Genomic DNA, 57671 nt, shown 5'->3' with positions numbered 1-57671 from the left:
ATCTCGGTCGAGTTCTCGCACCACGAGGGCGCCCCCGGCCAGCAGGAGATCGACCTGCGCTACGCCGACGCGCTGTCCACCGCCGACAACATCATGACCTTCCGGCTGGTCATGAAGGAGGTCGCGCTGGAGCAGGGCGTGCACGCGAGCTTCATGCCCAAGCCGTTCTCCGAGCACCCGGGCAGCGGGATGCACACCCATGTGTCGCTGTTCGAGGGCGACCGCAACGCCTTCCACGAGTCCGGTGCCGAGTACCAGCTCTCCAAGGTCGGCAGATCGTTCATCGCCGGTCTGCTGCGGCACGCCGCCGAGACGGCCGCCGTCACCAACCAGTGGGTGAACTCCTACAAGCGGATCTGGGGCGGCTCCCAGCGCACCGCCGGCGCCGGCGGCGAGGCCCCCTCGTACATCTGCTGGGGCCACAACAACCGCTCGGCGCTGATCCGGGTGCCGATGTACAAGCCGGGCAAGCAGGGCTCCACCCGGATCGAGGTCCGCTCGCTGGACACCGGCTGCAACCCGTACCTCGCCTACGCCGTCACCCTCGCGGCCGGCCTCAAGGGCATCGAGGAGGGCTACGAGCTGCCGCCCGGCGCCGACGACGACGTGTGGGCGCTGACCGACTCCGAGCGCCGCGCCCTCGGCATCCAGCCGATGCCGCAGAACCTGGGCGAGGCCATCGACCTGATGCAGCGCAGCGAACTGGTCGCCGAGACCCTGGGCGAACACGTCTTCGACTTCTTCCTGCGCAACAAGCGCCAGGAGTGGGAGGAGTACCGCTCCGAGGTGACGCCCTTCGAGCTGCGGAAGAACCTCCAGGTGCTCTGAGCCGGGGTCAAGCGCCTCCGGGCCCGCCGTCGTTCGGGAGAGTGACGGCGGGCCCTCCGCATGGGTGAAGCTCGGACGGATCGAAACTTCGGTGACGGCATGTGACGGTCCGGTGACGAAATGTTGTGGTCCGATGGACCGCCTATCCGTTTCGCCCCGAGAGGATCCCATGCCCTCCTCATCCGTCAGCCGCGCCGCCGCCACCCGTCTGCTCGCCCGCCGGGCCGTCGTCGTCGGTGCCGCCCTGGCCGCCGCCGCGGGCCAGCTGCTGGCCGCTCCCGCTCCGGCCGACGCCCGCGGCGCGGGCTCGAACTCGTCGAAGCCGCAGGCCCGGGCCGAGACCGTCGCCGAGAACCAACTCCCCTTCACCACCCGGTTCGAGGGCGACTTCCACGGCTCCATCAGCCGGATCAGCAACTCGCTGATGACCTGTGACGAGACCAAGGCCCCGCTGGACCCGGCGCAGCCGCCCTGCGAGGACGCCCGCACGGGCCTCGGCACCATGCCGATCAACAACAAGTACGAGATGAAGTACATCAACATCGACCCGGGGGCGGTCGGCCCGGAGGGCGACGCGATCTACTCCGCCAGCTCCGCCGACCTCGGCCTGATCGACGGGTCCAACGTCAAGTACGCCCGGCTGTACTGGGGCGGCACCCGGGGCATCGGCGACACCGTGCTGCCGGAGAGCCAGATCGACGGGGTGTACCTCAAGGTCCCGGGCGCGAACCAGTACAAGGCGATCGGCAACGACCAGGCGTCCATCGGCTACATCACCACCGACGTGGAGAGCAGCTACCAGGCCTCCGCCGACATCACCGACCTGGTCAAGCAGGCCGGCAATGGCACCTACACCGTGGCCAACATGGACTCGGTGGTGAAGCCGCACAGCTGGGGCGGCTGGACGATCGTGGTCGCCTACGAGAACGACTGCAAGCCGATGCGCCACATCCACCTCTGGGACGGCTTCCAGGTCGAGCTGCCGGACAGCCCGGAGCGCCGGATCAACCTCGGCGGCCTGAACACCCCGAAGAGCGGACCGGTCGGCGGCAAGATCGGCTGGGTGGTCTACGACGGGGACCTCAAGTGGACCGGTGACACCCTCTCCTTCAAGTCCACCAACGGCCCGCAGACGCTGTTCCAGGACGTCAACCACGCCCCGAACGACGCCTTCAACTCCACCATCGAGGAGCTGACCCCGGCCGACCGGTTCGCCCGCAACCCGTACAACCGCAACAACTTCGGCTACGACTCCAACCGTTGGGACGTCTCGCCGTTCCTGCGCAACGGGGACACCGACATCTCCGTCATCTACAGCACCCAGAAGGACGGCTACGACATCGGCGTCTTCTACGCCTACATCAACCTGGACGGCTCCGCGGAGAGCTGACCGGCTGACCGGCCGTCGCCTCCCGGCGCCCTGAGCCGGGTTCAAACCCCACCCGGGCCCGCTGTCGTTCGACCGGACGGCAGCGGGCCCTCCTGGTGGGTGGATCTCGGGCCGGCCGCCCCCCTGGTGGCGGAACGTGAGGAGAGTGTGACGGAGAGGTGTGGTCCGATGGGTCTGCCTCCCTCACCACCTCCCGAGAGGACACCATGCCCTCCTCCACCCCCAGCCGTGCCGCGCGCGTCCGGCGGATCGCCCGCCGGGCCGTCGTCGCGGGGGCGGCCCTCGCCGCCGTCGCGGGCCAGTTGCTGGCTCCCACCCTCGCCGACGCCCGCGGCTCCGGCTCGTCCGGGCCGCACACCCGGGACAGCGTCGTCGTCGCGAACCCGCTGCCCTTCACCACCCGGTTCGAGGGCGACTTCCACGGTGGCATCAAGCGGATCAGCAACACGCTGATGACCTGCGACGAGACCAAGCCGCCGGTCGACCCGGCGCAGGTCTCCTGTGAGGACGCCCGCAAGGGGCTCGGCGCGCTGCCGATCAACAACAAGTACGAGATGAAGTACGTCAACATCGACCCGGGCTCGACCGGCCCGCTCGGTGACGCGATCTACTCGGCCAGTTCCGCCGACCTGGGCCTCCTCGACGGGTCCAACGTCAAGTACGCCCGGCTGTACTGGGGCGGCACCCGGGGCATCGGCGACACCGTGCTGCCGGAGAGCCAGATCGACGAGGTGTACCTGAAGCTCCCGGGCGAGGCCCAGTACCGCAACATCGCCAACGACCAGCCGTCCATCGGCTACATCACCACCACCGACGAGAGCAGCTACCAGGCCTCCGCCGACGTCACCGAGCTGGTCAAGCAGGCCGGCAACGGCACCTACACGGTGGCCAACATGGACTCGGTGGTGAAGCCGCACAGCTGGGGCGGCTGGACGATCGTGGTCGCCTACGAGAACGACTGCCTGCCGCTGCGGCACATCCACGTGTGGGACGGCTTCCAGGTCGAGCTGCCGGACAGCCCCGAGCTGACGGTCGACCTGCCCGGGCTGCAGACCCAGGCGAGCGGTGCGCCGGCCGCCAAGATGGGCTGGGTGGTCTACGACGGCGATCTCAACTGGACCGGTGACACCCTCGCCGTGCAGTCCACCAACGGGCCGAGGACGATGTTCTCCGACCCCGACCACCCTGCCGACAACGCCTTCAACTCCACCATCGAGGAGCTGACCCCGGCCGACGCGTTCAACCGCAACCCGTACTTCCGCAACAACTTCGGCTACGACTCCGACACCTGGAACGTCTCGCCGTACCTGCGGGACGGGGACACCGACATCAAGACCATCTTCAACACCACGAAGAACGGCTACGACGTGGGCGTCTTCTACGCCTGGGTCAACCTGGACGGCTCACCGGACGTGTGACGGTCCGCCGCTCCGTCGCGCCGCTGCCCCGGAAGCGTCCGGGGCGGCGGCGCCGCCGCGTCCGGGGCGCCGCGCAGCAGCCGCTCGCAGGGGCGCTCCACCCAGCGGTAGAGCACGGCCGCGGCGGCCAGACCCGCGCCGGCCAGCAGCAGCCAGACCGCGAACGTCCCGCCGCCGGGCGCCGGGCGGCCCACCGCGGCCAGCCAGCAGCGGATGCCGATCTCGTGCACCAGGTACCAGGCGTACGACCACTCGCCGAGCCGCACCGCCGCCCGGCCCGCGAGCAGCCGCGGCGCCGTGCCCGCCGCGTCCCGCTGGGCGGCCGCCACCAGCAGCGCCGCGAACAGCGGGGCCGGGAACAACTGCGAGGCGCTGTACGGGCCGTACCAGAGGCCGTCGGGGACGGCGGCGTGCCAGGGCACCAGGACGAGGTGCCAGCCGAGGACGGCGGCGACCGCCGGGGCGAGCCGCAGCCGGGGGAGCAGACCGTGCCGGACGGCCAGGCCGGTCACCACGCCGAGCACGAACTGCGGGGTGCGGGTCAGCGGCAGGTAGTCCAGCAGCCAGCCGCGCAGGCCCGGGTCGGCGGGCAGCAGGGCGCCGGCGGCCCACAGGGCGGGGCCGAGCGCCGAGCAGAGCAGGGCCAGCGGCAGCCGGCCGCGCGGGCGGGCGGAGAGCCGCCGCAGCAGGAACGGGAACAGCAGGTAGAACCAGGCCTCGGCACCCAGCGACCAGGAGGCCGGGTTGCCGCCGTACACCGTCGACGGCGCCCAGGGGTGGACCAGGACCAGCGACCAGAGCGTGGCGGCCAGCGGCAGCACCGCGCCGGTGACGGCGTCCACGCCCAGCGAGAGGGCGGTGGACAGCAGGTGCAGCGGCTGGATCCGGGCGAACCGGCGGCGGGCGAAGGTCACGGCCCGGACCGGGGCGCCGTCGTACGTCCAGGCGAGCACGAAACCGGACAGCACGAAGAAGAACGTCACCCCCGAGCGGCCGTACCAGGCGAGCGGGCTGAGCAGCGGCAGCTCGCCGACCTTGCGGGAGAGGTGGTACAGCACCACCAGCAGGGCGGCCCAGAAGCGCAGCCCGGTGAGCGAGGGCAGGCGGCGGGGCATCGGGCGCTCCGTGAGGGCGGGGAGGGGACGGGCGGCGTCGGGTGAACGAGCGGGGCGGCGGCGAGGTCACGTGGGCGCGGGGCCCGTCCACCCGGCGGTCACGCCCGGCACGCGGCCGCCCGGGCGCGTAACCTGCTGGGGCGGACGGATGGAGGGGCCGATGGCGGTGGAGGAGCAGCGGGCCGGGAGCCGGGTCAGCCGGCCCGAGATCAGGCTGGTCCGGCGCGGGTTCACCGACCCCGCCAAGGCGGTCCGGCTGCTGGACGGCCCCGGACTGGAGGGCCTGGCCGACGACCCCGTGCTGCTGGACGCGCTCGGCGCCACCGCCGACCCCGACCTCGCGCTGCTGGGCCTGGCCCGGCTGCTGGAGGCCGCCGACGAGGCCGAGCGGCACACCCTGCGCGACACCCTCACCACCTCCAAGCCGCTGCGCGACCGGCTGCTCGGCGTGCTCGGCGTCTCCACCGCGCTCGGCGACCACCTGGCCCGGCACCCGCACGACTGGCACGCGCTGGTCACCTTCGAGCTGCGCGACATGCACCCCGGCCCGGCGGACTTCCGCCGCGCCCTCGCCGAAGGCGTCCGGGGCACCGAGCACTCCCCGGAGAACGCGCTGCGGATCGCCTACCGCCGCTGCCTGCTGGCCATCGCCGCCCGCGACCTCACCGGCACCACCGACCTCGCCCAGACCGCCGCCGAACTCGCCGACCTGGCCGGCGCCACCCTCCAGACCGCCCTGGACCTCGCCGCCGAACAGGACCCGGAGGCCGCCGCGGCCTGCCGGCTCGCGGTGATCGGGATGGGCAAGTGCGGCGGCCGCGAACTCAACTACGTCTCCGACGTGGACGTCATCTTCGTCGCCGAGCCGCGCGAGGGCGTGGCCGAGCACGAGGCGGTCCAGGCCGCCACCCGGCTGGCCGCCGCGCTCACCCGGCTCTGCTCGGACACCACCGGCGAGGGCACCATCTGGCCGGTGGACGCCAACCTGCGCCCCGAGGGCCGCAACGGACCGCTGGTGCGCACCCTGGCCAGCCACCTCGCCTACTACCAGCGCTGGGCCAAGACCTGGGAGTTCCAGGCACTGCTCAAGGCCCGCCCGGTCGCCGGGGACGCCGAACTCGGCGCCGCCTACGTCGAGGCGCTCGCCCCGATGGTCTGGCAGGCCGCCGCCCGGGACAACTTCGTCACCGACGTGCAGCAGATGCGCCGCCGGGTGATCGACTCCATCCCGGCCCCCGAACTGGACCGCCAGCTCAAACTCGGCCCGGGCGGGCTGCGCGACGTCGAGTTCTCCGTCCAACTGCTCCAGCTGGTGCACGGCCGCACCGACCCGGCGCTGCGCAGCGGCAACACCCTGGAGGCGCTGGCCGCGCTCTCCCGCGGCGGGTACGTCGGCCGGGCGGACGCCGCCTCGCTGGACACCGCCTACCGCTTCCTGCGCTCGCTGGAGCACCGGATCCAGCTGCACCGGCTGCGCCGCACCCACCTGATGCCCACCGCCGAGGAGGACCAGCGCCGGCTCGCCCGCTCGCTCGCCGCACTGATCAACGACGACACCCGCTCCGACCCGGTGGCCGCGCTGCAGCGCGAGTGGAAGCGGCACGCGGTGGAGGTGCGGCGGCTGCACGAGAAGCTCTTCTACCGGCCGCTGCTCGACGCCGTCGCCGAACTGCCGCCCGGCGCCACCGGGTTGAGCCCGGAAGCGGCCCGGGCCCGGCTGGAGGCACTCGGCTACGCCGACCCGGCCGCCGCGCTGCGGCACATCAGCGCCCTCGCCTCCGGGGTCAGCCGCAAGGCCGCGATCCAGCGCACCCTGCTGCCGGTGCTGCTCGGCTGGTTCGCCGAATCCGCCGACCCGGACGCCGGGCTGCTCAACTTCCGCCAGGTCTCCGACGCGCTCGGCCGCACCCCCTGGTACCTGCGGCTGCTGCGCGACGAGAGCGCCGCCGCCGAGCAGCTGGCCCGGGTGCTGTCGGCCGGCCGGCTCGGCCCCGACCTGCTGCTGCGCGCCCCCGAGGCGGTGGCCATGCTGGGCGACCCCCAGGGCCTGGTACCGCGCGGCCGGGCGGCCCTCCAGTCGGAGATACTGGCCGCCGTCGGCCGGGCCGGCTCGACCGGCGCCGCGGTGGCCGCCGCCCGCTCGGTGCGCCGCCGGGAGCTGTTCCGGACCGCCGCCGCGGACGTGCTCGGCCGGCTCGGCGAGGACCCGGCCGAGGCCCTGGACGTCGCGGGGGAGGCGCTCACCGCGCTCAACGCCGCCACCCTCCAGGGCGCGCTGCGCGCCTGCGTCGCCGGCTGGGAGGCCGAGCACGGGGACCTGCCCACCCGGATCGCGGTGATCGCGATGGGCCGCTTCGGCGGGCACGAGCTGGGCTACGGCTCCGACGCGGACGTGCTCCTCGTCCACGAGCCGCTGCTCGGCTCGCTGGAGCAGGAGGCCGCCAAGGCCGCCCAGGCGGTCTGCAACGAGCTGCGCACCCTGCTGGCCGCGCCGTCCACCGAGCCGCCACTGCTGGTCGACGCCGACCTCCGGCCGGAGGGGCGCAGCGGCCCGCTGGTGCGCACCCTGGCCTCGTACGCGGCGTACTACCGGCGCTGGTCGCACGCCTGGGAGAGCCAGGCACTGCTGCGGGCCGAGCCGGTGGCTGGGGACGAGGAGCTGGGCGCGCGGTTCCGGCAGCTGATCGACCCGCTGCGCTACCCGGGAGCCGGGGTGCCGGAACGGGACCTGGTGGAGATCCGCCGGATCAAGGCGCGGATCGAGGCCGAGCGGCTGCCGCGCGGCGCCGACCCGACCACCCACACCAAGATCGGCCGGGGCGGGCTGGCGGACGTGGAGTGGACGGTGCAACTGCTCCAGCTCCAGCACGGGCACGAGGTGCCGGGGCTGCGCACCACCCGGACCAGGGCCGCGCTGGCGGCCGCCGCCGGGGCCGGGCTGGTGGAGCCGGCCGACGCGGAGGTGCTGGAGGCGGCCTGGGTGCTGGCCTCCCGGGTGCGCTCCGCGGTGATGCTGGTGCGCGGGCGGCCGGGGGACAGCTTCCCGGGGGAGGCCCGGGAGCTGGCCGGGGTGGCCCGCTACCTCGGGTACGGCGCCGGGCACAGCGGGGAGCTGGTGGACGACTACCGGCGCACCACCCGGCGGGCCCGGGCGGTGGTGGACCGGCTGTTCTACGGGACGGGCTGAGCTCCGCGCGGCCGCCCGTACCGGAGCCGCCGATGCGAGAGGGGCCCCCGGCCGGGGGCCCCTCTCGCATCGGCAACAAGATCCGTCGGGCGGACCCTAGCGCCGGGCGCTGCTGACGGCCGGCTCGCTCCACTGCTCGGGGACGGTGACCGGCTGGTCCGCGGCCTCCCGGGCGGGCACCTGGGGCAGCTTGTACACCCACTCGTGGTAGAGCCAGCGGGCGGCGAGGAAGCCGACCGTCAGGCAGATCTCGCCGCCGACGGCGTCCATCCAGAAGTGGTTGGCGGTCGAGATGATGACCGTCAGGGTGGCCAGCGGGTACAGCAGGCCGAGCGCCCGGACCCAGGTCCGCCGGGCGAGGAAGAAGATCGCCAGGCCGCACCACATCGACCAGCCGATGTGCATCGAGGGCATCGCCGCGTACAGGTTGGAGACGTGCGCGGCCGGACCGGAGGCGAACGAGCCCCAGGTGTGATGGGCCTGCACGGTGTCGATGAAGCCGCCGTCGGTCATCAGCCGGGGCGGGGCCAGCGGGAAGAAGTAGAAGCCGACCAGCGCGATCCCGGTGGTGACGAACAGCACCGTGCGGGCCGCGACGTAGCGCCCGGGGTGACTGCGGTAGAGCCAGACCAGCACGCCGATCGTGATGATGAAGTGCAGCGTCGCGTAGTAGTAGTTCATCCCGGTGATGAGCCAACCGACGCTGTCCACGGCGTGGTTGATCGAGCGCTCCACGGCGATGCCGAGGTGGTGCTCCAGATCCCAGATCCAGCTCGCGTTCCGCTGGGCCACCGCCTCCTGCTCGGGGACGGCGTTGCGGACGATCGAGTAGAGCCAGTAGCTGATCCCGATCAGTGCCAGCTCGAACCAGATCCGCGGCCGGGCCGGTGACCGGCGCTGGTCGCGGACGCGGTTGCGCAGGGCGGCGGTGCGGGACTGGGCGGCACGGGTGGCTCCCTCGGGCTGCCGGGCCGCGGTGGCCCCGGCTGCCTCGGAACCGCCACCGCGGGCCGCGGCGGCGCGTCCGGTGTCGCCTCGCTGGATCTCGGTCGGTTCCCCCATGGGCGAGAAGTCTGCCAGACCGCTCGTAGCCGTCTGCTCATCCTCTGGAAGTGGATTCTTCACCGGATGTCCCCCTCCAGGGGTAGGGGGCGGATCCCACCGGGGTAGGGGGTGCGATCGGGTCTGGTGGTTACCGGTGGGACGGACATACGTCCCATTGTCACGCCGTCCGCCGTTGGGACGTAACCGGGGTCGCCGGGATGGCCGTCGGCCTGGATGTTCCCGGCACGAAACCCTTTCTGCATCTTGCTGAAACATATTGCAGGCCGCTAGCTTCCTGGGAAATCGATCGCCCCTTCCCCTAAGGGAGCCCCTCAGTGACCGATGCCGCGCTCCGCCCCAGGCGGAGCCCCGCCCCACCGCGCACCGGCCGGCGCAGACCCGGCCGCACGGCCGCGCTGCTGGCCGCCGCGCTGACCGCCGCCACCCTCGGCGGCGCCCCCGCGGCCCTCGCCGCCGCCCCGCCGGCCCCGCCCTCGGACGCCGCGCTGGCGGCCACCGCCGGGCGGCACGACCTCACCCGCGAGCAGTACTACTTCGTCCTGCCCGACCGCTTCGCCAACGGCGACCCCGGCAACGACACCGGTGGCATCACCGGCGGACGGCTGGACAACGGCCTCGACCCGAGCGACAAGGGCTTCTACCACGGCGGCGACCTGGCCGGCCTGATCCAGAAGCTCGACTACATCCAGAACCTCGGCACCACCGCGATCTGGATGGCCCCGATCTTCAAGAACAAGCCGGTGCAGGGCAGCGGGGCCGACGCCTCGGCCGGCTACCACGGCTACTGGATCACCGACTTCACCCAGGTCGACCCGCACTTCGGCACCAACGAGCAGCTCAAGGAGCTGATAGCCAAGGCGCACGCGCGCGGCATCAAGGTCTTCTTCGACGTCATCACCAACCACACCGCCGACGTCATCGACGACGCCGAGCAGCAGCACGGCTACCGCTCCACCGGCGCCTACCCGACCCTGGACGCGGACGGCAACCCGGTCGACGAGACCGCGATCGCCGACGCCCGCAGCCCCTGGCCGAAGACCACCAAGGACTCCTTCCCCTACACCCCGGTCTTCCGCACCCCGGCCGATGCCAAGGCCAAGACCCCGTCCTGGCTCAACGACCCGGCGCTCTACCACAACCGGGGCGACTCCACCTTCGTCGGCGAGTCCGCCACCGAGGGCGACTTCAACGGCCTGGACGACCTCGACACCCAGAACCCCCGGGTGGTCAAGGGCTTCGAGCAGGTCTACCAGCAGTGGGTCAAGGACACCGGGGTCGACGGCTTCCGGATCGACACCGTCAAGCACGTCGACCTGGCCTTCTGGCAGCAGTGGGCGCCCGCGCTCAAGGACTTCGCCGCCAAGCAGGGCAACAAGAAGTTCTTCATGTTCGGCGAGGTCTACTCCGGGGACCCGGCCGTCACCTCGCCCTACGTCACCAAGGGCAAGCTCCAGGCCACCCTGGACTTCCCGTTCCAGGGCGCGGCCCGCTCCTACGTCTCCCAGGGCGGCTCGGCCCGGAACCTCGCCGACGTCTACGGCCAGGACTACCGCTACACCAGCGCCGACACCGACGCCTACGAGCTGCCGACCTTCCTCGGCAACCACGACATGGGCCGCTTCGGCTCCTTCCTGCTCGCCGACAACCCGGGCGCCGACGACGCCACCCTGCTGAAGAAGGACCGGCTCGGCAACGAGCTGCAGTTCCTCACCCGCGGCCAGCCCGTCGTCTACTACGGCGACGAGCAGGGCTTCACCGGCGCGGGCGGCGACAAGGACGCCCGGCAGGACATGTTCGCCTCCAGGACGGCCTCGTACAACGGCGACCGGGTGCTCGGCGGCCCCTCCGGCCCCGCCGACCGGTACGGGCAGGGCGGCGAGCTCTACCGGGGCATCGCCGGCCTGGCCGAGCTGCGCCGCGCCAACCCGGCACTGGCCGACGGCGCCCAGATCGAGCGCTACGCCGCCGACGGCGCGGGCGTGTACGCCTTCTCCCGGATCGACGCCGGCCAGCAGGTCGAGTACCTGGTGGCGGTCAACAACGCCACCGAGGCGAAGACCGTCACGCTGGACACCTTCTCGGCGGGCATGGGCTTCGACCCGATCTACCCGTCGGCGGGCTCGCGGATCACCAGCGGCGCCGACCGCAAGGTGACGGTGACCGTGCCGGCGCTGTCCTCCGTGGTGTTCAAGGCGGGCGCCAAGCTCGCCCCGGTCGCCGCCGCGCCGCGGCTCTCGGTCCAGCCGCCCGCCGACGGGTCCACCGGGCTCGTGACGATCGGCGCCACCCCGGACGGCGGCGGCTTCGACCGGGTCTCCTTCGCCGCCCAGATCGGCAACGGGCCCTGGCAGACCCTGGGCACCGCCGACACCGGGAAGTACGCGGTGACGCAGGACCTGGGCGCCGTCGCCCCCGGCACGGTGGTGCGCTACAAGGCCGTCGTCCAGGACTCCAGCGGCCACCTGCGCTCCGCCACCGCGAGCTTCACCACCGGCACCCCCGCGCCCGCGCCGGTGCCCACCGCCGGTGCCCGCCCGTACGCCGTCGTCCACTACAACCGGCCGGACGGCGACTACGACGGCTGGAACCTCTACGCCTGGGGCGACCTCGCCGACGGCGAGGGCACCCAGTGGCCCGCCGGGCACCCCTTCACCGGGCGGGACGCGTACGGCGCCTTCGCGTACGTGCGGCTCAAGCCCGGCGCCTCGGACGTCGGCTTCATCGTGGAGAAGAACGGCGTCAAGGACGTGGACGCCGACCGGCACCTCGACGTCGGCGCCACCGGCGAGGTCTGGCTGAAGCAGGGTGACCCGACCGTCCGCACCACCGACCCGGGCCCGGCTGACAGCCCGCCCGCCGGCACCGCCGTCATCCACTACAACCGGGCCGACGGCAACTACGACGGCTGGGGCCTGCACGACTGGACCGGCGCCGCCACCCCCACCGACTGGGGCAAGCCGCTGCTGCCGGTGCGCCGCGACGCCTTCGGCGCCGTCTTCGAGGTGCCGCTCGCCCCCGGGGCGACCAGCCTCAGCTACATCCTCCACAACGGCAACGACAAGGACCTGCCCGCCGACCAGTTGCTGGACTTCGCCGTCAACGGCCGGGAGGTGTGGGTCCTCGGCGGCCGCGAGGGCTACCTGCTGCCGCAGAACCCCGCCGCCTCCTCGCAGTTGGACCTCTCCGGCGCCAAGGCCCAGTGGATCGACGCGAAGACCGTCGTCGTCCCGGCGAACTACGGTGCCACCGACCAGGCCCTGGCCGGCGGCACCAGTGCCCAGCTGGTCTACGACCCGCAGGGCGGCATCCGCGCCGACAAGGGCGTGCTGACCAAGCCGGGCCAGTGGATCCGGCTCACCCCCGTCACGGGCGGGCTCACCGACGCCCAGAAGGCCAAGTACCCCCACCTGGCGGGCTACCGGGCCTTCACCGTGGACGCCCGGGACACCGCCCGCGTCCCGGCCGCGCTGCGCGGCCAGCTGCTGTTCACCGAACACCTGCCCAGCGGTGCCGCGTTGGCCGCCACCGGGGTGCAGACCCCGGGCGTGCTGGACGACCTGTACGCCGGCCGGACCGGAAAGGTGGACTTCGGCCCGGCGTACTACGACGGCAAGGTCGCGCTCTCGCTCTGGGCGCCGACCGCCCAGCAGGTGTCCGTCCAGGTCTTCGACAGCGCCACCGGGGGGAACCCGAAGACGCTGCCGCTGAAGCTGGACGACGAGACCGGCGTGTGGGAACTCGTCCGGGACAGGAAGGAGTTGGACGGCAAGTACTACCTGTACCAGGTGAAGGTCTGGGCGCCCTCGGTGCAGCAGCTGGTGGTCAACACCGTCACCGACCCGTACTCGGTGGCGCTCGCCACCGACTCCAAGCGCAGCCTGGTCGCCGACCTGGACGCCAAGGAGCTCAAGCCCGCGGGCTGGGACGACCAGCCCCGCCCGGCGGCCGTCCCGCCCGCGAAGGAGCAGATCCAGGAACTCCACGTCCGGGACTTCTCGGTGGAGGACACCAGCGTCCCGGCCGCCGAGCGCGGCACCTACCTGGCGTTCACCGAGTCCAACTCGGCCGGGATGCGGCACCTCCGGGACCTCGCCAAGGCCGGGGTGACCACCGTCCACCTGCTGCCGACCTTCGACATCGCCACCATCCACGAGAACCGGGCGGACCAGAAGCTGCCCGCCTGCGACCTCAAGTCCCTTCCGCCGGACGGCCCGAAGCAGCAGGAGTGCGTGGCGGCCGTCGCCGCCGACGACGCCTACAACTGGGGCTACGACCCGCTGCACTACAACGTGCCGGAGGGCTCCTACGCGACCGATCCGAACGGGACGGCGCGTACCGTGCAGTTCCGGCAGATGGTCCAGGCGATGCACGCGGCCGGGCTGCGGGTGGTGCTGGACGTGGTCTACAACCACACCGCGGCCAGCGGCCAGGCCGACCACTCCGTCCTCGACAAGGTGGTGCCCGGCTACTACCAGCGGCTGGACGCCGACGGCAAGGTGACCACGGACAGCTGCTGCGCCGACACCGCGCCCGAACACGCCATGATGAACCGGCTGGTGGTCGACTCGGTGACGCTGTGGGCCCGGGAGTACCAGGTCGACGGCTTCCGCTTCGACCTGATGGGACTGGACCCGAAGTCCACCATGCTGGACGTACAGGCCGCGCTGCGGAAGATGACGCCCGAGTCGGACGGGGTGGACGGCAAGAACGTCTTCCTCTACGGCGAGGGCTGGAACTTCGGCACCGTCGCCAACAACGCCCGGTTCGAGCAGGCCACCCAGGCCAACATGGCCGGCACCGGCATCGCGACCTTCGACGACCGGATCCGCGACGCCGCCCGCGGTGGCAACTTCATGCTGAGCTCCGCGCCCCAGCAGGGCTTCGCCTCCGGGCTGTACACCGACCCCAACGGCTCGGCCGCGAACGGCACTCCGGAGGAGCAGAAGGCCCGGCTGCTGCACCAGATGGACCAGCTGAAGGTCGGACTGACCGGCAACCTGGCCGGCTACTCCTTCACCGACAGCTCGGGCAAGGCCGTCACCGGCGCCCAGGTCGACTACAACGGCGCCCCGACCGGGTACGCGGCCAAGCCGGGCGAGGCGGTGGAGTACGTGGACGCCCACGACAACACCGACCTGTTCGACGCGCTCGCGTACAAGCTGCCGGCCGGCACCCCGCCCGCCGACCGGGCCCGGATGCAGGCCCTGGGGCTGTCGCTGACCGCGCTCACCCAGGGCGCGGGCTTCGCCCAGGCCGGCAGCGACCTGCTGCGCTCCAAGTCGCTGGACTCCAACTCCTACGACTCGGGGGACTGGTTCAACGCGATCCACTGGGACCCCTCGCAGGGCAACGGCTGGGGTCGCGGCCTGCCGATGGCCAAGGACAACCAGGAACTCTGGCCGGCCGCCAAGTCCCTGCTGGCCAACCCGGAGTCGACCGTCGGCGCGGCCGACATCCGGGCGACCAGCGCGCAGTTCCAGGACTTCCTGCGGATCAAGCAGTCCTCGCCGCTGTTCTCGCTGCCGACCCTGGCCGACGTCCAGCGGCGGCTGTCGTACCCGCTCTCCGGCACGCCCGGTGAGACGCCCGGGGTGATCACCCTGCACCTGGACGGCACCGGGCTGGCCGGGGCCCAGAAGGGCGTCACCGTGGTGTTCAACGCCACGCCCGCCGCCCAGACGCAGACCGTGGCGGCCCTGAAGGGGACGAGCCAGGCGCTGCACCCCGTCCAGGCGGGCGGGGTGGACGGGGTGGTGAAGCAGTCCGGCTTCGACGCCGCGACCGGCACCTTCACCGTGCCGGGCCGGACCGTGGCGGTGTTCGTGCAGGGCTGATTCCGCCGGCCCCGACTCCCGGGCCCCGCAGCGCCGTTCCGGCGGTGCGGGGCCCGGTTCCGTTCCGGCCGGGGTTTGGCCGGAATCCGGTGGTGGCACGGCCGGAACTGTGACGTGCCGGGCCGGTCCGGCGCTGCCGGAGGCCCGGTGGGGTGGGCGGTGGGACCGAGTGCTGGTCAGTCACCTCCGGTGGTGATCGAACTTTGTCGATGGCATGAAAACCGTGTTCAAGACTTCGTCATGACGTAACACAACTGACGGAACGTCGTGCATACGGTTTCGGTAAATAATCGGCCAATCGGTGGCATGCATCTGTCATTAACGATGCGTTTGCTGCCACGATTCCTCCGGCTGCAGACGAGGGGGCCCCACCCCCCGGTGCAGCTGCCCCAGTTCAGGTGCAGCGCGTCCCAACCTGCAGAGAAACCCGCACGACTCGTGAGCACCGCACCTTGCGCCGCACGTCGCACCGCACTTTGCACCGCACTTTGCACCGCACCTCGCACCGCACCCCGCACCTCCGTCGCACCCGACGGGGGCCCCCACTGCGCCGCAACCCCGCGGCCCAGGTTCTCTCCACCGTGCGCGCACCCGCGCCGGTCGGAAAAGGAGTCCGCATGTCTCGTCACGCTCACGTCCGGAAGGCGGCAGTCGTCCTGGCCGCCACCACGGCGCTGCTGGTCACCGGCATACCGGTGATCGCACAGGCCGCCCCGGACGCGCCGACCGCCGTCGCCACCCAGCAGGCGAGCCGGGCCGCGCTGATCGCCTCGGCGAACCAGCAGACCGCCTCGCTGGCCCAGGCGCTCGGCCTGAGCGGCAAGGAGCAGCTGGTCACCAAGGACGTCGTCCAGGACGCCAACGGTGCCCGCCACCTGCGCTACGAGCGCACCTACGCCGGACTCCCCGTCCTCGGCGGCGACCTGATCGTCCACCAGGACGCCGCAGGCGCCACCAAGAGCGTGACCAAGGCCAGCGAGGCCAACCTCGCCGGCGTGGACACCACCCCCGCGCTGGCCGCGCCGAAGGCCCAGGAGGCCGCGCTCGCCGCCGAGCAGGGCACCGTCGACGGCGCGCCCCGGCTGGTCGTGTGGGCCGCCGACGGCACCCCGAAGCTCGCCTGGGAGACCGTGGTCAACGGCCGCGAGTCGGACGGCACCCCGAGCAAGCTGCACGTCGTCACCGACGCCAAGACCGGCGCCGTGCTCAGCAAGGCCGACGGCATCAAGCGCGGCAGCGGCAACGGCGTCTTCGTCGGCCAGGTGCCGCTGACCACCACCCAGAGCGGCTCGACCTACTCGCTGAAGGACGCCACCCGCGGCGGCCAGTACACCACCGACATGAAGAACGGCACCTCCGGCAACGGCACGCTGTTCAGCAAGTCGAGCGACACCTGGGGCAACGGCCTGGCCAGCAACCGCGAGTCGGCCGCCGTCGACGCCCAGTACGGCGCCGCGGTCACCTGGGACTTCTACAAGAACACCTTCGGCCGCAACGGCATCAAGAACGACGGCGTCGGCGCGATGAGCCGGGTCCACTACGACACCGGCTACGTCAACGCCTTCTGGGACGACGGCTGCTTCTGCATGACCTACGGCGACGGTTCGGGCGACACCCACCCGCTCACCGAACTCGACGTCTCCGGCCACGAGATGAGCCACGGCGTCACCTCGGCCACCGCCAACCTGAACTACTCGGGCGAGTCCGGCGGCCTCAACGAGGCCACCTCCGACATCATGGGCACGATGGTCGAGTTCTACGCCAACCTGGCCAAGGACGTGCCGGACTACCTGATCGGCGAGCTGATCGACATCAACGGCAACGGCACGCCGCTGCGCTACATGGACAAGCCCTCCAAGGACGGCACCTCGGCCGACTCCTGGTACTCGGGCGTCGGCAACCTGGACGTGCACTACTCGTCCGGTGTCGCCAACCACTTCTTCTACCTGCTGGCCGAGGGCAGCGGCGCCAAGGTGATCAACGGCGTCAGCTACAACAGCCCGACGGTCAACAACATCACCGTCTCCGGCATCGGCCGGGACAAGGCGGCGCAGGTCTGGTACAAGGCGCTGACCGCGTACATGACCTCCACCACCGACTACGCCGCCGCCCGCACCGCGACCCTGAACGCGGCCACCGACCTGTACGGCGCCAACAGCGCCGAGTACAACGCGGTCGCCACCGCCTGGGCCGCCGTCAACGTCGGCTCGCTGCCCAACCCGGGCGGGGTCAGCGTCACCAGCCCGGGCAACCAGTCCACCGCGGTGGGCGGTTCGGTCAACCTGCAGATCAAGGCCTCGGGCGGGACGGCGCCGCTGTCCTACTCGGCCAGCGGGCTGCCGGCCGGCCTGGCCATCAACGCGAGCACCGGCGTGATCACCGGCTCGCCGACCGCCGCGGGCAGCTCCAACGTGACGGTCACGGTGAAGGACTCGGCCGGCAAGTCCGGTACGACCAGCTTCACCTGGACGGTCACCGGCGGTGGCGGCGGCAGCTGCACCCCGGCCCAGCTGCTCGGCAACGCGGGCTTCGAGACCGGTACGGCCTCGCCGTGGACGGCTTCGAGCGGCGTGGTGGACAACAGCTCGTCCGAGCCGGCCCACGGTGGCAGCTGGAAGGCGTACCTGAACGGGTACGGCAGCACCCACACCGACACGCTGTCGCAGACGGTGACCATCCCGGCGGGCTGCAAGGCGACGCTGAGCTTCTGGCTGCACATCGACACCGCCGAGTCGGGCTCGACGGCGTACGACAAGCTGGCGGTGACGGTGAACGGCACCGCGCTGAAGACCTACTCCAACGCGGACGCGGCGGCCGGCTACCAGCAGCGGACCTTCGACCTCTCGGCCTACGCGGGCCAGACGGTCACCGTGAAGTTCACCGGCACCGAGGACTCCTCGCTGCAGACGAGCTTCGTGATCGACGACACCTCGATCCAGACCGGCTGAGGTCGCGCCGGCTCCTGAGGGACCGGTGAACCAGGACAGGTGAGGGCCCGGCGGCTACGGCTGCCGGGCCCTTGTCGTGTGCCGTTCCGGCTGCTGGCGCCCGGCGACTGGCCGGCGAATACCCGCCGGACGCCCGGCGACTGGTGGTCGATGCAAAAACGTATCTCCTGGGACCTTGACGGTCATTCCCCGTCGTCCTAGGTTCAGCGCTGCAAGTTTCCGGCAAGTTACAGAAACTTCCTGCAGGCTTCACCCCCGGCTGCCCCACCCCAGCCACCCCCAGGAGACGACGTGGTCACCACCCCCACCCGCCGGCCCGCCCGTACGGCCGGCGCGCTCGCCGCCTCGGCCGCCCTCGCGCTGTCGCTCGGCACCGCCCTCGGCGCCCCCGCGGCCCAGGCCTCCCCACCCGCGAACAACGGCAAGGACGTCACCGCCACCCTCTTCGAGTGGCGCTTCGACTCCGTCGCCCAGGCCTGCACCACCACCCTCGGCCCGAAGGGCTACGGCTTCGTCGAGGTCTCGCCGCCCCAGGAGCACATCCAGGGCCCGCAGTGGTGGACCTCGTACCAGCCGGTCAGCTACCAGATCGCCGGGCGGCTCGGCGACCGCACGTCCTTCAAGAACATGGTCGACACCTGCCACGCGGCCGGGGTCAAGGTGATCGCGGACGCGGTGGTCAACCACATGTCGGCCGGCTCCGGCACCGGCACCGGCGGCACCGTCTACACCAAGTACAACTACCCCGGCACGTACCAGGACCAGGACTTCCACACCTGCCGCCAGCCGATCTCCAACTACCAGGACCGCACCAACGTGCAGGACTGCGAGCTGGTCAACCTCGCCGACCTGGACACCGGCAGCAGCTCCGTCCAGACCACCATCGCCCACTACCTGGACGACCTCGGCTCGCTCGGCGTCGACGGCTACCGGATCGACGCCGCCAAGCACATCGCCGCCACCGAACTCGCCGCCATCAAGGCCAAGATGGCCAAGCCCCACGCCTACTGGGTGCAGGAGGTCATCTACGGCGCAGGCGAACCCATCCAGCCCACCGAGTACACCGGCAACGGCGACGTCGACGAGTTCCGGGTCGGCACCGACCTCAAGCGCATCTTCACCGGCGACAAGCTCGCCAACCTCAGCAGCTGGGGCGCCTCCTGGGGCTACCTGCCGAGCAACCAGGCGCGCAGCTTCGTCGACAACTGGGACACCGAGCGCAACGGCTCCACCCTCAACTACACCTACGGCAACACCTACACCCTGGCCAACGTCTTCCTGCTGGCCTCGACCTACGGCTCGCCCAACATCTACTCCGGCTACTCCTTCACCAGCACCGACGACGGCCCGCCCAACGGCGGCACCGTCAACGCCTGCTACCAGGACGGCTGGAACTGCACCCACGCCTGGCGGCAGATCGCCAACATGGTCGGCTTCCGCAACGCGGTCGCGGGCACCGGGGTGACCGACTGGTGGTCCAACGGCAACAACGCGATCGCCTTCGGCCGCGGCAACCGGGGCTACGTCGCGATCAACCACGAGACCGGCGCGATCACCCAGACCTTCCAGACCGGGCTGCCGGCCGGCACCTACTGCGACGTCCAGCACGGCGACCCGCAGCCCGGCGGCGGCTGCACCGGCCCGACGTACCAGGTCGGCGCCAACGGGCAGTTCACCGCGACGGTCGGCGCGGGCGACGCGGTCGCGCTCTACGTCCAGCCCGGCACGAGCGCCTCCGGCGCGTCCTTCAACGTCAACGCCACCACCTCGTACGGGCAGGGCCTCTACGTGGTCGGCGACGCCCCGGCGCTCGGCGGCTGGGACCCGGCCAAGGCGCTGCCGCTCTCCTCGGCCGGCTACCCGGTCTGGTCGCTCGCGCTCTCGCTGCCGGCCGGCACCCCGTTCCAGTACAAGTACGTGCGCAAGGACGCGAGCGGGGCGGTGACCTGGGAGTCCGGCGCCAACCGGACGGCGACGGTGCCGACCACCGGGAACGTCACCCTGAACGACACCTGGCGGCCGTAGGGCGGGCCCTCGGACCCCCGTCAGCCCTGGGCTGACGGGGGTCCCCCGTACGAGTGGCCGCGCCGTTCCAAACCCCCGACAGGGGTGCGGCGCTGACAGCATCGCGGGATGAGAACCACCCCCCTCGTCCTGGACCTCGAACTGTGCGGCGGCCGCTGGGACGGCCACCGCAAGCGGGTGCACGCCACCGCCCCGCCGCCCGCCCTGCGGATGGTGCTCCGCACCCGACTGCCCGTCGCCGAGGACGGCGAGTACTGGCCGACGACCAGCGTCTACCGGCTGGACGGGGCGGACGGCGGGCTGCGGTACCGGTACTCGCACGACGAGTAGCCGGCTCGCGCCGAGTGCCCGGCCCCGTCCACCCGTGCTGTGTGCTGTGTGCTGTGTGCTGTGTGCTGCGAGCGGCGTGCCCGGCCGTCCGTCCGCGCCGTCCGCCCGGCGGGGTGTCTCAGCCGCGTCCGGTGTCAGCCGCGTCCGGTGTCGGCCGCGTCCGGTGTCGGCCGCGTCCGGTGTCAGCCGCGGCCGATGTACGGCATGGCCGTCGCCATCACGGTGGCGAACTGCACATTGGCCTCCAGCGGCAGCGCCGCCATGTGCCGGACGGTGCGCGCCACGTCCGCCACGTCCATGGTCGGCTCGGGCGCGATCCGGCCGTCCGCCTGCCGCACCCCCGCGCCCATCGCGGCCGTCATGTCGGTCGCCGCGTTGCCGATGTCGATCTGCCCGCAGGCGATCCGGTACGGGCGGCCGTCCAGCGACAGCGACTTGGTCAGGCCGGTGACGGCGTGCTTGGTCGCGGTGTAGGCGATCGAGTGCGGGCGCGGGACGTGTGCGGAGATCGAGCCGTTGTTGATGATCCGGCCGCCCTGCGGGTGCTGGGCCTTCATCTGCCGGAAGGCGGCCCGGGCGCAGAGGAAGGCGCCGGTCAGGTTGAGGTCGACCACCGCCCGCCAGTCCTCGACCGCCAGCTCCTCCACCGGGACGGCCGGGCCGAAGGTCCCGGCGTTGTTGAACAGCAGGTCCACCCGGCCGTGGCGCTCGGCGGCGGTCGCGAACAGCGCGTCCACGGCGGCCGGGTCGGTGACGTCGGTCGGCACCACGTCGGCGGGCAGCACACCGGCGGGGAAGGCGTCGGCCGTCCCGCGCAACTGCTCGGCGCGGCGTCCGGCCAGCACCAGCCGCCAGCCGGCCGCGGCCAGTTCCACCGCGACGGCCCGGCCGACGCCGCTCCCGGCTCCGGTGACGACGGCGATCTGTTCGAGCATGGTGGCTCTCCTCGGTGGCTAGGTGGCTCAGTGGCTCAGTGGCTCAGTGGCTCAGTGGCTCGGGGCAGGCACGGTCGCACGCCGCCCGGACGCCGCCGGCGGGCGTGCTGAGGCGATCGTTCCGGATGTGCGGACCGCCGTCACTGGGCAAAGCGCCCAAAATCCGGACGGCCCGGGAGGCCGGCCGCTGTGGCCCCCGCCGTCCGGCCCCCGCCGTCCGACGGGACCGGTGAAGGCCTTTACCTGATCGCGAACAAACATTGGATTTCCGGTGGCCACCTCGCAACCGGCCGGGCCGGGGCCACGTCATAAGATCGCAGGAAGGTGCGCTTCCGCGAGGGTCCGCGCGCCGTCGCTCCGGGGACCGCACAGCGTCGCGCCCCGGGCCTGTCCGGCCCCACCGGGGGGCCGCCGCCCGGTCAGACGGACCGGGCGCGACATCGGTCGGAGAGTCCTCACCGTGCTTAGGCAGTCGTCCCGTTCCCGTGCCGTCCTGACCGGCGCCGCCGTGCTCACCCTGGCCGCCTCGCTCGCGGCCTGCGGAGGGTCCGACGGCGGGAAGGGGAAGGGCTCCTCGGCCGACGGCACCCCGGCGGCGACCCCCGCCACGGGCAGCCCGCTCGCCGGCACCACCGGGACGCCCTCCGCCGAGCAGCCCACCCCGGCCAACGGGAAGGTGCTGATGCCGACCGGCCCGGCCGCGAACCTCACCAAGGTCCGGGACACCGGCGCCGGCCCGATCATGATGACCAAGGTGGCCGGCGCGAAGTCCGGTGTCACCGGCCAGGTCTGGGTCTGGCTGCCGCCCGAGTACAACGACCCCAAGTTCGCCAAGTCCGGCTTCCCGGTGCTGACCCTCTACGCGGGTGGCCAGAGCAACGGCTACAACACCTGGACCGACAACCAGCTGCCGATCCAGGAGGTGGACGAGCAGTTGGCCAAGCAGGGCAAGGCCCACCCGTTCATCATGATCATGCCGGTGCAGAACTTCAACAGCGACGAGAAGAACGCGCTGGACTGCTCCGACATCCCGGGCCAGCCGAAGATGGGCACCTGGATGGCCGAGGACATCCCGGCCTGGGTCCGCGCCAACTTCCGCACCCTGAAGGGCCGCGACAGCTGGGGCGTGATGGGCGCCTCCACCGGCGGCTTCTGCAGCGCCAAGATGGCCCTCCAGTACCCGGACGTCTACAAGGCCGCGGTGCCGATCGACGGCTACTTCATCCCGGATTCCGGGCTGTGGAAGGGCCACGACGCCGAGAAGGCGGCCAACAACCCCAACCTGCTGATCACCCAGGGCAAGGCCGACGTCAAGATGTACGTCACCGCGGGCGGCGCCAACGGGTACGAGAAGGACGTGGTCAAGAGCTGGGTGGCCAAGGCCGTCGCCCCGGTGACCATCCAGTACTACGAGCAGCCGGGTGGGAAGCACCTGACCTCGGACTTCAAGAAGATGATCCCGGACACCCTGCAGTGGCTCACCGCCAACCTGGCGGGGCCGGCCTCGGACTGAGCCGGCACGGCGTGCCGCGGGCGGGTGCCGACCCGCGCGGAGAGGGCCCTCCACCCATCGGGGTGGCGGGCCCTCCGTCCGTTCCGGGTCCGTTTCCCAGGCTGTTCCCAGGCCGTTCCCAGTCCGTTCCGGGTCCATCCGGGGTTCGTTCCGGATCCGTTCCGGGCGCCTTCCAGGTGCGTCCCGGGGGAGGGCGCCCAACCCGCGTGCAGGCCCGTGACCTGCGCGTCAATCGGACATTGATTCGCTTCTGATCGACTGCGAGCACCTTGGATGGGGCGGTCCTCACCGGCCGCCCCCGTCCGCCTCACCACGTCGTGAAGAGAGTGTCATGCCGATCCACCTGCTGCCCCAGCCCGCCGCCTCCGTCCCCGCCCAGGCGGAGCCCGGAGTCGACCACCGGGGCGCGGACGCGTACGGCCCGGCCTCGGACGATGAGGCGTTCACCGTCCGCTTCGCGGGGCTGCGGCTCGTCCACGCCGCCCTGCGCCGGGACCTCGCCCGGCTGCCCAACGCGCTCCGGCTGCTCCAGCCCGACGAGGAGGACAAGGGCGAGGCGATGCTGCGGCACTGGACCTTCATGACCGCGATGCTGACCTGCCACCACGAGCAGCAGGACACCCGGATCTGGCCGATCGTGCGGCGCTTCGCGCCCGAGCTGCGCCTGCTGCTCAACTGGCTGGAGGCCGATCACCACAACCTGGACCACTCGTTCACCCGGGTCACCACGCTGGTCCGGATCGCCAGCCGGGACACCGGCAGCGCCTGGCCGGTCGCGTACGCGATGGAGGACCTGGCGGCCCGGCTGGAGACCCACCTGCGCATCGAGGAGCGCCAGTTGCTGCCCCGGATGGAGCGGGTGGTCACCGGCAACTCCCGGCTCGGCGGTCTCGGCGAACTCCTCGACCTGCTGCGCTCGGCGGAGGGCCCGGGTGCGCCGGACGCGCTGGCCTGGCTGCTGGACGGGGTCGACCCGGTGCTGGTCGAGCGGCTGCTGGCCGAGTGCGACGACGATGTGGCCCGCAACTGGCCGCACTGGCAGGCGACCTACCAGCGCTGCACCGCGCCGCTGTGGGGGCCGGTGGACGGTGGCGGTCTGGGGAGCCTGGTCGACTGAGCGACCGGTCCCTTTTTCGGGCCGTCGATCTACGCGCGTGGCATGTGTCGGTGACATATGCCCGGCCGCGGCCTCGGTCTCGGTCGCCGTCGAAGCCCGCACCGGCCCTACTCCGGCAGCCGGTTGAGCCACTCCAGCGGAGCGACCCGGATCGCCTTCTGCGGCGATCCGTCCCACTCCACCGGAAGGCCGACCGCCTCCAGCGCCGCCGCCACGGCCCGGCCGACCTCCACCGTCCGCCGCCCCGCCGCTGCCGCCGACTCCTCGTCCAGTTCCTCGTCCGCTTCCTCCCCGGTGCGGAACGCGCCGTAGCGCAGCATCAGTCCGTGCCCGGCCGCGGCCGCCTCGGTGTCCTGCTGGTGGAAGAAGACGAAGCCCACCGAGTCCTCGTCGGCCTCGCCGCCGATCTCCGCGTAGCCGCAACCGGCGCAGCAGGTGAAGTCCATCGCCGCGACGATGCCCTGATCCTCCAGCAGGTCGAAGGCCTGCCCCAGCCGGTCCACGTCCGTGAACTCCGGCCAGCCGGCCTGCTCGGCCAGCCGCTCGCTCCACAGCGGAGCGACGATCCGCTCCGCCTCCTCCTGGGTCAGCCCCTGGTCGTCGAGGACCTCGACCAGGGACTCGGCTATCTCGTCCGGCTCCTGGAAGCCGCACCGGATCAACTCGCGAGCCCGCTCGCGGGCTTCGAGCAGCACGTCGGGGATGAGCGCCGTCTCCTGGGTCATGCCGGGATCCTCGCACCCACCACTGACAATTCCGGTCCGCGGTCCGCGCCGGTGCGCTACCGTCCGCCGATGACCTCTCTGCTGCAACCCCCGCTGATCACCCGGCTGCTGGCCGCCGAGCGCATCCTGATCGCCGGAGCCGGCGGCGGCTTCGACGTGTACGCCGGGCTGCCGATCGCCCTCGCCCTGCGCGCCGCGGGCAAGGAGGTGCACCTGGCCAACCTCTCCTTCACCCACCTCTACGGCCTGCCCGGAGAGGTCTGGCACGAGCCCGACCTGGCCCGGATCGGGCCCGACACCCCCGCTCCCGAGGGCTACTTCCCGGAACGCACCCTGGCCCGCTGGCTGCGCCTGCACGGCATGCCCGACACCGTCTGGGCCTTCCCGACGGTCGGCGTCCGGCTGCTGCGCGACGCCTACCGCAGACTCGTCGCCCACCTGGGCGTGGACGCGGTCCTGCTGGTGGACGGCGGCACCGACATCCTGATGCGCGGCGACGAGGCCGGACTCGGCACCCCCGAGGAGGACATGGCGAGCCTGGCCGCGGTGGCAGGCCTGACGGAGGTGCCCGAACGGCTGGTCGCCTGCCTGGGCTTCGGCATCGACGCCCACCACGGCGTCAACCACGCCCTGGTACTGGAGAACCTCGCCGCGCTCGACCGGGCCGGCGGCTACCTCGGTGCCTTCTCCATCCCGCGCGGCAGCCGGGAGGGCGCGCTCTACCTGGACGCGGTCGAGCACGCCCGGGCCGCCTTCCCCGAGCACCCCAGCATCGTCAACGGCTCGGTGGCGGCGGCACTGCGCGGCGAGTTCGGGGACGTGCGGTTCACCGAGCGGACCAAGGGCGACAAGCTCTTCGTCAATCCGCTGATGACGCTCTACTTCGGGGTCACGGTCGAGGCGCTGGCCGCCGAGAACCGCTACCTGGACCGGCTGGAGCACACCGTGCTGACCCGCCAGATCAGCACCCTGATCGAGGAGTTCCGGGACGAACTGCCGCGACAGCGCCCGCCCCGACAGTTCCCGCACTGACCGGGGGAGCGTGACCGCCCGAGCAAGCCCCGGGGCAGGTCAGTGCGGGGCGAGCCGGAACTCCAGGTTGCCGAACCGCACCTGGTCGCCCGGCCGCACCCGGATCCCGCCCGCGATCCGCCGCCCGTTCACATGGGTGCCGTTGGTCGACCCGAGGTCGTACAGCACCCAGCCGCCGCCCTCGTGCCGCAGCTCGGCGTGGTGCCGGGAGACCGAGGCGTCGTGCAGCCGCAGCCCCGAGCCGGGGATCCGTCCGATCGTCAACAGTCCGGCCCCGGCCTGCGGCAGGCTCAGCCCGGGAAGCCGCTCGGTGCGCCAGGCCCGGTTCAGCCGGCCACCGAAGGCGGAAACCCGGCCGACCGTCCGCAGGACCAAGCGCTCGACCGGCCCGCCGGTGGGCAGCCCGGCCACCGCCGCGTCCAACTCGCCGCGGCTGGTGGCCTGCAGGACGATGTCCATCCGGCCGAGGAAGGTGTCGTGCGACAGCCGGCCGCTGCCCGCGCCGTCCCGGAGCACCCCGAGCGCCTGGTCCCGTTCGGCGTCGGAGGGCCGGACGGCGCCGGTGGGGAGCTCAGGCTGCGTCATGGCCCGATTGTCGGATCGAGCGGCTCCGACTGTCCAGATCGCGCGGTGTCCCGGCGGGTGGTTCGACCATCACTTCGTGCCTCACTGAGCGACAGACGCCCGCTCCACCCGAGCGGTTCCAGCCCGTGGGCAGGGCGTTCAGCCCTTCCGGGCGGCCGCCAGGATCTTCTCCGTGGTGTGCAGGAACCGGGAGGTCACCGCCCCCCGGTACTGCTTGCCGAACATCTCCCTGGTGACCCACTTGCCGTCCTGCAGGTGGACCACGATGTACGCGGCCCCCGGATCGGCGCCGAGCACCTCGACATCGCCCTTCGCCGAGCGGTGCGGGAGCGCGAGTTCGGCCGGCAGCGGCTCGGAGAGGAAGGCGACCACCAGCCGGACGTCCGGCGTCACCTCGACGCCCCGGAACGGCTCGGCGGCCAGCAGCGCGGCCACCTCGTCGACCGTCCGCAGCAGCACCGGCACCGGGTAGCCGAGCGCCTGCTCCAGGTGCTCCTCGATCCGCGCGGTCAGTGCGGCGCGGTCCGGCTCGTCGGTGCCGAAGAAGACGTTCCCGCTCTGGATGTACGAGCGGACGTCCCGCAGCCCCAACTCGGTGAAGAGTGCCCGCAGCCGCTCCATCTTCACCGTTCGGCCCCCGACGTTGATGGCCCGCAGGAACGCGATGTACGTGGTCGTGGTGGTCACCCGGACAGTGTGGCACCGGCCACCGACAACGCCCGCTCACCCATCGCGCCCGTCCATCGCGCCCGCCCGGCACCGTCCGTACCCGGCGGCCGTCGGTGCCGGGTGCCAGACTGGCGCCATGGTCACCTGGCAGGATTTCGAGCAGGAGGCACCCGAACTCGCGGCCCTGGTACGCGCCCGGTTCGAGGCCGACAAGCACCACGTCCTGGCGACGCTGCGCAAGGACGGTTCACCCCGGGTCAGCGGCACGGAGGTCGACTTCGTCGGCGCCGATGCCTGGCTCGGGTCGATGTACGGCGCGGTCAAGGCGCGCGACCTCCAGCGGGACGCCCGCTTCGCGCTGCACGCCCACCCGGGCGACGAGACCATGGCGGGCGGGGACTCCAAGCTCTCCGGCCGCGCGGTGGAGGTCACCGACGAGACCGAGCTCGCCGCCTTCGCGGCCGACCTGCCCGAGCCGCCGCCCACCCCGTTCCACCTGTTCCGGCTGGATCTCCAGCAGGTGGTGCACACCTCCCTGGAGGGCGACGCCCTGTGGGTGCTCAACTGGCACCCGGGCCGGCCGGTGGAGCGGACCCAGCTCCACTGACCGGCCGGTCACGTCCAACGGCCCGGTCACGTCCTACGGCCCGGACACGTCCAACCGCCCAGGCGTGTCCCACGGCCCGGTCACGTCCTACGGCCCGGGCATGCCCCACGGCCGAGACACGTCCTACGGCAGGACGGACTTGAGCGCCTCGGGAGTCCGGGCCACGATGGCGTGCCCGTCGTCCGCGGTGATGATCGGGCGCTGGATCAGCACCGGGTGCTCGGCCATCGCCGCGATCCAGCGCGCCCGCTCGCCCGCCTCCCGGGGCCACTCCTTCATCCCCAGGTCCTTCGCGACCGGCTCGTCGGTGCGGGTGATGTCCCACGGTTCCAGGCCCAGGCGCTCCAGCACCTGCTCCAGCTCGGCGGCGGTCGGCGGGTCCTCCAGGTAGCGGCGCACGGTGTACTCGAGCCCGGCGGCGCTCAGCTCGGTGAGGGCCGTCCGGCACTTGCCGCAGCGCGGGTTGATCCAGATCTCCATGCCCGCCAGCCTATCGGGGCCCGGGCCGCCGGGAACTCCGCCGAGTCCGCCCGCGGTTCACGAACCAGGAACCAGGACGTCGGAGGGGAGCACCGCATGGACGGCGCGGCGATCATCGAGCAGCTGATGACGACCGAGGGCAGGACCGACCCGTACCCGCTCTACGCCCGGGCGCACGAGCTCGGCCCGGTGGCCCCGGCGGGGGACGGGATGTTCGTGGTGAGCGGCTACGCGGCGGTCAACAAGGTGCTGCGCACGCCCGCGTTCGGCGTGGCGACCGCCGACATGATGGCCGGCCTCGCCCCGGAGTTCGCCGAACACTCCTCGCTCGCCCTGTTCGGCCGCTCGATCCTCCAGCGCAACGCTCCCGACCAGCCCCGGGTCCGCTCGCTGATCGCCTCGGTGTTCACGGCCCGCCGGGTCGCCGCGCTGCGCCCGGCGGTGGAGGCGGCGGTCGGTCGGCTGCTGGACGAGATGGCCGAGCGGGGCGCTGACGGCTCCCCGGTGGACTTCATGGACGCCTTCGCCTTCCGGCTGCCGGTCGGGGTGATCTGCGAGCTGCTCGGCGTCCCCGAACGGGACCGCTACCGCTTCCGCGACCTCGCCTCCGACCTGACCGTCGCCCTGGAGATCGTCCAGGACCTCGACGAGCTGGCCGGCGCCGACCGGGCCGCCGACGAGCTGTCCGGGTACTTCACCGCGCTGATCGCCGAGCGGCGGGCCCGCCCGCAGGACGACCTGGTCAGCGACCTCGCCCGGATCGCCGCCGCGGACGGCGAGCGGCTCTCCGGCGCCGAGCTGCTGGCCAACCTGGTGCTGCTGCTGGTGGCCGGCTTCGAGACCACCACCAACCTGCTCGGCAACGGCCTCGCCCTGCTGTTCCGCCACCCCGGGGTGGCCGCCGGGCTGCGCAGCGGCGCCGTCACCCCGGCCGGGTTCACCGACGAGGTGCTGCGCTTCGACTCCCCGGTCCAGGCGACGGCGCGGGTGGCGCTGGAGGAGGGCCTGTCGGTCGAGGGCCTGCCCGTCCCGGCCGACAGCGGGCTGACCCTGCTGATCGGCGCGGCCAACCACGATCCGGCCCGGTACGACCGCCCCGGCGAGTTCGACCCGAGCCGCACCGACAGCCAGCCGCTCAGCTTCGGCGGCGGCACCCACTTCTGCCTGGGCTCCCAGCTGGCGCGGCTGGAGGGCGAGGTCGCGGTGCCCGCCCTGCTGGACCGCTTCCCCCGGCTCGCCCGCGGCGGCGTCCCGACCCGGCGTGACCGGCTGGTGCTGCGCGGTTACGAGACGTTGCCGGTGACGGTCCGGTGACCGTGCGCCGGTGAGCCCGTCCGGTCTGGTCCGCTCCGCTCCGGTCTAGTCCGCTGCGCTCCGGTCCGGGCCGGTCCGCTCCGCTCCGCCGGCGGGAAACCGGGACGTTCGGCCGTTCGTGGCTGGGCCGTCCGTGGGGGAGCATGGAGGGACGAATCCGGTCATTCCTCGCGAATCCCCAGGGCCGGCCAGCCAGGAGGTCCCCGCCGTGTCAGCACCCCGCCCGCCGCAGCTCGCGGTCGCGCAGCAGCGGGCGCCGCGCTGGGTGCCCTGGCTTCCGGTGATCCTGCTGGTCCTGGACCTGATCGCGGAGGCCGTCGTCCCGGACGCGGTCGCCGCCGGCTTCCTGCTCACCGCCCTGCCCGTGGTGGCCGCGTTCAGCTACGGACCGGCGCTGACCGCCGGCACCACCGTCGGCGCGCTGGGCCTCCAACTGCTGCTGGCCCTGCGGGCCGGCCACATCAACGAGCAGCACCACGTCTGGGTCTACATCGCCACCGCGCTCTCCGGGGCGATGGGCACCGCCCTGTCCTGGCAGCGCACCCGGCAGAACCGCAACCTGCTGCAGGCCCGTACGGTCGCCGAGACCCTGCAGCGCACCGTGCTGCGGCCGGTGCCCGCGCGGACCGGCGGCCTGCGGGTGGCCGGGCTCTACCGTCCGGCCCAGGCCGACGTCCTGGTCGGCGGGGACCTCTACGAGGTGTGCGACACCCGCTTCGGCGTCCGGGTGCTGCTCGGCGACGTCCGCGGCAAGGGCCTGGGCGCCGTCCGCACCGTCGCCGACGTGCTCGGCGCCTTCCGGTCGGCCGCCCACGACACCCCGGGCCTGGTCGAACTCGCCGACCAGCTGGACCGCGCGGTGCTCCGCGACGCCGCCGACCGCGGCGACGACGAGCTGTTCGTCACCGCCGTCCTGCTCCAGTACCGCCCGGGCACCGACTGCGTGGAGATCGTCAACCGCGGCCACACCACCCCACTGCTGCTCGGCCGGGGCGCCATCGCCCCGCTGGCCTGCGCCGACGAACTCCCGCTCGGCCTCGGCCACCTCGGGCCCGAGGACGAGCCCGCCAAGCCGGCCACCGTCGCCCTGCCCCCGGGCCACACCATCCTGCTCTACACCGACGGCGTCAGCGAGGCCCGCGACGCCACCGGCTCCTTCTACCCGCTCGCCCCGCGCCTCGCCGCCCTGGGCAGCACGGCGCCCGACCAGGTCGTCTCCTTCCTCGCCCAGGACGTCCACCAGTACGCCGGCCTGCTCGCCGACGACCTCGCCGTCCTCGCCCTCACCCCGGAATAAGCCCGCCCCACTCCCACAGGCTCGCGAACCGCACCGCCCGCTCCCATCGGCCCAACCCCGACACCGCCAGCGCCTCCGGGCCGTACTCCGCACTGATCGGCCGCAGACCCCGCCGCCCCCGCTGATCCGCCCTCCGGAACCCTCCCCGTCCACCGACACATACACCGTCGCCGCCACCCGCCGCGCTCTCCCCGTGCCACCATCCAACCGCCCCGGGTGGGGAACTACTGGCACTCCGCAGCCTACTTGGGGCGATCCACCTCATTGCATACCGATGTTGTGCCCGGCGGCGGGTTTCGAAAAATCGGAAGCAAACATTTACCACACGATCGGGTAGAGCTTTCCGGTGAGCACGACCGTCGTCTCCTGGTTTGCCATAATCGGTAGCCCGTGGCAGGAAATAACTCCAGGGATTGCGGATAATGATGGACGTCTTCGATCGGATCGAGTGGAATGTCCAGAAACCATTTGGCGAGGAGCTGGTGTGTGTGCACATTGGAAACGTCGGAGGACGCGACATCAAGCGACATCCGACGTATCCGAAATTCCGAGCCGAAGCGATCGCGACTGGAGTCAGGTCCGCTCCGAGTTCGCGCCTGTGGGAGTCTATGATCACCATGGGCAGGTTATCCGACCTGGATGGTGTCGACACGTGGCGGATGGTAATCCTCGACTGTATCGTTCCCTGCCTCCGCGCATTGTCCACGAGAGTCTCTCGCGATTTCCAAGTCGAGCGGGAAGAGATCCGGTCGGTAAGGGTGACAACTGCACTGGAGGTGTGGGCCGACACTGCGACGGGGGTTCCGCCGCGGCATGTCAGGGACCGCATGGTCAAGGCGGCCTTTGAGGTGGCATTCCAGCGGGGCAGGATCAGCTCGCCGGAGTGTCTGACGGACCAGGCCGAGATATTCTTCCAGCCGGAGGCATCTGCTCAGGGCTCCGCACTGCGGGCGTTATCGATCATCGATCTCACCAGTATCCGAGACGCGGATGTGGCAGAACGGATCAGGGGCGATCGGCTGGGGGCGCTGCTGGGGATCGCGGAATCCGCCGCGCACGGTTCCGGCGGGGCTGGTGCTACCGCTCCGCACGGCGCAGGAACTGCCAGCCCAGTACGGCCAAGGCGAGCGTCTGCACGAGAGAAGTGAGCACGAGCAGGGGCCGAACGGCGGGAGAGCACCAGAACGCGGTCGTGCAGAGTCTTCTGTTCCTCCTTGAGACGGTCGTATTCGGCCAACAGGATTGTGCCCTCGGTGACATCGTCCGTGGAGATCACAGGCATTCCTATGCTCGAGTTCAGGATCAGCCGGCGATCTGGAAAGAGGACAGGTTGTTGGGGCTGTGCCGTTCGATCCAGCCCTTTCCGTCCGCCGCTATCCCCTCCAGAAGCCGGAAGGTGTGGGTGGAGCCGGCCGCGCTGAGGCTGATCTCGGAGATTTCCTGAGAACTTTCGCCTGGCGCCAGTTGGTGGGCATCGGCGTCCCGTCTGCATGGTGGATCGCCTGGCCGATGCCGCCTCCCCGTACCTGTTGCAGCACGTCGACGGCCCCGTGGACTGGCGGGAGTGGCGGGCGAAGACGTTCGCGGAGACCGAGCGGCACGGGGTGCCGGTGCTGCCCTGCGTGTGGTGCGCCGCCTGCCACTGGTGCCACGTGACGGCACACGAGTTGTACCGCTCTGCGTGCCGCACCACCCTCCCGGAGCCTGACGGCCACGGATGCAGATGCGCGGTCGGCGAGCAGGTCGGCCGACCGCACGGCACTCCCATTTCACATCGCGAGCCAGTTCCGGCCGTTCGCGTGGATCAAGGCGCTGATCGGTCGGCGCTTCCAGCCGACGTACACCCTGCGGATGCGAGCAGGGTCGGCAGGGAGAGTTCAGCAGCCAACGGGTGCAGTACCGCCTGCGAGAGTCGCCGCGTCGCACAAGAAGCCCTTGGCCTTGTTCTCCGGGCTGCGGGCCGTATTCATCTGGGTTCGGGCCTCGTTGTCGTTCTTCGCGGCGACGGCGGCGACCGTCGCCTTGTTGGCGGTAGTCGCCGCCGTCACGTTCTGGGTCCGTCCTGGAGCGCCCTCGCCGGGCCACTTCCGGCAGCGTCGCCGTCGGTCCGGGACCGGCGTGATCGTCCGGCCCTCCGCCGGTCGGGTCGGACGATCACGTGGCTGCTCCGAGCGCACGGGCGGACACCTCGTCAGTCGTGCGGTCGCAGCCTCACCGGGAAGGTCAGACGTAGGTCAGACCATGAGCGGCGGCAAGTGCCCAGACGACGAGCACGCCCCAGACCCCCGGGGAGGGGCGCTTCTGCCGTCCGGCCCCGATGAGGATCCCCAGCAGGATGAAGGCCAGCGCCACGCCCTGGAGGATCCACGCCCACACCAGGTATTCGGTGTGGCCGCCGCCGGAGGCCATCCGCAGGATTCCGGCCGGCAGCACCAGGAGCGTGCCGAACACGGCGACACCGTCCTCGGTGGACGTGCTGCGGGAGGAGCCGGGGTCGGACATGGGAGGAACCTTCCGTACGGCCTGCGGCCGGAGTCGGCGACAGGCGAAACAGGCTTAGTGAATCAGCTTGACGATCTCGTCGAAGACCCAGCTCTGGACACCCCCGCTGAGCGCCCACCACGCGGCCTTGACCGCCCAGTTCTGCTTACCCATCCAGCTGTTGAAAGCGGCGCGGCCGGCCTTGGCCGCATCGATGGCGCCCTTGAGGAGCGCCGGGGACTTCTTGAGCGCGGCGATCAGCGCCTTGCCGGCGCTGGAGGCCGCGCTCAGCATCTGCGGGGTGTCCTCGCCGGTGCCGCCTTCGTGGGCCGACATCTGGGCGATCCGCTGGAACTCGGCGATCTCGTCCGCCGTGAGCTCCACGGTCTCGGAGGAGGACGCAGCGGCGGCGGTCGCCGAAGCGGCCGTCGCCGGGCGCTCGGTCTCGGCCGATGCCGCCGACGCCGCCGTCGGGCCGACGACTCCGATCGTGACTGCCGCCAGGGCAGCCGCCGAGATGAAACGCACACTCTTACGCATAGGGAATCTCCTTGAACGCCACGGAACGGCAGGCCGCGTCTCAGGTGAGCGGGCGGCTTCCGCATCCACCGGTGTTTCCGGCCGGCGGGACAAGATCCTCATGCGGCGCGGAGCGCGCGAACAGTGGACCTTGGTGGGGTGTACTCAAGGGGGGATCCCGGAAGGACACTAACTCCCGCAGAGCAGGTCGTGGTGTTCTATCGCCAGCAGGGCGGCTTCCAGCCGGGATCCCACTCCCAACTTCTCCAGGATGTTGGAGACATGCTTCTTGGCAGTGCGCTCCCCGATGCCCAGGCGGTGCGCGATGCGCAGGTTGCTCGCGGCCCCGCCGAGGAGAAGGATCACCTCCCGTTCGCGTTCGGTGAGCTTCCACAGTTGTGCCGGGGCCGGGCTCCCGAGGCGGAGGAGGCCGCAGCAGGAACCCCCTGCCGAACGCTGCCCCGCCGTCTGCGCCGTGCTGCCCGATGTGATGTCCATGGTGTCGAAACTTCCAGTACGTCGCTCGACCGTCGGTCTCCGCCGGCCGTCCCTTGAACGGTGATCGCCGGGACACTCGATCGTCGTAGCCGTGAGGGTCCCGGACAACCCCCGACTCGTCGGTCCCGACCCACCGGGTGGCGGGGGCGGGCTGGGGCGGGCTGGGGGCGGGCCCCCTCCGACCAGGCCGACCAGGCCGACCTGACCGGCCGTGCGGGCCCTGGCTCGAAAGGCGGGAAACGCGTCCTTGCCGCTGCCCGTCCGCTGCTGAAGCCTGGTAGGCGCAGGCCCCGTTCGTGCGGACGGTGCGTGCCACCTGCTGCGTCGTTCTGTTCGGCAGGTGTCCGTCAGGGCAAGGAAGAGGTGTTCGCGTGCCGTTCTCGGCGTGCACCCCGCTGCGGGTGATGGTCGTCGACGACGAGAACCTGTTGCGCAGCGGGGTGGCGGCTATCCTCGGCGCCGCCCCAGATCTCGACGTGGTCGCCGCCTGCGGTGGCGCCGAGGCGGTGGCCCTGGCCCGGGCACGCCGGGCGGAGGTCGTCCTGCTCGACGTGCGGATGCCGGACGTCGACGGGCTGACGGTGCTGCGCCGTCTGCGCTGCCTGGCCGAGCCGCCGCAGGTGGCGATGCTCACCACGTTCGACGCGGACGAGTACCTCGATGAGGCACTTCGCGCCGGGGCGATGGGCTTCCTGCTCAAGGACACCGGCCCGCGCGAACTGGTCAGCGCCGTAAGGGCGTTGGGCGCCGGTGGCGGCTGCCTCTCGCCGCCGGTGGTACGACGGCTGCTGCACGGCCTGCTCGGCACCGCCGCGGCGGCCGCCGACCTGGCGGGGCTGTCGGAGCGTGAACGGCAGGTCCTGGCCCTGGTGGCCGAGGGTCTGTCGAACCCCGGGATCGGAGAGCGCCTCCACCTGAGTGCGGCCACGGTCAAGGACCACCTCGGCTCAGTGCTGATCAAGCTCGGGGTCACCAGCCGGGTCCAGGCGGCGGTCATCGCCACCCGGGGCGGCCTGACGGCACATCGGCCCGGCCGGGGGACGGCGTGACGGCATTCGACAGAGCCGGGAGCAGGCTTTACGAGCTGCTCTTCGTCGCCCCGCCGAGCACCTTTCCGCGCTGGACGGGCGATCTCGTCCTGGCACTCGCGGCGGTCCTCGACTCCCTGCCGCAGACCTCCCGCCACGGCTGGCCGCACCGGACCCTGATCGTTCTGGCCGTCGGGGCGCTCGTGATCCGTCACCGCCGACCCGTCGCGGCGTTCCTTCTGACCGTCCCGGCGCTGGTGACCACCCACGCCCTGCCGGCCAGCCTCTTCACCCTGACCGCGCTGGTCCAGCGCCGCGCGCCGAGCTGGGCCGTGGTGGGGGCGGCTGCCCTGGTCGGGCTGGGCACCACCCTGCGCTGGGATCCCACTCGTTCCTGGACCCAAGTCGTGCCCGAGCACTGGTCGGCAGCCGAGCTGGCACGTCACGCGACCTACGGGACGCTGTTCGCCATGGCACCCGTCCTGCTGGGCCTGCTCTACCTGGCGCATCGTGAGCTGGCCGTTCGGATCACCGAGCTGGACGGACTGCGGGTGCAGGAGCGGCAGTTGCACGCGCAGCGGGTCGTCACCCTCGAACGGGCCCGGATCAGCCGGGAGATGCACGATGTCGTCTCCCACAAGGCCGGGCTGATCGCGGTGCAGGCCGGCGCACTCGAAGTGACCACCGACGACGAGCGGGTGCGCCAGGCCGCCGCGACGCTCCGGGGGCTGGCCGTGGCCACCCTGGAGGAACTGCGGGCGATCCTGCTGGTGCTTCGCACCGCGGACCCGGACCAGACCGGTCTGCTGCCCCAGCCCCGCCTGACCGACCTGCCGGCCTTGGTGGCCGAGGCCGGTGTCGACACCACGCTGAGCGTCGCACCCGCCCTCACCGGCCGCCTGCTGCCCGAACCGGTCGGGCGCACCATCTACCGCACGGTGCAGGAGAGTCTGACCAACATCCGCAAGCACGCGCCCGGCGCCATCACCACGGTCCGGCTCGACGCTGACGGGGAGCATCTGCGCCTGCGAATCCGGAACGGCCCGGCGGCCAGGCCGCCATGTGACCTGCCCGGCAGTGGACAAGGACTGGTCGGGCTGCGCGAACGAGCCGCGATGCTGCACGGCAGCATCGCCGTCGGCCCGACACCGGACGGCGGCTTCCAGGTCGCCCTCACGCTGCCGTTCCCCGTCGGCGAACCCGACGGCTGCGGACGTCGTGACCCGTCGCTCACCGGTGCTGAGCCGTCCCGCTGAGCCGTCCCGCTGAGCCGGCCGACTGGCCGGCCGAGCCGACCGGAAAGGTGGGAAGTGCGTCCTTGCCGCCGCGTGGGGCGGCGAGCAGCCTGGAGGGCGGGTGAGGAACGGACCCTGGCCGGAGCTGCGGCCCTCAGGAGGTGCACGGCACGCCAGACGTGGGCCCTTGAGACCGATTCCCCGGCCTCCCCGGCCCCGCTGCCGCGCGGTGGCGTAAAGGGGTGAATCGGTACATTGCGGACACCTGTCGGACCGAGCAGGCTTGTCGTATGAGGACACGCACCGTACTCGTCGTGCTCTTCGAGGGCATGGACGCACTCGACGTGGTGGCCCCCGTCGAAGTGCTCAATGCCGCCAACGCCCATGCCGCCCGGACGACGCCGGGGAAGCCCGCCTATCGAGTCCGCACCGCCGGCGCCGGCGGTATGCCGGTGTACAGCCCCAGCGGTCTGACGCTGCTGCCGGACATGGACCTGTACGCCGCGAGCGCGCCGCACACCCTTGTGGTGCCCGGTCCCCACAGCGGCGACGGCACCGTCACAGTGGACGGGGAAGTCGCCCGCTGGCTCAAGCTGAACGCCGCGCGTTCACAGCGGGTCGTCGCCATCTGCACCGGCGCGTTCATGCTGGCCGAGGCGGGCCTGCTGAACGGAAGGCGGGTCACCACCCATTGGAGTCAGGCCGCCCAGCTGGCCCAGGCCTACCCCGAGGTCCGGGTGGAACCCGATTCGATCTTCGTCCGGGACGGCCGGATCGCCACCTCCGCAGGTGGCACCAGCGCCCTGGACCTCATGCTCTCCCTCGTAGAGGAGGACCTCGGGCGGGACGCCGCCCTCACCCTCGCCCGCCACCTCGTCGTCTTCCTGCGTCGCCCGGGAACCCAACGCCAGTTCAGTACGCACTTGCAGGCGCAACTGGCCGAGCGCGACTGCCTGCGCGACGCCCAGGACTGGATCGCCACGCATCCGGCGGCGGACCTCAGCGTGGAGGAGCTCGCCCGGCGCGCCAACCTCTCCCCGCGCCAGTTCACCCGCGCCTTCACCACCGAAATCGGCACATCCCCAGGCCGGTACGTCCATCAGACCCGGTTGGAGACCGCCCGCCGCCTCCTCGAAGAGACCCGCGACAGCATCGAAGCCGTTGCCGGCGCCAGCGGCTACCCCACGACCGAGGCGATGCGCCGAGCCTTCCAGCGCACCCTCGCCGTCTCTCCCTCCCAGTACCGCGAGCGCTTCTGACGGCCCCGCGGCTGCCGGGGCGGCGCGGCACTGCACCGACGCCGAGATCGAGTCCAACTACGTCGACGCCCACGGCGCGAGCGTCGTCGGCTCCGCCTTCATGGAACTGCTCAACTTCCGCCTCCTGCCGAGGCTGAAGAACATCGGCAGCATCCGCCTGTACCGCCCGCACGACACCCCGCCCGGCTGGCCCGCCCTCGGCGCCTCGCCGACCCGGCCGATCCGCTGGGACCTGATCGAGCAGCAGTGCGACCAGATGGCCAAGTACGCCACCACGCTCCGCCTCGGCACCGCCGAGGCCGAACAGGCCCTGCGACGCTCCACCCGCGGCGGACCCAAGCACCCACCTACACCGTGCTCCACTGCGGCAAGGACGGCGCCCTGACCGGCCCGGCCAAGGAGCACGTCGAGACGTCGATGCTCGCCCCGCACCTGCTCCAGTCCGCGCTCGTGCACGTCAACACCCTGCTGGTCCAGCAGGTCCTGGCCGAACCGACCTGGGGGAGGAAGCTCAGCGACGAGGACCGGCGCGGTCTGACCGCCCTGTCCGGTCGAACGTCAACCCGCACGGCACCTTCCGCCTGGACATGGACAAGCGCCTCGACCTGGGGCTTACGGTGCCCCGCCCCGGCGCCTCGGTGGATATCGCCGACCAGGGGAGTGCGGAAGGGCGATGAAGGAAGGACTTCGCAGGCCTCACGGGCACTCTGACTGACAGGCCGTCAGCCAGTCACGGACCACGGGGGTTCGTCCTGGTGTCCAAGGGGTGGGTGGCTGAATGCCGACTCCAGCTTTTCTTGCCCGTTGCGCCATTCGCTTGTATCAGGGCCTGACCTCAAACGACTCGCGCCGACTGAGGCTTACACTCCGCTGCCGGATGGCTACGCTCCGCCTGAGTCCCGGTGATCACACCGGGGCACAATCATGGGAGCACACCAGACGAAGGCACGAATCTCGGCCGTGGCGGCAGCTACGGACTGCTGGTGGCGGCTGCCCTCGGCGCGGTGACGAACGCCAGCGTCGCCCAAGCGGACGGGCCTCTGTGCGGTGAGACCAGGGCTGAGGTCGCCGGCACCTACGCCGGCCAGCGCTTCCTTGGCAACGGACAGTTCATTCGTCACGTCCTGACGCTCAATGCCGACGGGACCGGCGGCTACGACCTCAACGACACGGGCAAGGAAGCGCCGGTCGCCTGGAAGATCACCGACTCCTCCCCGACCCTCACCATCAACGCACCAGAAGGAACGTACACGCTCCCGCTGACGCCGAGCTGTGCGGGTGCCAAGGTCAAGCCGGCGACCCTCATCGGCGGGATCAGCGCCGATACCTTCCTCTTCACCCGCTAGAGATCACCAACGGCCGGGAGCCCGTTGCCGAATCGAGCGCGGGTCTGAGGGCTCGCGCACGGGGTTGCGAGTCGGGTGACGTTCCAGCGGTCTGGTCATGACGGCGGGGTCTCCTGGCGGCTCGTGGGTGCGAATCCACGGGCTGCGCCAGGAGACCCCGCCTGCCTCAGCCCGACACGCCCGAGCCCCCGACGCGTCCAACCCGCGACCCGTGCGCGTGACCGCATCGCGCACACACGCGGACCGCGTCGGCCGCACCCGTCGCCCGGGTGTTCACGCACGACCGCGACGCAGCCACCCCCCTCCACTCCCGGCGGAGTATGCGGCGTGCCACTGGTGCCACATGATGACCACCAAGAGCATCGCTGGGGTCTGTGAGCCCGGGCACGAGGGGCACTACACAGAAACTCCTGCCGAGATCGAACCCAGTGCACTCTCATTTCACATCGCGAGTCCCAGGGGTGTTGGGGTCGCCCCCTCTCCAGACGTTTCCGCAGGTCAGGACCCTGCCTGACCTGCGGAAACGATGAGAGACCGGCCTGCGTTTCCGCAGTCGGAGGGGCTCCTACAGGTCGTAGTACAGCTCGAACTCGTGCGGGTGGGGCCGGAGGGCGATCGGGGCGATCTCGTTGGTGCGCTTGAAGTCGATCCAGGTCTCGATCAGGTCCGGGGTGAAGACGTTGCCGGCGAGGAGGTACTCGTGGTCGGCCTCGAGGGCCTCCAGGACGGCGGGGAGGGAGGAGGGCACCTGGGGGACGTTGGCGTGCTCCTCGGGGGCGAGCTCGTAGAGGTCCTTGTCGACGGGCTCGAGCGGCTCGATCTTGTTGCGGATGCCGTCGAGGCCGGCCATCAGCATGGCGGAGAAGGCCAGGTACGGGTTGGAGGACGGGTCCGGGGCGCGGAACTCGATGCGCTTGGCCTTGGCGTTGGAGCCGGTGATCGGGATGCGGATCGCGGCCGAGCGGTTGCGCTGCGAGTAGACGAGGTTGACCGGTGCCTCGAAGCCGGGCACCAGGCGGTGGTAGGAGTTCACCGAGGGGTTGGTGAAGGCCAGCAGCGAGGGGGCGTGCCGGAGCAGGCCGCCGATGTAGTAGCGGGCGGTGTCGGAGAGGCCGGCGTAGCCCTGCTCGTCGTAGAAGAGCGGGGAGCCCTCGGTCCACAGCGACTGGTGGACGTGCATGCCCGAGCCGTTGTCGCCGAAGATCGGCTTCGGCATGAAGGTGGCCGTCTTGCCGTTCCGCCAGGCGACGTTCTTGATGATGTACTTGAACAGCATCAGGTCGTCGGCGGCGTGCAGCAGGGTGTTGAACTTGTAGTTGATCTCAGCCTGGCCGGCGGTGCCGACCTCGTGGTGCTGGCGCTCGACCTCCAGGCCGGACTTGGCCAGTTCCAGGGACATCTCGGCGCGCAGGTCGGCGAAGTGGTCGACCGGCGGGGTGGGGAAGTAGCCGCCCTTGTACTTGACCTTGTAGCCGCGGACGTCGCCCTCGGCGGCGCCGCTGTTCCAGGCGCCGGCCTCCGAGTCGATGTGGTAGAAGGACGCGTTGGCGCTGGTCTCGAACCGCACCGAGTCGAAGACGTAGAACTCGGCCTCGGGCCCGAAGAAGGCGGTGTCGGCGATGCCGGAGGAGGCGAGGTAGGCCTCGGCCTTCTTGGCGACGTTGCGCGGGTCGCGGCTGTAGGCCTCGCCGGTGACCGGGTCCTGGATGAAGAAGTTGATGTTGAGGTGCTTCTCGGCCCGGAAGGGGTCGAGGCGGGCGGTGGCGAGGTCCGCGACGAGGGCCATGTCGGACTCGTGGATGGCCTGGAAGCCGCGGATCGACGAGCCGTCGAACATCAGGGTCTCGGACGGATCGAAGGTCGCCGCAGGGACGGAGAAGTGCTGCATGACGCCCGGCAGGTCACAGAACCGAACGTCGACGAACTTGACGTCGTTGTCCTGGATGAACTGCTTCACTTCGGCGGCGTTGTTGAACATCCATCCTCCTCGGCGTGCGAATTGGGACGGCTCACCCTAGGAATGGGTCGTTTCCAGTCGGTGACCCGCTCGTTTCCTAGATGTTAACCGCGACCGCCGGACGGGTGGCAAAGCCCTACGGGACAGGGCAAATCACCCCGCCGACCTGGGGGGCGTCCGAGAAGTGGTCTGGACCATTGGGTAAGCACGGCGAGCGGGATTCACCCGGTCGTGGCGGAGCCCCGGAGCGACACCCGCCCGACACCCGCCCGGACCCTGACCGGACCCTGACCGCGCCCCGCCCACGCCCCGCCGGGAGGGGAGCCGGTGCCGGTCCGCGGCGTGAGCCCGGTTAGTGTGGATTCGTGGACACCAGAGAAGCGTTGGGATCGTGGATCGACGGCCCCAAGGCGGCCGCCGAGAAGATGGGCGCCGACTTCGGCTACCGCGGCGAGCGCCTCGGACTGCCCAAGGAGGGCCCCGGCTCGATCGCGGGCCCCGGCCGACGGATCGGCGCGCTGTTCGTGGACGGCTGGCTGGTCTCGCTGGTCTCCTTCGGCCTGCTCGCCAAGGGGGACCCGGCCGAGGCCAACCTGTGGACCCTCCCGCTCTTCTTCCTGGTCGCGGTCGTCCTGCTCGCCACCACCGGCACGACGCTCGGCAAGCGACTGTTCGGCCTCCGGGTGGTCCGCCTGGACGGGCGCCGCGCGACCATCCCGCAGGTGCTGCTGCGCACCGTGCTGCTGTGCCTGGTGGTGCCGCCGCTGGTCTGGGACCGCGACACCCGTGGCCTGCACGACAAGGCGGTCGGCACGGTCGAGGTCCGGATCTGACCGGGAGCCCCCACCCAGGCCAGGTCCGCGGCGACCAGAGCCACGGAGGCCAGAACGTCGAACGGCCCCGCCCCGGAGGTTCCGGGGCGGGGCCGTTCCGCTGTCGTCAGGGGAGGGGAGGGTCAGCGGGCCTGGCCGCCCTTGGGCATCCGGGCGCCCTTGGGCATCGGGCCCTTGGGGATCGGCGCCTTGGAGAGCAGGTCGCCCAGCGCGCGCAGGCGGTCGTTGGTCTCGGTGACCTGGGCGGCGGTGATGGCGCGGGGCAGGCGCATCAGGTGGATCTGCAGCTTCTTCAGCGGGATCTCACCCTCGCCGGTGCCCACCACGATGTCGTGCACCGGCACGTCGCCGACCACCCGGGCCATCTTCTTCTTCTCGGAGGCCAGCAGCTGGCGCACCCGGTTCGGGTTGCCCTCGCCGATCAGCGCGATGCCGGCCCGGCCCACGGCGCGGTAGACCGCGTCCTGGTTACGGGTGACCGCGACCGGCGTGGAGTTGGAGCTCCACCCGCGCCGGATGTTGTTCAGCACCGCAGCGACAGCGCCCGGCTGGCCCTCCATCTGCCCGAACGCGGCGCGCTCGGCCCGGCGCCCGAAGACGATCGCCATGGCCAGCACGGCCACGATGAAGCCCAGGATGCCCAGGTAGATCGGATGGTCGATTGCGAAGCCGATGGCGAGGAACACGCCGAAGGTCAGCAGGCCGACGCCGGCGATGATCAGGCCGATCTTGGTGTCGACCTTCTTGGTCATGGTGTACGCCAGGCGGATCTGCTTGAGTCGCCCTGGGTTCTCGGATGTTTCCCTCGCCATAACGCTCATGGTACGTGGCGCGGGTACGGGATATCCAAGCCCGGGTACCCGTTCGCCCGAACCGTGACCCGGGGGACCGCGCACCGTCGCGCACAGCGACGTCGGGGCCTCATCGCCCTACGGAGCGTGCTCCGCCCGCCCCGCGCTCCCCACCGGGGCGTCGTCCCGCCGGTCGGCCGCGTGCTCGCGGTTCTCGCACACCGCCGCCCAGGCGTTGCGGCGCGCGTGCCGCTGTCCGGGTGCCAGCAGGACGCTCTCGGCGAACCGCAGCGCCGCCCCCACCGACCGGATCCGCACCTGCAGCTGCATCCCGAACAGCTCCTCTCACGACTGGTCGTGGCTGAGAAGAATCGAACGCCCATCAGGCGTCCATCGTCCCCACCCCGTGTTACCAGTCCGTGACCAGGCAGTCAAAGCACGGTGAACCATCGGAAGGGCGGAGCCGAAGCCCCGCCCTTCCGATGGTTCACGTGATTCACGCGGTTCGCGTGGCCGAAAGCCGACGTCGACGTCGACGTCGAGGCGCCGACGTCGAGACCGACCTCAAGACCGACCTCGAGACCGACGACGAGGCCGAGGTCAGACCGCGGCCTGCTCGCGCCGCTCCAGCGCCTGCCGGTACAGCCGCCCGGCCCGGTACGAGGAACGCACCAGCGGGCCCGACATGACTCCGGCGAAGCCCAACTCCTCGGCCTCCTCCTGGAGTTCGACGAACTCCTGCGGCTTCACCCAGCGCTCGACCGGGTGGTGGCGCAGCGAGGGGCGCAGGTACTGGGTGATGGTGATCAGCTCGCAGCCGGCCCCGACCAGGTCGGCCAGCGCCTGGCTGACCTCCTCGCGGGTCTCGCCCATGCCCAGGATCAGGTTGGACTTGGTGACCAGCCCGGCCGCGCGGGCCTGGGTGATGACGTCCAGGGAGCGCTCGTAGCGGAAGGCCGGGCGGATCCGCTTGAAGATCCGCGGGACCGTCTCGACGTTGTGCGCGAGCACCTCGGGGCGGGCGGAGAAGACCTCGGCCAGCTGCTCGGGGACGGCGTTGAAGTCGGGGATGAGCAGCTCGACGCCGGTGCGGCCGGCGGCGCGCTCGGCGGTCATCGCGTGCACCTGGCGGACGGTCTCGGCGTACAGCCAGGCGCCGCCGTCCTCCAGGTCGTCGCGGGCGACGCCGGTGATGGTGGCGTAGTTGAGGTCCATGGTGACGATGGACTCGGCGACCCGGCGCGGCTCGTCGCGGTCGAATTCGGCGGGCTTGCCGGTGTCGATCTGGCAGAAGTCGCAGCGGCGGGTGCACTGGTCACCGCCGATGAGGAAGGTCGCCTCGCGGTCCTCCCAGCACTCGAAGATGTTGGGACAGCCGGCCTCCTGGCAGACCGTGTGCAGTCCCTCCTTCTTCACCAGCGACTGGAGGGCGTTGTACTCCGGGCCCATCTTCGCGCGGGTCTTGATCCACTCGGGCTTCCGCTCGATGGGGGTCTCGCTGTTGCGGACCTCCAGGCGGAGCAGCTTCCTGCCGTCGGGCGCGACAGCGGACACGTGCGACTCCTAGAACTAGACGGGGTACCCCCAGGGTACGCCTGTGGTTGTACGGCCTATGCCGGGCCTGCCGCCCTGCAATCGCAGGGCAACACGGCTACCGGCCAGTAGATTCCCCATGAGTGGGAGGGGTTCAGCGGCTGAGCGCCGGCTCCGGCAGCTCGGCGAACACGTCCCGCAGGTGCCGCTCGACCGACGGCACCGCCTCGCCGACCGCGAAGTCGCGCCCCAGCTCGCCGGCCAGCGAGGCGACGCCCGCGTCCCGGATGCCGCACGGCACGATCTTGTCGAAGTACGTCATGTCCGGGTCGCAGTTGAGCGCGAACCCGTGCATGGTCACCCCGCGGGCGACCCGCACGCCGATCGCGGCGAGCTTGCGGTCGCCGCCGCGCTGCCCGGCGTTGGACGGCGCGTACTCGGGGCCGGCCAGGCGCGGGTCGATGCCCAGCGGCAGGCCCATCCGCAGGGTGAGCTTGCCGATGTCCACCACCTCGGACGGGTCCACCACGGCGTCGGGGAGGTTCTCGCCGAGCACCCAGACCCCGCTGCGGCCCTCGACCCGGGTGGTGCCGATGCCGAAGTCGGCGGCGGCGCGGATCAGCGCCTCCTCCAGTCGGCGGACGTACGCGATGACGTCGATCGGGTCGGGCAGCTTGATGATCGGGTAGCCGACCAGCTGGCCGGGGCCGTGCCAGGTGATCTCGCCGCCCCGGTTGACCTCGACCACCGGGGTGCCGTCCAGCGGGAGGTCGGCGGGGTTGGTGCGCTTGCCCATGGTGTAGACGGGCGGGTGCTCCAGCAGCAGCACGGTGTCGGGGATCTCGTCCGCGACCCGAAGCGCGTGCAGTCGCTGCTGCTCCTCCCACGCCTCCTCGTACGGGACGACCTGCTCGCCTATGCCCATTCGAACGAAACGCACGTTCTCGCTCACCGCTGCCGCTCCTTGCCAGGCGTTCGAGACCAACCTCGCCACTGTACGCCCACGCCCGTCGCACCCGTTCGGCCGTCCCGGGTAGGCGCCCCTGGTCAGTCGCTTCCGCCCCCGCTCCCGCCACCGTCGTCGGCCTGGCCCCTGTCTCCGCCCCCGTCTCCGTCCCCGCCTTTGCCCCCGGTCCGGCCCCCGCTCCCGTCGCCGGCGAGCAGCTGGAGCCGCAGGGCCAGTTGCAGCTCCAGCGAGCGCTCCGGGTGGTTCCAGTCCCGTCCGAGCAGCGCCTCGACCCGGTCCAGCCGCTGCACCACCGTGTTCACGTGGACGTGCAGCTCGTCCTTGGCCCGGGTGAGGCTGCCGCCGCAGTCGAAGTAGGCGCGCAGGGTGCGCACCAGCTCGGTGCCGCGCCGGGCGTCGTACCCGAGCAGGGGGCCGAGCGTGGCGCCGACGAAGCCGTCCACGTCGTGGCCGTCGCCGAGCAGCACCCCGAGGAAGCCGAGGGCGCGGGCCGAGGCGCCCTCCCCGGCGCGGCCGAGCACCCGCAGGGCCCGGACGCAGCGCAGGCCCTCGGTGTAGGAGGCGGCCAGCGCGGCCGGGCCGGCGGCGGGGCGGCCGGCCCCGACGGTGACGGCGAAGCCCGCGAGCCGGGCCAGCCGGTCGGCGGCCCGCCGGGCGGTCTCCTCGGGGTCGTCGGTGCTGCCCGGCACGACGGGCACCAGCAGGACGACCGTCTCGCCGTGTTCGGCGCTGACGCCGCGGGAGCCGAAGAGGTAGCGCCGGGCCGCGCCGGCCAGCCGCCCCCGGTCGTCGCTGTCGCGGTCGGCGGGCTCCGCGGTCAGCACCAGGTGCGGCCGGGCGAGGTCGACCCCGAGTCGGCGGCCGCGCGCGGTGAGCCCGGCCGGGTCGCGCTCGGGGGCGGTGAGCAGGTCGGTGAGCAGCTCGCCGCGGACCCGGTTCTCGGTCTCCGCCACCGAGCGGCGCAGCAGCAGGAGCAGCGCCGTCACCACGCCGGCCCGCTCGAACAGCCGCCGGTCGGCGTCGTCGAGGTCGGGCCGGCCGCGCAGCACCAGGGTGCCGAGTGCGTCGTGCCCGGCCAGCGCGGCGCACACCCACAGGTCGCCGTGCCGTACGGACCGGCCCTCGGCGCGGGAGGCGGCCACCGCCCCGGCGAGTTCGGAGGCGGGCCGCCCGGCCAGCGGCTCGCCCTCGGCGTCCAGTACGGCTGTCTCCCCGCCCAGCAGGTGGGCGACGGCGGCGGCGACGTCCGGCACCTCGGCGCCGCGCAGGACCAGGTCGGTGAGCCGGTCGTGGGCCTGCTCGGCGCGCTGGACGGCGGCGGAGTGCGCCCGGACCAGTTCGTTGGCGGCGTTCAGCTCGGCGAGCACGGCCCGGGTGTCGGCCAGCGACTTGGCGGTGTCCAGGGCGATCGCGGCGTGTGCGGCCAGGGTGCAGAGCAGGGCGACCTCGTCGGGGGAGAAGGCGCGCGGCGAGCGGTCGGCGGCGAACAGCACGCCGATGACGTCCCCGCCGAGCAGCAGCGGCACGCCGATGATCGCCACCAGGCCCTCGTCCAGCACCCCGGCGTCGATCGTGCCGGTGTGGTGGAAGCGTTCGTCGGTGCGGTAGTCGGGGGTGGCGTACGGGCGGGCGGTCTGGGCCACCAGCCCGCCCAGGCCGTCGCCGAGGCTGAGCCGCAGGGTCTGGAACAGGACGGAGACTGAGCCGTCGGTGACCCGCATGTAGGTGTCGCCGGCGGCGACGTCCGGCAGGGTCAGGTACGCGGTGTCGGTGCCGAGCAGCATCCGGGCCCGGCGGACGATGGCCTGGAGGACGGCGTCCAGGTCGCGGGAGGCGGCGAGATCCCCGGCGGTGTCGAACAGGGCCGTCAACTCGGCCTCGCGGCGCCGGTGTTGGCGCAGTGTCCGGTGCACCCGGAGGGCCTGCCAGGTGGCGTCGTCGATCTCGGCGAGGACGCCGGCCGGCGCCCCGCGGCGGCGGGCGTCGGCCAGCACCTCGGCGAAGTCCTCGGTGGCGGCGCCGGAGGCGAGCAGGTCGAGCAGCCGGCGCAGCGCGGGCGCGGCGCTCTCGTCGGGGTGGTTCATGGTGCGGGCCGCCAATCGGCGTCGGTTCCGTCGGTGCCGAGAACTCGCGATGCTATCGGCTCAACCCTCAGGTGACAGCGGGCTTTACGGCTGGGGAACCGTCCGCCGAGGGCTCCTCCGCAGGCCGCCGCTCGACCTCCGCGAGGTCCTGCCCCCTGGTCTCCCGCGCGCACAGCACGGCCAGTACGGTGACCGCCGCCGCGATCGCCACGTACACCGAGATCGGTGTGGCACTGCCGTAGTCCTTGAGCAGTGCGGTGGCGATCAGCGGGGCGGGTGCGCCGGCCGCCACCGAGGCGAACTGGGCGCCGATCGAGGCCCCCGAGTAGCGCAGTCGGGTCGCGAACAGCTCGGAGAAGAAGGCCGCCTGCGGCGCGTACATCGCGCTGTGGAACACCAGGCCGACGGTCACGGCGACCACCAGCTGCGCGAAGGACCTGGTGTCCACCATTCCGAAGAACACGAACGCCCAGACCCCGACCCCGGCCGCGCCCACCAGGTACACCGGCTTGCGGCCGACCCGGTCGGACAGCGCGCCGAACAGCGGGATCAGCGCGAACTGGATGGCCGAGGCGATCAGCACGGCGTTCAGCGCGCTCTGCTTGTCGAAGTGGGCGTGGGTGACGGCGTAGGTGAGGACGAAGGTCGTCATCACGTAGTACGAGATGTTCTCCGCCATCCGCGCCCCCATGGCCACCAGCACCTCCCGCCAGTGGTGCCTCAACACCCCCACCAGCGGGGCCGGTTCGGTGGTCGGCCGGTTCCTTACCGCCTGCCGGAACAGCGGCGACTCCTCCACCGCCAGCCGGATCCACATCCCGACCCCGACCAGCACCGCGGACAGCAGGAACGGCACCCGCCACCCCCACGCCAGGAACGCGCTCTCCGACTGCACCGCCGTCATCAGCGACAGCATCCCGGCCGCCAGCAGGTTCCCGGCCGGCGCCCCGCCCTGCGGCCAGGACGCCCAGAACCCGCGCCGCCGCTGGTCCCCGTGCTCCGACACCAGCAGCACCGCCCCGCCCCACTCCCCGCCGAGCGCGAACCCCTGCACCAGCCGCAGCGCGGTCAGCAGCACCGGGGCCGCCATACCGACCGAGTCGTACGTCGGCAGCAGTCCGATCGCCGTCGTCGACCCGCCCATCAGCAGCAGGCTCACCACCAGCAGCTTCTTCCGCCCCACCCGGTCCCCGAAGTGCCCGAACACCAGGGCCCCGATCGGCCGCGCCGCGAACCCGATCGCGTACGTCAGGAACGACAGCAGCGTTCCGGTCAGCGGATCGGTGTTGGGGAAGAACAGCTTCCCGAACACCAGCGCCGCGGCCGTTCCGTACAGGAAGTAGTCGTACCACTCGATCGTCGTGCCGATCAGACTCGCGGCCACCACTCGCGGGAGTGAACTGGTCGCCGTCGAACCACGTGCGGGGGCGTTCATGGGTCACCACTTCCAGGCGGGGGACGATGTCGCCACAAGGTAGGAACCCCACGCCCCGGGGACTATGTGGCTGACCCACATAGTCCCCGGGCAGTCCGTGGAGAGCCGTCCCATGACCGGAGCGCGACGGCCCGCGCCCCGGGGGATGGGGCGCGGGCCGTCGATGCGGGTTCTTCCCCCGCCCCGTCCTCAGTGCGCCGTCCAGGCGCCGTCGATGGGCAGGCTGGCGCCGGTGATGTAGGAGGCGGCGGGGGAGCAGAGCCAGAGGGCGAGTTGGGCGACCTCGGCGGGTTCGATGAGGCGTTTGACGGCGGTGCGGTCGAGCATGATCCGCTCGACCACCTCGTCCTCGGGGATGCCGTGGGCCAGCGCCTGGGCGGCGATCTGCTTCTCCACCAGGGGAGTTCGGACGTACCCGGGGTTGAGGCAGTTGCTGGTGACGCCGTACGGGGCGCCCTCCAGGGCGACGGTCTTGCTGAGGCCCTCCAGGGCGTGCTTGGCGGTGACGTATGCGGACTTGAAGGCGCTGGCGCGCAGGCCGTGGACGGAGGAGATGTTGACGATCCGGCCCCACTCCCGCTCGTACATGTGCGGGAGGGTGCGCCGCAGGATGCGGAACGGGGCCTCGACCATGACGCGTTGGATGAGGGTGAAGCGTTCGACGGGGAACTCGTGCACGGGCGCGACGTGTTGGAGCCCGGCGTTGTTGACCACGATGTCGGCGTCGGCCGGCAGGGCGTCCACGGCCTCGGCGTCGGCGAGGTCCGCGACGATCGCGTGCCCGCCGATCCGGTCCGCGAGCTCCCGGGCCGGGCCGGCCGCGAGGTCGACGACGTAGACCCGGGCGCCGGCCCCGGCGAGGGCTTCAGCGCAGGCCCGGCCGATGCCCGAGGCGGCCCCGCTGACCAGGGCCGTGCGGCCGTCGAGCGGGCGGGCGGTAGAGGTGTCCATGGCAGAGAACGGTAGGAATCCGGCGGCGCGGCTCCCATGTGGCGGACCGACACAGCATCCCGGTGTGTCATGGCGTCGACCACCACCGGCGCCGGTTGACGGTTCGGGCCCGTATGGCCAAACCCATCCTGGCCCCGCTTCCCCACAATGGGCGCGGATGCTTCACCCGTTCGGAGGATTGCTCGGTCAGATCCACCCATAGCGCCCGAATGCTCGCTACATTCACGCCGATTCCCGACAGGGGGCGCCGCCCCGGGCGAGCCGAACTGCTGGTGGAGCCCGGTGCGACGTCCGAGAGGTGTTGACTGACATGCCCCAACGGCCTGCAACCGACAGCCCGGCGTACGGACCGCTCGACCCGCTCGGCCAGCGCCGAGGCCCGGTCGGCCGGGGCCTTCCGGACGCCCCCGACGCCCTGACCGCCGACACGCTGACCGCGGACACCCTGACCGCCGACGCGCTGACCGCCGACGCCCCGACCGCCGACGAACTGCGGCTGCCCGCGCAGGCCACACCCGCCCGGCACGAAGCCACCGCCGCACCCGCCCGGCACGAAGCCACCGCCGCACCCGCCCCCGCGACCACCAGCGGCCACGGCAGCCACACCGGCCACTCCGGCCCGACCCCGCAGAACGGCCAGCTCGCCGCCCTGATCGAGGAGGCCGGCTTCTCGCACGCCGGCCTGGCCCGCCGGGTCGACCAGCTCGGTTTGGAGCACGGCCTCGACCTGCGCTACGACAAGACCTCGGTCACCCGCTGGCTGCGCGGCCAGCAGCCCCGCGGCGCCACCCCGGCGCTGATCGCCGAGGTCTTCACCCGCCGCCTCGGCCGCCGCCTCACCGCCCAGGACCTCGGCCTGGACGCCTGCGCCCCGGTCTACGCGGGCCTGGAGTTCGCCGAGACCCCGCAGGAGGCGGTGGACATCGTGGCGAGCATGTGGCGCAAGGACAACGGCCCGCAGTCCGAACTGCGCCGGATCGCCTTCACCCCGGCCGGCCTGGTCGTCCCCAGCCGGGACTGGCTGATCGGCCGCACCGACGAGCGGGTCGCCCGGGACGGCTCCACCCTGACCCGCCCGGACGCCGCCACCGGCCCGCCGGGCGCCACCCCCACCGCACCGGCGCAGGGCGTCACCAGCGCGCCCGGCGCCCCCGCCGTGAGCCCCGCGCGCACCCAGCCCACCGGCGCCCCGGGCGCTCCCGGCGCCCGCAGCACCGCCGGGACGACCGGCACCGCCGCCACCATCGGCCGGGTGCCCACCCAGAGCCGCCGCCCGCCCGCCGCCGTGGAGCCGCCGTACCCGGACCCGGCCCGCGACGCCCGCCCCACCCTGCGGGTCGGCCGCGGTGACATCGCCGCCATCCGGGCCGTCGGCGACCTCTTCCGGGCGCTCGACCACGCCTATGGCGGCGGCCACGCCCGGCAGGCGCTGGTCCGCTACCTGGAGAGCGAGGCCGAGCCGATGCTGCGCGGCCGCTACGGCGAGCAGATCGGCCGCGCCCTGTTCGGCGCCGTCGCGGACCTGACCAGGCTGGCGGGCTGGACGTCCTTCGACATCGCCGCGCACGGCCTCGCCCAGCGCTACTTCGTCCAGGCGCTGCGCCTCTCCCAGGCCGCCGGGGACCGCGCGCTCGGCGGCTACGTCCTGGTGACGATGAGCCAGCAGGCCGTCCACCTGGGGCACGGCCGGGAGGCCGTCCAGCTCGCCAGGGTCGCCCAGCAGGGCGTCGGCACCGCCGTCCCGCCGGTGGTCCAGTCGCTGATGCACGCCGCCGAGGCGCGCGGGCACGGACTGCTGGGCGACGTCCGGTCCTGCACCACCGCGCTGGTCCGGGCCGAACGCTCGCTCGCGGCCTCCCGGACGGGCGACGAACTGCCCTCCTGGGCACGGTACTTCGACGAGGCCCAGCTCTCCGACGAGTTCGCCCACTGCTACCGCGACCTCCAGCAGTGGCGCACCGCCGCGCAGCACGCCGAGAAGTCGCTGCGGCTGCGTTCACCCGCCTACGCGCGCAGCCGGATCTTCTGCCGGCTGGTGCTGGCCACCGCCCGGCTCGGCATGGGCGACCTCGACGAGGCCTGCACCATGGCCACCGACGCGCTGCGGGCGGCGGGGGAGATGCGCTCGGCCCGCTCGCTGGAGTACGTCCGGGACTTCCACCGCCGCCTCACCCCCTACCGGGGCAGCCAGGTGGCCCGGGCCTTCGAGGAGACGGCCCGCCAGGCGGGCGTGATCTGACCGGGCCAGGTGCGCGAGGGCCGGGAGCTCACCAGCTCTCGGCCCGGACCCTCGGCCGCTCGGCACCGACGGCCGTCGGCGGCCGCACTCCGCCCCGCACCCGCTGCGCCACCAGCGGGAACACCAGCACCGACAGCATCCCGGCGCCCACCAGGGCCGCCGCCGTCGAGGACGGCAGGTGCCCGGCCTCCACCTCGATCGTGGTGATCACCACGACCAGCGGCAGCGCCGTCGCCCCGTACAGCCCGAGCGCCGTACGGTCCCGCCGGCCGAGCCCGGCCGGGGCGAGCAGCGCGGCGGGCACGCCGCGCACGGCGAGGAACAGGAGCAGGAACACCGGGACGAGCAGCAGCGTGCCGGGGTCGTCCAGCAGCGCGTCCAGGTCGAAGTTCATTCCGCTGACCACGAAGAAGATCGGCACCAGGAAGCCGAAGCCGATGCTCTCCAGCTTGGCCTCGATCACCTCCTCCTCGGCCCGCCGGATGTCGGAGAGCAGCAGCCGGGAGACGATCCCGGCGGTGAAGGCGCCGAGCAGCATGTCCAGGTCCAGCCAGAGCGCGGCCGCGACCATCACGGCCAGCACCAGGATCACCGCCCGGATCGCGAACTGTCCGGAGGTGTGCAGGGTGCGCTCGATCAGCTGGGTGGTCCAGGCCGGGCGCGGCCGACGGGCACCGAGGACGGCGACGGCGGTGATCACCGCGAAGGCGCCGAGGATGATCGCGGTCCGGGCGGGGGAGTTGCCGCTGAGCAGCACCGCGATCGCGATGATCGGCCCGAACTCGCCGACCGCACCGGTGGCCATCACCAACGAGCCGAAGGGGGTGGGCAGTTCGCCGGAGTCGCGGAGGATCGGCAGGATCGTGCCGAGCGCGGTGGTGGTGAGCACGAGCCCGGCGAAGGCGCCGTCCCACGGATTCCGGTTGACCAGTGCGCCCACGCCCAGGGCCAGTACGAGCGAGACCAGCCACGCGGTGCCCGCCCGCTTCAACGGGCCGCCGCGCAGCTTGGCGAAGTCGATCTCGTACCCGGCCAGGAACATCAGCATGGCCAGGCCGAACTGGGACAGCGCGTTGACCAGGTCGTCGACGTGGGCCCAGCCGAGGACGTCCGGGCCGATCAGGACGCCGAGCACGATCTCGAACACCACGGTCGGTACGGCGATCCACCGCAGCAGCCGGTCGGCGAGCAGGGGCGCGGCGAGGGCCGCGGCGGGGATCAGGATCAGCGCCACCGGCTGGGCGGTGGCGCTCACGGTGTGGCCGGCCGAACGGTCGGAACCGATGCAATCGTCCGATGAGCTGTCAGAACAGCCAGGCCGGCCAGAACAGCCGGAACAGCCAAAACGGCCAGAACGGTCATGCGAGGCATCCTGGCACGCCGTCGGTCTGTCCCCCCGGCAGACCGCTGGCGTGTCCGTTCTCCCCAGGACCGGTCTCAGGCCGCCACCTCCGCCTCCCGCGCGTCGGCCGGCAACCCGAGGTCGCCCAGCACCGCCCGGGCCGCCCGCCGCCCGGAGACCAGCGCGCCCTGCACGGTGCTGGTGTCCCGGTGGTCCCCGGCGACGTACAGCCCGGCCACCAGCCGCACCGGGCGGCGGGGGTTGTGCGGCGGCGGCATGGCCGGCAGCGCGTCCGGGACGTGCCGCACGCTGAGGAACTGCCAGCCCGCCGTCGGGACGCCGTACAGCTCGGCGAGCCGGGCCCGGACGGCCGGCTCCAGCGTGGCCGGGCCGCCCGCGTCGAAGGAGCGCCGCCCGAGCACGGTGGTGGCGATCAGCGCCTGCCCGGCCGGGGCGTAGGACGGGTGCAGTTCGCTGAGCACCAGCGAGTGCGAGACCAGCGGCGGGTGCCCGTTCGGCCGGTCGGCGTCGAGCAGCAGGACGGCCTCGCCGACCGGGGCGCGGTCGGCCGCGTGGAAGAAGGTGGTGACGGGGTGGAAGTCCGGCAGGCGGAGGCCGGGCAGCAGTTCGGCGGCCGAGCGGGCGTCGGTGGCGACCACCACGGCCTGGGCGCCGATCCGCCCGTGGGCGAGGGTCTCCACGCCGTCGGCGCCGATCGACGTGACCTGCACCCCGGTCCGTACGGTGCCGACGGGCAGCGCGGCGGCCAGCTGGGTGGGCACGGCCGATATCCCGTCGGCGGGCAGACAGAGCCGGCCGCGGACGTAGGAGCGCAGCACCAGGTCGGCGATCCGGCTGCTGGTGCCGAGGGCCGGGTCGCTCAGCAGGGCGCTGAGCAGCGGGCGCAGGAAGCCGTCGACGGTGCGCGGCGCGAGTCCGTGGCCGGCCAGCGCGCGGGCGGCGGTGGTCTCCGGGCGGCTCTGGAGCCGGGCGGCCGGGGTGGTGGCGATCCGGCCGAGCCAGCTGCCGAGCCGGGCCTTGTCCAGCGGGCTGCCGAGCGGGGCCCGGAGGGCGGCCTGCCGGGCGGCGGTGAGCTGCGGGTCCCCGGCGCGGTAGCGGCGGCCGGCGCTGTGCACGAGTACGCCGGGCGCGAGCGGGCGCAGGTCCAGGCGGTCGAGGTCGAGCGCTCGGCGCAGTTCGGGGAAGGCGGTGTTCAGTAGGTGGCTGCCGTCGTCGAGGCGGAAGCCGTCCAGCTCGCGGGTGGCCATCCGGCCGCCGATCCGGTCGGTGGCCTCCAGGACCTGGACGGTGAGGCCGTGGCCGGTGAGTGCGCGGGCGGCGGCCAGGCCCGCGAGTCCGGCGCCGACCACGACGACGTCCGGGTCGGACGGGCGACGGGCGCGGCGGGTGAAGTCGTACGTGGGCACTGGAGTGCTCCCTCCCTGGTCCCGGGGCTCCGGCCGACGCAGGCAGCGGGGTGCCGGGACACGGTCCGAGGAAGGTGATGCCCAGTCAGTGTGAGCATCAGACAAGTGCGATGGACCGGATGCGGGGCTCGGGAGGGGTGGTGTGGCCCCGGGTGGGGGCGCGGTCACGGACTGTGCGCCGTGGCGCCCGGGTTCCGGGGTCGGCGGGCGCGCACGGTCACCGGGGGCGTGCGACGCGCCCGTCATGTGCTCCCGTGCGCCCCCTCCCGGAGCCCCGTCCGACCCCCGCCCGGCATATGCCCCTGGCCAGGGCGAATGCCGTACGGGGATTACGCAGAACGGACCGTCGCACCGCCGCCCGCGGAGTCGCCCCGCCACCACGGCGAGGCTTCACACCGCCGCCCGCGGAGTCGCCCCGCCACCACCGCGAGCCGCCCGCGGAGCCGCCCGCGGGGCCGCGCCGGAGTCCTCGCGAGGCCTCAGACCGCCGCCCGCACCGCCGAGTCCAGGTCCGGGTGCGCGAACCGGAACCCCGCGTCCAGCAGTCGCCGCGGCACCACCCGGTGGCTGCCGACCACCTCGACCGCCAGCTCCCCGAGCACCACCTTGAGCACCGCCTCCGGCACCGGGAACGGTGTCGGCCGCCCCAGCGCCCGCCCGAGCGCCGCGGTCAGCTCGGCGTTGGTGGCCGGCTCCGGCGCGGTGAGGTTGAAGGCGCCGGAGAGGTCGTCCCGGTCGATCAGGAACCGCAGCGCGGCCACCTCGTCGGCCAGCGAGATGTAGCTCCAGTACTGCTTCCCGCTGCCGAGCCGCCCGCCCAGGCCCAGCTTGAACAGCGGGAACAGCCGCCCGCCCGCACCGCCCGCGGCGGAGAGCACCATTCCGGTGCGCGGGTGGACGACCCGGATCCCGGCCCGCTCGGCCGGCCGCGCGGCCGCCTCCCACTCCAGGCACACCTCGGCCAGGAAGTCGTCCCCGGCGGGGGAGTCCTCGTCGATCACCTGGTCGCCGGTCTGCCCGTACCAGCCGACCGCGGAGGCGCTGACCAGGACCTTCGGCGGCTCCTTGAGCTCGGCCAGCGCGACGGCCAGCGTCTCGGTGCCGTACACCCGGCTCTCCCTGATCTCCCGCTTGTAGGAGTCCGTCCAGCGGCGGTCACCGACCCCGGCACCGGCCAGGTGCGCCACCGCCTCGACCCCGGCGAGCCCGGCCCGGTCGACCTCGCCGAGCAGCGGGTTCCAGCCGATCGCGGTGCTGCCGTCGGGCTGTGGCCCGGTCCTGGAGCGGTGCCGGACGAGCCGGACCACGTCATGGCCGTCCGCCAGCAGGGAGCGGACGAGCGCCGAACCGATCAATCCCGTGGAGCCTGTGACAGCGATGCGCATGGGCTCATCCTCGCAGTTCTTATCCACTGTCACCTTTCGCACGCGCCCCATTAGCATCAGCCGGCATGACCCGTGATGACGATCCGACCATCCGTCTGGCCCGCTCCGAGGACGAGCGCGGACTCGCCGCGCTCAACCGGGCCACCTGGTCCACCCTGTCCGACGTCTCCGCGGAGCCGCCCGCGGAGGAGGGCGTCTTCGACGAGCGGCACACCCCCGACCAGTACCTGCTCGCCGTGCTGGACGGCAGGATCGTCGGCTACGTCCGCCAGGTCCCGGCGACGCCGCTGGCCGTCAACCGGCACGTCCGGCAGATCCAGGGCCTGGCCGTCGACGACACGGTGCGCGGCCGGGGCATCGGCCGCCGGCTGGTCGAGGCCGCCTGCGCGGCGGCCCGGGCCGACGGCGCCCTCAAGATGACCCTCCGGGTGCTCGGCTGGAACGCCCCGGCCCGCCGGCTGTACGAGAGCTGCGGCTTCGCGGTCGAGGGCGTGCTGGCCGAGGAGTTCCTGATCGACGGGCGCTTCGTGGACGACGTCTGGATGGCCCGCCGGCTCGCCGACTGAACCCGTCCCGAGGGATGACGATCCGTCAGGCCGGGTGCTGCAGAGTCGTGACGTACCTGCCCTGTCTGCACCGCCACCCCGCCGGGTACCGTACGCCCGTGAGCAACTCGACGCCTCCCGGGTGGTACCCGGTCCCCGGTGCGGACGGCACCCCCGGTCACGAGCGCTGGTGGGACGGCAACGCCTGGACCAGCGAGGTCCGGCCGCTCCAGGGCGGCGCCGGACAGCTCGCCGACGCCCCGACCCAGCACTGGCAGCCCGCCACCCCGCCGCAGCCCGGTTACGGCTACCCGGCGCAGGGCGGCCCGGCCGCCCCCGGCTACGGCTACCCGGTCCAGGACGCGTCCCAGAACCCCGGCTACGGCTACCCCGGCCAGACGCCGTACCCGGGCCAGGCGCCCTACCCCGGCCAGGAGGCCTACCCGGGCGCGGCCTACGGCTACCCGCCGCCGGCCGGTCCCGGGAAGAACCGGACCGGTGTGATCGTCGGCGTCTCGGTCGCCGTACTGGCCGTCGGCGGGATCATCACCGGGATCGTGGTCAACAGCGGCGGGGACACCAAGGCGGACCCGACCCCCAACCCCACGGTGACGGTCACCCGGAGCGGCAGCCCGTCGCCCATCCCGACCCCGCCCCGGCCCACGCCCAAGCCCGTCCCGACCCTCAAGAGCACCGTCCCGGACCCGCAGCACGCGATCACCGTCCCGGTGTACGACGGCTGGGACGCGGCGGCCAACTCCACGCACTCCACGGTCTACCTCGGCAGCGGCCGCTACACCTGCGCCGACGGCAACTCCTGCATCCGCGGCCAGTTCTCGATCGAGAAGGACACCGTCCAGGGCGACACCCCCAAGGCGGCCTCCGACGCCGCCATGCCGGCCTACGCCGGGACGATCTTCACCGGGATCACCTCGCACACCGACTCCGGCTCCGGCTACGTCACCGTCGCCGGCGTGCTCGGCTACGCCACCCGCTGGCACGTCCGCACCTCGGACGGCACCCAGGGCTACGTCCTGCTGGCCGCCGTCCCGGCCAAGGGCGGCGGCTACGTCGTCTTCGAGGGCGGCGTCGACGACGACCCGGCCGCCCCGGACGCCGGGGTGCTGGACCAGATCCTCAAGGGCATCAAGCAGGACGGCACCGCCGCCACCCCCGGCGGCAGCACCTGACCGTCGGGAGCTGCGGCAGGATCCGTTGGGGCCTGTCCGGCCCTAGGGTCCGTATTCGGTTGTGATCAATTTGCGGGTTTCGCCCTCGCGGTTGCCCCTGATCCGGTAGACCGTGGTGCGTGACCCGTGTGCAACTGACCGACAGTGAGTGGGAGTTCATCGAGCCGTACTTGCCGATCGGCGAGTACGGCCCCTACCCCGAACGGCTGCGC

At 72.2% G+C, this 57671-nt stretch carries 46 protein-coding genes and 1 pseudogene (1 of these 47 running past the window's edge); 25 read left to right on the top strand and 22 right to left on the bottom strand.

Going from position 1 to position 57671, the window contains the following annotated elements:
- The 3 genes from glnA (ACZ47G_RS11965) to ACZ47G_RS11955 form a co-directional block, all read left to right on the top strand.
- Positions 1–828, top strand: partial view of a type I glutamate--ammonia ligase gene (glnA, locus tag ACZ47G_RS11965; RefSeq protein ID WP_360228084.1) — the 3' portion only. The gene continues 534 nt to the left of window position 1, outside the view; the window shows 828 of its 1362 coding nt (coding positions 535–1362); its start codon lies off the left edge, out of view; the stop codon is at positions 826–828.
- Between the two features lie 169 nt (positions 829–997).
- Positions 998–2218, top strand: a complete 1221-nt coding sequence (locus ACZ47G_RS11960; protein WP_465741554.1) for a hypothetical protein — start codon at positions 998–1000, stop codon at positions 2216–2218.
- A gap of 206 nt (positions 2219–2424) precedes the next feature.
- Entirely contained in the window at positions 2425–3636 is a 1212-nt protein-coding gene (locus tag ACZ47G_RS11955; RefSeq protein WP_465741552.1) for a hypothetical protein, read from the top strand.
- Here the strand turns inward: ACZ47G_RS11955 and ACZ47G_RS11950 are convergent.
- Positions 3597–4751: an acyltransferase family protein gene (locus ACZ47G_RS11950; RefSeq protein ID WP_465741550.1), complete on the bottom strand. Its 1155-nt coding sequence runs from the start codon at positions 4749–4751 to the stop codon at positions 3597–3599. The two genes, ACZ47G_RS11955 and ACZ47G_RS11950, sit on opposite strands and share 40 nt — an antisense overlap.
- Positions 4752–4911: 160 nt before the next feature.
- On the opposite strand from ACZ47G_RS11950, the gene ACZ47G_RS11945 reads away from it, so the two are divergent.
- Positions 4912–7938 carry a bifunctional [glutamine synthetase] adenylyltransferase/[glutamine synthetase]-adenylyl-L-tyrosine phosphorylase gene (locus ACZ47G_RS11945; protein ID WP_465741548.1) on the top strand — a complete coding sequence of 1009 codons (3027 nt, stop codon included), beginning with the start codon at positions 4912–4914 and terminating at the stop codon, positions 7936–7938.
- A 96-nt stretch (positions 7939–8034) separates the two neighbouring features.
- On the opposite strand, the gene ACZ47G_RS11940 is transcribed toward ACZ47G_RS11945, so the two are convergent.
- Positions 8035–9000 (bottom strand): phosphatase PAP2 family protein, encoded by a 966-nt coding sequence (locus ACZ47G_RS11940; RefSeq protein WP_465741546.1) that lies wholly within the window; start codon positions 8998–9000, stop codon positions 8035–8037.
- 317 nt (positions 9001–9317) lie between these two features.
- On the opposite strand from ACZ47G_RS11940, the gene pulA reads away from it, so the two are divergent.
- The 4 genes from pulA (at position 9318) to ACZ47G_RS11920 (ending at position 20140) form a co-directional block, all read left to right on the top strand.
- Positions 9318–14837, top strand: coding sequence for a pullulanase-type alpha-1,6-glucosidase (pulA, locus tag ACZ47G_RS11935; RefSeq protein WP_465741544.1), 5520 nt, complete (start codon positions 9318–9320; stop codon positions 14835–14837).
- A gap of 617 nt (positions 14838–15454) precedes the next feature.
- Positions 15455–17785, top strand: a complete 2331-nt coding sequence (locus ACZ47G_RS11930) for a M4 family metallopeptidase (RefSeq protein ID WP_465741542.1) — start codon at positions 15455–15457, stop codon at positions 17783–17785.
- Between the two features lie 291 nt (positions 17786–18076).
- Positions 18077–19810 carry a carbohydrate-binding module family 20 domain-containing protein gene (locus ACZ47G_RS11925; RefSeq protein ID WP_465741538.1) on the top strand — a complete coding sequence of 578 codons (1734 nt, stop codon included), beginning with the start codon at positions 18077–18079 and terminating at the stop codon, positions 19808–19810.
- 108 nt (positions 19811–19918) lie between these two features.
- Entirely contained in the window at positions 19919–20140 is a 222-nt protein-coding gene (locus tag ACZ47G_RS11920) for a hypothetical protein (protein WP_380455845.1), read from the top strand.
- 182 nt (positions 20141–20322) lie between these two features.
- On the opposite strand, the gene ACZ47G_RS11915 is transcribed toward ACZ47G_RS11920, so the two are convergent.
- Positions 20323–21075 (bottom strand): SDR family oxidoreductase, encoded by a 753-nt coding sequence (locus ACZ47G_RS11915; protein ID WP_465741535.1) that lies wholly within the window; start codon positions 21073–21075, stop codon positions 20323–20325.
- A 460-nt stretch (positions 21076–21535) separates the two neighbouring features.
- Between ACZ47G_RS11915 and ACZ47G_RS11910 the strand changes: the two genes are divergently transcribed.
- Complete coding sequence (locus tag ACZ47G_RS11910) at positions 21536–22588, top strand: alpha/beta hydrolase (RefSeq protein WP_465741533.1); 1053 nt, start codon at positions 21536–21538, stop codon at positions 22586–22588.
- A 331-nt stretch (positions 22589–22919) separates the two neighbouring features.
- Positions 22920–23705 (top strand): hemerythrin domain-containing protein, encoded by a 786-nt coding sequence (locus ACZ47G_RS11905; protein ID WP_380455838.1) that lies wholly within the window; start codon positions 22920–22922, stop codon positions 23703–23705.
- 107 nt (positions 23706–23812) lie between these two features.
- Here the strand turns inward: ACZ47G_RS11905 and ACZ47G_RS11900 are convergent, their stop codons facing one another.
- Positions 23813–24430 carry a DUF6891 domain-containing protein gene (locus ACZ47G_RS11900; RefSeq protein WP_465741531.1) on the bottom strand — a complete coding sequence of 206 codons (618 nt, stop codon included), beginning with the start codon at positions 24428–24430 and terminating at the stop codon, positions 23813–23815.
- A 69-nt stretch (positions 24431–24499) separates the two neighbouring features.
- Between ACZ47G_RS11900 and ACZ47G_RS11895 the strand changes: the two genes are divergently transcribed.
- Positions 24500–25462, top strand: a complete 963-nt coding sequence (locus ACZ47G_RS11895) for a DUF1152 domain-containing protein (protein ID WP_465741529.1) — start codon at positions 24500–24502, stop codon at positions 25460–25462.
- A gap of 39 nt (positions 25463–25501) precedes the next feature.
- Here the strand turns inward: ACZ47G_RS11895 and ACZ47G_RS11890 are convergent, their stop codons facing one another.
- Both ACZ47G_RS11890 and ACZ47G_RS11885 read right to left on the bottom strand, forming a co-directional pair.
- The gene (locus ACZ47G_RS11890) at positions 25502–26047 is read right to left on the bottom strand and encodes an FHA domain-containing protein (RefSeq protein WP_380455833.1); all 546 of its coding nucleotides are present in this window, start codon (positions 26045–26047) and stop codon (positions 25502–25504) included.
- A gap of 138 nt (positions 26048–26185) precedes the next feature.
- Positions 26186–26734, bottom strand: coding sequence for a DUF1697 domain-containing protein (locus ACZ47G_RS11885; protein ID WP_465741527.1), 549 nt, complete (start codon positions 26732–26734; stop codon positions 26186–26188).
- 118 nt (positions 26735–26852) lie between these two features.
- On the opposite strand from ACZ47G_RS11885, the gene ACZ47G_RS11880 reads away from it, so the two are divergent.
- Positions 26853–27323: a pyridoxamine 5'-phosphate oxidase family protein gene (locus tag ACZ47G_RS11880; RefSeq protein WP_465741525.1), complete on the top strand. Its 471-nt coding sequence runs from the start codon at positions 26853–26855 to the stop codon at positions 27321–27323.
- 123 nt (positions 27324–27446) lie between these two features.
- Here ACZ47G_RS11880 and ACZ47G_RS11875 read toward each other — a convergent pair whose 3' ends face one another.
- Positions 27447–27803, bottom strand: a complete 357-nt coding sequence (locus ACZ47G_RS11875) for an arsenate reductase family protein (protein ID WP_465741523.1) — start codon at positions 27801–27803, stop codon at positions 27447–27449.
- A gap of 96 nt (positions 27804–27899) precedes the next feature.
- Here ACZ47G_RS11875 and ACZ47G_RS11870 point away from each other — a divergent pair, with 96 nt between their 5' ends.
- Together ACZ47G_RS11870 and ACZ47G_RS11865 are read left to right on the top strand one after the other, a co-directional pair.
- Positions 27900–29117 carry a cytochrome P450 gene (locus tag ACZ47G_RS11870; protein ID WP_465741521.1) on the top strand — a complete coding sequence of 406 codons (1218 nt, stop codon included), beginning with the start codon at positions 27900–27902 and terminating at the stop codon, positions 29115–29117.
- 208 nt (positions 29118–29325) lie between these two features.
- On the top strand, positions 29326–30414 hold the full coding sequence (locus ACZ47G_RS11865) for a PP2C family protein-serine/threonine phosphatase (RefSeq protein WP_465741519.1): 1089 nt from the start codon (positions 29326–29328) through the stop codon (positions 30412–30414).
- A 1302-nt stretch (positions 30415–31716) separates the two neighbouring features.
- Here ACZ47G_RS11865 and ACZ47G_RS11860 read toward each other — a convergent pair.
- Positions 31717–31899 (bottom strand): annotated as a pseudogene (locus ACZ47G_RS11860) (hypothetical protein); the annotation flags it as partial.
- Between the two features lie 5 nt (positions 31900–31904).
- On the opposite strand from ACZ47G_RS11860, the gene ACZ47G_RS11855 reads away from it, so the two are divergent.
- The gene (locus tag ACZ47G_RS11855; protein WP_465742076.1) at positions 31905–32735 is read left to right on the top strand and encodes a DUF255 domain-containing protein; all 831 of its coding nucleotides are present in this window, start codon (positions 31905–31907) and stop codon (positions 32733–32735) included.
- Here the strand turns inward: ACZ47G_RS11855 and ACZ47G_RS11850 are convergent.
- The 3 genes from ACZ47G_RS11850 to ACZ47G_RS11840 form a co-directional block, all read right to left on the bottom strand.
- Positions 32638–32916: a hypothetical protein gene (locus tag ACZ47G_RS11850; protein WP_465741517.1), complete on the bottom strand. Its 279-nt coding sequence runs from the start codon at positions 32914–32916 to the stop codon at positions 32638–32640. The two genes, ACZ47G_RS11855 and ACZ47G_RS11850, sit on opposite strands and share 98 nt — an antisense overlap.
- Before the next feature lie 54 nt (positions 32917–32970).
- On the bottom strand, positions 32971–33435 hold the full coding sequence (locus ACZ47G_RS11845) for a hypothetical protein (protein WP_465741515.1): 465 nt from the start codon (positions 33433–33435) through the stop codon (positions 32971–32973).
- A gap of 168 nt (positions 33436–33603) precedes the next feature.
- Positions 33604–33912: a response regulator transcription factor gene (locus ACZ47G_RS11840; protein ID WP_465741513.1), complete on the bottom strand. Its 309-nt coding sequence runs from the start codon at positions 33910–33912 to the stop codon at positions 33604–33606.
- A 404-nt stretch (positions 33913–34316) separates the two neighbouring features.
- Here ACZ47G_RS11840 and ACZ47G_RS11835 point away from each other — a divergent pair, with 404 nt between their 5' ends.
- From ACZ47G_RS11835 to ACZ47G_RS11810, 6 genes are all read left to right on the top strand, one after another.
- A complete protein-coding gene (locus tag ACZ47G_RS11835; protein ID WP_465742074.1) occupies positions 34317–34961 on the top strand; it encodes a response regulator in 645 nt (214 codons plus the stop codon).
- Positions 34958–36196 (top strand): sensor histidine kinase, encoded by a 1239-nt coding sequence (locus tag ACZ47G_RS11830; RefSeq protein WP_465741511.1) that lies wholly within the window; start codon positions 34958–34960, stop codon positions 36194–36196. The genes ACZ47G_RS11835 and ACZ47G_RS11830 overlap by 4 nt, the downstream gene beginning before the upstream one ends.
- Positions 36197–36465: 269 nt before the next feature.
- On the top strand, positions 36466–37434 hold the full coding sequence (locus tag ACZ47G_RS11825) for a GlxA family transcriptional regulator (RefSeq protein WP_465741509.1): 969 nt from the start codon (positions 36466–36468) through the stop codon (positions 37432–37434).
- Positions 37337–37819 carry a Tn3 family transposase gene (locus ACZ47G_RS11820; RefSeq protein ID WP_465741507.1) on the top strand — a complete coding sequence of 161 codons (483 nt, stop codon included), beginning with the start codon at positions 37337–37339 and terminating at the stop codon, positions 37817–37819. Before ACZ47G_RS11825 ends, ACZ47G_RS11820 begins: the two co-directional genes overlap by 98 nt.
- Positions 37820–37851: 32 nt before the next feature.
- Positions 37852–38145, top strand: a complete 294-nt coding sequence (locus tag ACZ47G_RS11815) for a hypothetical protein (protein WP_465742072.1) — start codon at positions 37852–37854, stop codon at positions 38143–38145.
- Between the two features lie 191 nt (positions 38146–38336).
- On the top strand, positions 38337–38780 hold the full coding sequence (locus tag ACZ47G_RS11810) for a hypothetical protein (RefSeq protein ID WP_465741505.1): 444 nt from the start codon (positions 38337–38339) through the stop codon (positions 38778–38780).
- A gap of 565 nt (positions 38781–39345) precedes the next feature.
- On the opposite strand, the gene glnA (ACZ47G_RS11805) is transcribed toward ACZ47G_RS11810, so the two are convergent.
- Complete coding sequence (gene glnA / locus ACZ47G_RS11805; RefSeq protein ID WP_350515858.1) at positions 39346–40758, bottom strand: type I glutamate--ammonia ligase; 1413 nt, start codon at positions 40756–40758, stop codon at positions 39346–39348.
- A 344-nt stretch (positions 40759–41102) separates the two neighbouring features.
- On the opposite strand from glnA (ACZ47G_RS11805), the gene ACZ47G_RS11800 reads away from it, so the two are divergent.
- The gene (locus tag ACZ47G_RS11800; RefSeq protein WP_465741503.1) at positions 41103–41570 is read left to right on the top strand and encodes an RDD family protein; all 468 of its coding nucleotides are present in this window, start codon (positions 41103–41105) and stop codon (positions 41568–41570) included.
- A gap of 122 nt (positions 41571–41692) precedes the next feature.
- Here ACZ47G_RS11800 and ACZ47G_RS11795 read toward each other — a convergent pair whose 3' ends face one another.
- The 7 genes from ACZ47G_RS11795 to ACZ47G_RS11765 all read right to left on the bottom strand — a co-directional run bounded on the left by ACZ47G_RS11795 (position 41693) and on the right by ACZ47G_RS11765 (position 49331).
- Positions 41693–42382 (bottom strand): DUF4191 domain-containing protein, encoded by a 690-nt coding sequence (locus ACZ47G_RS11795; protein ID WP_380455791.1) that lies wholly within the window; start codon positions 42380–42382, stop codon positions 41693–41695.
- A gap of 117 nt (positions 42383–42499) precedes the next feature.
- Entirely contained in the window at positions 42500–42691 is a 192-nt protein-coding gene (locus ACZ47G_RS11790; protein WP_465741501.1) for an SCO2195 family GlnR-regulated protein, read from the bottom strand.
- Positions 42692–42961: 270 nt separating this feature from the next.
- Positions 42962–43915 carry a lipoyl synthase gene (lipA, locus tag ACZ47G_RS11785; RefSeq protein WP_380455787.1) on the bottom strand — a complete coding sequence of 318 codons (954 nt, stop codon included), beginning with the start codon at positions 43913–43915 and terminating at the stop codon, positions 42962–42964.
- A 133-nt stretch (positions 43916–44048) separates the two neighbouring features.
- Complete coding sequence (gene lipB / locus ACZ47G_RS11780) at positions 44049–44819, bottom strand: lipoyl(octanoyl) transferase LipB (protein ID WP_465742070.1); 771 nt, start codon at positions 44817–44819, stop codon at positions 44049–44051.
- 122 nt (positions 44820–44941) lie between these two features.
- Entirely contained in the window at positions 44942–46945 is a 2004-nt protein-coding gene (locus ACZ47G_RS11775) for a helix-turn-helix domain-containing protein (protein ID WP_465741499.1), read from the bottom strand.
- Positions 46946–47012: 67 nt separating this feature from the next.
- The gene (locus ACZ47G_RS11770) at positions 47013–48380 is read right to left on the bottom strand and encodes an MFS transporter (RefSeq protein ID WP_465741497.1); all 1368 of its coding nucleotides are present in this window, start codon (positions 48378–48380) and stop codon (positions 47013–47015) included.
- A 189-nt stretch (positions 48381–48569) separates the two neighbouring features.
- Positions 48570–49331: a 3-hydroxybutyrate dehydrogenase gene (locus ACZ47G_RS11765; RefSeq protein WP_465741495.1), complete on the bottom strand. Its 762-nt coding sequence runs from the start codon at positions 49329–49331 to the stop codon at positions 48570–48572.
- 310 nt (positions 49332–49641) lie between these two features.
- On the opposite strand from ACZ47G_RS11765, the gene ACZ47G_RS11760 reads away from it, so the two are divergent.
- On the top strand, positions 49642–51570 hold the full coding sequence (locus ACZ47G_RS11760; RefSeq protein WP_465741493.1) for a regulator: 1929 nt from the start codon (positions 49642–49644) through the stop codon (positions 51568–51570).
- 28 nt (positions 51571–51598) lie between these two features.
- Here the strand turns inward: ACZ47G_RS11760 and ACZ47G_RS11755 are convergent, their stop codons facing one another.
- The 3 genes from ACZ47G_RS11755 to ACZ47G_RS11745 form a co-directional block, all read right to left on the bottom strand.
- Positions 51599–52825 carry a cation:proton antiporter gene (locus tag ACZ47G_RS11755; RefSeq protein WP_465741491.1) on the bottom strand — a complete coding sequence of 409 codons (1227 nt, stop codon included), beginning with the start codon at positions 52823–52825 and terminating at the stop codon, positions 51599–51601.
- A gap of 182 nt (positions 52826–53007) precedes the next feature.
- The gene (locus ACZ47G_RS11750) at positions 53008–54339 is read right to left on the bottom strand and encodes an NAD(P)/FAD-dependent oxidoreductase (RefSeq protein ID WP_465741489.1); all 1332 of its coding nucleotides are present in this window, start codon (positions 54337–54339) and stop codon (positions 53008–53010) included.
- A gap of 479 nt (positions 54340–54818) precedes the next feature.
- Complete coding sequence (locus tag ACZ47G_RS11745) at positions 54819–55724, bottom strand: TIGR01777 family oxidoreductase (protein WP_465741487.1); 906 nt, start codon at positions 55722–55724, stop codon at positions 54819–54821.
- A 65-nt stretch (positions 55725–55789) separates the two neighbouring features.
- Between ACZ47G_RS11745 and ACZ47G_RS11740 the strand changes: the two genes are divergently transcribed.
- Together ACZ47G_RS11740 and ACZ47G_RS11735 are read left to right on the top strand one after the other, a co-directional pair.
- Complete coding sequence (locus ACZ47G_RS11740) at positions 55790–56290, top strand: GNAT family N-acetyltransferase (protein ID WP_465741485.1); 501 nt, start codon at positions 55790–55792, stop codon at positions 56288–56290.
- A gap of 98 nt (positions 56291–56388) precedes the next feature.
- Positions 56389–57459, top strand: coding sequence for a DUF2510 domain-containing protein (locus ACZ47G_RS11735; RefSeq protein WP_465741483.1), 1071 nt, complete (start codon positions 56389–56391; stop codon positions 57457–57459).
- Positions 57460–57671 lie beyond the last annotated feature (212 nt).

Source organism: Kitasatospora sp. NPDC030952, from assembly GCF_055571335.1.
This window is presented reverse-complemented; position numbering and strand designations above follow the sequence as displayed.

Excerpts from the sequence above, each read along its gene's own strand:
- ACZ47G_RS11825 (WP_465741509.1), top strand. The coding sequence starts at position 36,466 with ATGAGGACACGCACCGTACTCGTCGTGCTCTTCGAGGGCATGGACGCA.
- ACZ47G_RS11840 (WP_465741513.1), bottom strand. The coding sequence starts at position 33,912 with ATGGACATCACATCGGGCAGCACGGCGCAGACGGCGGGGCAGCGTTCG.
- ACZ47G_RS11950 (WP_465741550.1), bottom strand. The coding sequence starts at position 4,751 with ATGCCCCGCCGCCTGCCCTCGCTCACCGGGCTGCGCTTCTGGGCCGCC.
- ACZ47G_RS11940 (WP_465741546.1), bottom strand. The coding sequence starts at position 9,000 with ATGGGGGAACCGACCGAGATCCAGCGAGGCGACACCGGACGCGCCGCC.
- ACZ47G_RS11855 (WP_465742076.1), top strand. The coding sequence starts at position 31,905 with ATGGTGGATCGCCTGGCCGATGCCGCCTCCCCGTACCTGTTGCAGCAC.
- ACZ47G_RS11740 (WP_465741485.1), top strand. The coding sequence starts at position 55,790 with ATGACCCGTGATGACGATCCGACCATCCGTCTGGCCCGCTCCGAGGAC.
- ACZ47G_RS11880 (WP_465741525.1), top strand. The coding sequence starts at position 26,853 with ATGGTCACCTGGCAGGATTTCGAGCAGGAGGCACCCGAACTCGCGGCC.
- glnA (WP_350515858.1), bottom strand. The coding sequence starts at position 40,758 with ATGTTCAACAACGCCGCCGAAGTGAAGCAGTTCATCCAGGACAACGAC.
- ACZ47G_RS11765 (WP_465741495.1), bottom strand. The coding sequence starts at position 49,331 with ATGGACACCTCTACCGCCCGCCCGCTCGACGGCCGCACGGCCCTGGTC.
- ACZ47G_RS11795 (WP_380455791.1), bottom strand. The coding sequence starts at position 42,382 with ATGGCGAGGGAAACATCCGAGAACCCAGGGCGACTCAAGCAGATCCGC.
- ACZ47G_RS11815 (WP_465742072.1), top strand. The coding sequence starts at position 37,852 with ATGCTCGCCCCGCACCTGCTCCAGTCCGCGCTCGTGCACGTCAACACC.
- ACZ47G_RS11845 (WP_465741515.1), bottom strand. The coding sequence starts at position 33,435 with ATGCGTAAGAGTGTGCGTTTCATCTCGGCGGCTGCCCTGGCGGCAGTC.
- ACZ47G_RS11775 (WP_465741499.1), bottom strand. The coding sequence starts at position 46,945 with ATGAACCACCCCGACGAGAGCGCCGCGCCCGCGCTGCGCCGGCTGCTC.
- ACZ47G_RS11960 (WP_465741554.1), top strand. The coding sequence starts at position 998 with ATGCCCTCCTCATCCGTCAGCCGCGCCGCCGCCACCCGTCTGCTCGCC.
- ACZ47G_RS11920 (WP_380455845.1), top strand. The coding sequence starts at position 19,919 with ATGAGAACCACCCCCCTCGTCCTGGACCTCGAACTGTGCGGCGGCCGC.
- ACZ47G_RS11835 (WP_465742074.1), top strand. The coding sequence starts at position 34,317 with ATGGTCGTCGACGACGAGAACCTGTTGCGCAGCGGGGTGGCGGCTATC.
- ACZ47G_RS11915 (WP_465741535.1), bottom strand. The coding sequence starts at position 21,075 with ATGCTCGAACAGATCGCCGTCGTCACCGGAGCCGGGAGCGGCGTCGGC.
- ACZ47G_RS11760 (WP_465741493.1), top strand. The coding sequence starts at position 49,642 with ATGCCCCAACGGCCTGCAACCGACAGCCCGGCGTACGGACCGCTCGAC.
- ACZ47G_RS11850 (WP_465741517.1), bottom strand. The coding sequence starts at position 32,916 with ATGTCCGACCCCGGCTCCTCCCGCAGCACGTCCACCGAGGACGGTGTC.
- ACZ47G_RS11955 (WP_465741552.1), top strand. The coding sequence starts at position 2,425 with ATGCCCTCCTCCACCCCCAGCCGTGCCGCGCGCGTCCGGCGGATCGCC.
- ACZ47G_RS11900 (WP_465741531.1), bottom strand. The coding sequence starts at position 24,430 with ATGACCCAGGAGACGGCGCTCATCCCCGACGTGCTGCTCGAAGCCCGC.
- ACZ47G_RS11895 (WP_465741529.1), top strand. The coding sequence starts at position 24,500 with ATGACCTCTCTGCTGCAACCCCCGCTGATCACCCGGCTGCTGGCCGCC.
- ACZ47G_RS11905 (WP_380455838.1), top strand. The coding sequence starts at position 22,920 with ATGCCGATCCACCTGCTGCCCCAGCCCGCCGCCTCCGTCCCCGCCCAG.
- lipB (WP_465742070.1), bottom strand. The coding sequence starts at position 44,819 with ATGGGCATAGGCGAGCAGGTCGTCCCGTACGAGGAGGCGTGGGAGGAG.
- ACZ47G_RS11770 (WP_465741497.1), bottom strand. The coding sequence starts at position 48,380 with ATGAACGCCCCCGCACGTGGTTCGACGGCGACCAGTTCACTCCCGCGA.
- ACZ47G_RS11870 (WP_465741521.1), top strand. The coding sequence starts at position 27,900 with ATGGACGGCGCGGCGATCATCGAGCAGCTGATGACGACCGAGGGCAGG.
- ACZ47G_RS11745 (WP_465741487.1), bottom strand. The coding sequence starts at position 55,724 with ATGCGCATCGCTGTCACAGGCTCCACGGGATTGATCGGTTCGGCGCTC.
- ACZ47G_RS11945 (WP_465741548.1), top strand. The coding sequence starts at position 4,912 with ATGGCGGTGGAGGAGCAGCGGGCCGGGAGCCGGGTCAGCCGGCCCGAG.
- ACZ47G_RS11875 (WP_465741523.1), bottom strand. The coding sequence starts at position 27,803 with ATGGAGATCTGGATCAACCCGCGCTGCGGCAAGTGCCGGACGGCCCTC.
- ACZ47G_RS11790 (WP_465741501.1), bottom strand. The coding sequence starts at position 42,691 with ATGCAGCTGCAGGTGCGGATCCGGTCGGTGGGGGCGGCGCTGCGGTTC.
- ACZ47G_RS11930 (WP_465741542.1), top strand. The coding sequence starts at position 15,455 with ATGTCTCGTCACGCTCACGTCCGGAAGGCGGCAGTCGTCCTGGCCGCC.
- ACZ47G_RS11890 (WP_380455833.1), bottom strand. The coding sequence starts at position 26,047 with ATGACGCAGCCTGAGCTCCCCACCGGCGCCGTCCGGCCCTCCGACGCC.